The following is a 57,671-nucleotide window of genomic DNA, read 5'->3' on the forward strand; positions in this document are numbered from 1 at the left end:
TCGTCATGCTCCGCGACGGCGCCATGGCAGCCGGCTGCCTCTTCGACCCCAAACTGATCTCCGAAACCTTCCTCAACGGCGTCGAAGGCCTCCTGGGTGCACTCACCGAGGACACGTTCGACTCCGACGCGCCCCGCGCCACTCCGGCTCTCTAGCCCGTTGCGCGGTGACTTGAGCGAGGCAGACGCGGAGAGCAATACCCCTCAGCCCGGTGAGCCCGTTGGCTCGGCTTGAGGGAGGCGCTGCGCCAACCGCTTGTCATGTCCTACAGGGCCCTGCCGAGGCGGCGATCATCGGCAGGGCTTCCGAGATCATCGGCCCTGCCGGCTTCGGCTCGCTCGACGAGAACGCAGCCCATGTAGTGCAGCCGTCCTCACTCACTCCCCAGGTGTCCGCGAGCGTGGCGACAATCGTGAGCCCTCGCCCTCCCAAGTCGTCGTGCTGCGCACTGCGGACTTGGGCCGGCACCGGGTTGCAGTCGGACACCTCGACCGTGACGGTGCCCGCCACCTCCGTGATCTTCATCGTGATCGGACCGCGCCCGTGCTCTATCGCGTTCGTCACCAACTCGGAGACGACCAGCTGCACATCATCGACCAGAGAGCCGCTCCTACCCCAGAGTCGCAAAATGGCGGAAGCGGCATGTCGAGCCTGGGCGACCCGAACTGGATCGGGCTCGATGACGGCTTCTAAACGACACTGCGTTTGATCGAGGACCGTTGTGGGCGACATTACGGATCCTTCCACCATTGAGGTCGCCGACATGCAATCTCCTGTGCCCAGACCCACATACGGCTGCTTCACGAGCTGTGTGGAACGCTCACTATACAACACCTGGAAAGGGCTGCGAACGCTGCGCCGACTGGACTGCGGCCCGGGCGCGAACTCGGGGAAAGTCACCGCACCTCCCGTCGCCCAGCGCGCCGGTCCGGGCGGTCCGGGCGTGGTCTGGGCGCCGGCTGCCACAACGGATGCTCCCGTTCCGCCCAAGCCCGGCCGACCCAACCGGTTCGCATACCGCGCCGGGCCTCGGGGTCTGCCATGGCCATGCCGATGTGACCGGCGAGAACGATGCCGAGAGTCAGGGCCAGCCAGTCGTGGATGAAGGTGGCGGCGGTGCGCCACTCCAGCGGGACGAGCTGCGTCCACCACATCATCAGCCCGGTACCGAGCATGATGAGCGTGGCGCCGGCTGCCCAGGCGGCATAGAGCTTCTGTCCCGCGTTGAACTTGTGCGCGGGACGGGACCCGGGCCGCCCGTCCCGCCGCAGAACGGCGACGATCCAACGGCGGTCGTGCGAGCCGAAACGGTTCAGCAGGCCCAGGTCGGCACGGAAGGCGCGCGATCCCAGGGCGGCCAGGACGGGGATCGGAAGTGCGATCCCGGACCATTCGTGCACGGTGACCACCAAAGCGCGGCGGCCGATGAGTTGGGCGAACAGGGGGAGGTACAGCGCGGCCGCGGTGAGGACGCACACACCCATCAGCACGGCCGTGGCGCGGTGGGCCCAGCGCTCGGCCTTGCTGAATCGCCGCACGCTCCCGACCTGTGGTGGATCATGTCGTCGGTTCATCGTCCCGTCCGTTCGAGCGGCCCACCCAGGCGTCGATGTCGTAGCCGCGCTCTTCCCAATAGCCGGGCTGGACGCTCTCTGTGACGGTGATGCCGGAGAGCCACTTGGCGGACTTGTAGAAGTACATGGGCGCCACGTAGAGGCGGACCGGCCCGCCGTGGGCGTGCCCGAGGTCCTTGTCCTGCATGCGCAGGGCGACCAGGACGTCCGCCCGGCGGGCCTGCTCCATGGTCAGGCTTTCCGAGTACTCCCCGTCGAAGCAGGTGAAGCGCACCGCTCCGGCCGACGGGTGCACTCCGGCCGCGTCCAGCAAGTGAGAGAGGCGTACCCCTTCGAGCGGGGTGCCGGGGACACGCCAGCCGGTGACGCACTGGATGTCTCGCACCATGTGCGTTTGAGGCATCGCCTTGAGGTCGCCCAGGGTGTATGTCGCCGGGCGGTCGACGAGGCCGTCGACGGAGAGCCGGTAGTTCTCGGCGGTCTTCCGCGGCACGGACGAAGTGACCGAGTAATAGCGGAAGCCTCCGCCGTTCGGGAGCAGACCGGTCAGGCCGGAAGGATCCAGATCGGAGGCTCCCCCCAGGAAACTCTCCATGCCGCTCTGCAGTTCGGGTGCGGCCGCGACACCCAGCACTCCGAGGCCAAGGGTGCCGAGGAAGACGCGCCGCCCCACGGGAGCGCCTCGTTCCTCCGGTAGTTCAGAGTTCACCGACTCATCTCCCCTGTGCGTTCACCGGACCGGCCGCCGGTCCGGTCGATGCCGGCATGGCCTGCGCCCCGGGCTGCCTGCCCGCGTACCGCGATGCTCGCATCTGCCGAGACAGAACGTTCTTTGCGGCCAGGATGGCAAGAATCCAGGACGCGTGTCAAGACAGAACGTTCTGTTCTCACGCATCGGCAGCAGTTCGAGGACCGCGAGCGCGTGCGCTCCTCAGTCGGATGCGTCCGGACCCGATCCGTCGACCGCACCCCTCAATTCGTGGAGCCTCAACGCCAAGTGAAGACGTAGCGCCGAGTCCGAAGAGCGCCAGTCCTCGCCGAGGAGGACGGTGATGCGGTCCAGACGCTTCAGCAGGGTGTTCAGGTGGACGTGGAGAGAACGAGCCGTCCGACTGAGGTTGCCGGAATGAGCGAAGTACGCGGCTGCCGTGGCCACCAGGTCGGTGGACCGTCGTCGGTCGTATTCCACGAGCCCGCCGATGCTGTCGGTGAGAAAACGGTCGAGATCATCCGCACGGTTTGGGTCGAAGACGAGCGCGTACATTCCGTACCGCTGTGTACTCGCTCCCCGGTCCCTCTCCCCCAGAGCGCGCATCACCCTGAGACAGCGCTGCGCCAGCGCGAACGAGCGCGAACGATCATGACCGGCGATCCGATGGGCGACCACAAGAATCGGCACGCCGAGTGTGCGGCGCAGTACGCGGTGCAGGGTGTGGGCGATCTCGTCCGTGTCGTCGGCGTGTACCAGCATGGTCGCTCGGCCGAGGTGATCGCCCGCCAGCCCCGACCACTCGGACGAGAGAGGCTTCATCTGGCGGACGACGTCGCTCACGGTCCTCACGCGGCATTCGGCCACGACGAGGACATCGAGGCGGTCGACGTCGACCCCACTGGCAAGAGCCCTGTCGCGCTGAGCAGGGTGCAGCGGGGCGGAAGACATGAGGTCCATGAGGAGTTCCCCACGCACCCGCTCCTCGGCTTCGACCCGTGCGTCCCTCATCAGGATCAGCAAGCCCGCTATCTGCGCGGAACGTTCGAGCATGCGCACGTCTGCCGCGTCCGGGGCACCATGGCGCGCCAGACACAGGAATCCGAAGTGCGTGCCGCCGGCCCGGATGGCCACCACGCTCCGGAAGGCGCCGAACTCGATTTCCGCCGACGCGCACCGGCCGGTACGCCGTGCTTCTGCCTGCAGCTTCCGCACCGGATCCTGTCCGGCGTCGACCTGTCGTCCGGTGAATCGGATGGCGAGCACCTTGTCGTCACGGTCGAGGACGGTCACCGTTCCCCGCAGGTGCTCGCCCAGTATCTGTGCGATGTCACCCGGCCCTCCGCCGGTCAGCACCACACGGGTCAGTGCTTCGTGCACGGCCGCGGCCCGCTCCATGGCGGCGACCTGGTTTTCAATCGTGCGGTAAGCGTCCGTGAGGCGCCGCAGCGAGCTCCGAGTCTGTTCGTAGAGACGGGCGTTGTTGAGGGCGACCGCGGCATGACTGGCGAAGGCACTGAAGAGCGCGACTTCGTCCTTCTCGAAAGGGCGCTCGGTACGGTCGGCTGCGAAGAGGGCGCCGATGGCCTCATCTCCCACCATGAGCGGTACACCCAGCAGTGCCATGAGTCCCTCACACGGGACGAGCAGGTCGAACGTGGGGTCACGCGGAAGTCCTCGCGCCGCACGGTAATTGCTGACCCAGAAGGGAGCCTTGGATTCGATCACGCGCCCGCCCAGCCCCAGTCCGGGCTGCAACCGGGCAGACGAGAATTCCGGGGAGATCGTGCCGCCGGAGGCCCTGACGGTGAGCTGCCCGTCCCCGTCGAGCAACGACAGATAGACGAAGTCACTCCCGATCAGCTCGTGGGCGTGCCGCACGATCGACCGCAGTACCTCGTCCACCTCACCGAGCGCCGTCAGTGACCGGGCCGTCTGGTACAGGCTGCTGAGCTCTCGTTCGCGCCGCAACCGGTAGGAGGTCAGCTCACTGTCGCCAGCGGCGGCCGCCGCGTCGGAACCAGTCTGGGCCATCGCTGCCCCCGCAAGAGGTCGAGTGGTGCTTTGCTCCACCATGACTGCGCCATGAGTGTAGGGACGTTCCATCTCTTGACGGGTGTGGACCGCTCTAATCTCCCCTCACGACACGTGGTCGCCATCTCGCGGGCAGCGCGGGCACATTCGCCGGTCGACCGTTCAAAAGCCCGCGTCGGGAGCCGAGTTCAAAGGGAGGACAATGTCGATTCCTGCCGACAGCGGCCTGCACGCCGTCGCCACCCGCAAGGCGATGCTGCGGCTGCTACCGATCCTGTGCCTCGCCTACTTCATGTCCTATGTGGACCGGACCAACATCGCGCTGGCGAAGACCCACTTGCAGGCGGACGTCGGCATCAGCGCAGCCGCGTTCGGTCTGGGCGCGGGGCTCTTCTTCCTGACGTACGCGCTCTTCGAAGTCCCCAGCAACCTGATCATGTACCGCATCGGGCCTCGGCGTTGGATCGCACGGATCGCTCTCAGTTGGGGCGCCGTCACAGCACTCATGATGTTCATCACCAACGACGTCACCTTCTACATCGCGCGGATCGCGCTCGGAGCGGCCGAAGCCGGCCTCTATCCCGCGATGATGTTCATGATGACCCGGTGGTTCGCGCAGAAGGATCGCGCCACGGCGGTCGGATTCGTCTACCTCGCTCCCACGCTCGGTCTTCTTCTCGGAGGCCCTCTTGGCGGCGCGTTGATGGAACTCGACAGCCTCGCCGGGTTCCACGGCTGGCAGTGGATGTTCCTCATCGAGGGTCTGATCACGATCGTGATCGGGCTGGTCGTGCTGGCCTTCCTGCCCGAAGTTCCGGCAGACGCGCCATGGCTGACGGTGAACGAGGCCGCGGCGCTGACCAGTTCGGCCGAACAAGGCGCCCATCCGCACGGCGAGCACTCCTTGAAAGGCAACCTGGGTCAGGCGTTCGGCCGGCCCTTCATCCTGCTCATCGGCGTCATCTACTTTCTCAACCAGGTCACGATGAACGGTGTCACGTTCAACGTGCCGTCGATCATCGCTTCGTTGGATGTGAGCGGGTCCTTCCTCATCGGTCTCCTCAGCGGAGTGACCGGCATCGGAGGGACGATCGGTGTGCTGGTGATGCCGGCCCTGTTCCGCCGCGCCCCCCCGCGAGTCCCTCACCATCGGCCTCCTGGCCGCCTTCCCGGCCTTGATCGCGGCCCTCTTCCTGCTGGTCTCGTCCCCCGCTCTGCGCATCAGCCTCATCGGTGTCATGGCCATGATTATCTTCGGCACGCTGCCCGTCTTCTGGTCGGTCGCGATGGCCCGAATGTCGGGGGTCGTGGCGGCCGCCGGGCTGGCGTTCATCAACACGGTGGGTCTGACCGGCGGATTCGTCGGGCCCTACTTGTTCGGGCTGGCCGAAGCCGACTCGGGTGACCCGGCCTCCGGCTTCTCGATCGTGATCGCCACTTCCCTCATCGGAGGCGGACTCGCGGCGGCTTTGCGCTGGGCTCTGCGGCGAGAGGACCGCACGACCACCGCGCCCGCGCCCACCACCGTCGAGCGGAACCCGAAGGTGCTGCCGTGACGTCCCGCCCGCCGACGAATCCCGCTCCACGAGACCGCCTTCGGCACCTTGGGCCGAGACAGCCGGCCACCGATGCGCCACTCCCCCACCGGACCAATCAGGAGGGAACCAGCTATGAACCCCAGGACATACACGGGGATCGCACTCATCGCCGCCGGCGCCCTCCTCACCACACCTCTGAGCCCGCAACGCGCAGCATCTGCCGCATCCCTGCCGGGGCGCTCCGGTACGAGCTGTGAGGCCCTGGCCGGGACGACGATCCCACCGGCGGTCACCTCCCTGCCCACCAGAGGTGGCCGCGTGCATGCCTCAATCAACGTGACGCTCACACCATCAATGGTGTGAGCGTCACGTACTGCCACGTCGACGCGGCCCTCTCCCCCATCGACCGTTCCGCGCCCGACATCGAGTTGCGCGTCGCCCTCCCCCTGGACTGGAACCGCAAGTCCATGATGCTGGGCGGTGGCGGCTTCAACGGAACCATCCCCGACATCCGCGCGAACGTCCCCTTCGGGACACAGGGCGGCCCCACTCCCCTGGCCCGTGGGTACGCCACCTACGCGAGCGACTCCGGCCACCGGGCGAACCCCGCCCGGCACCCCGTTCCCTCACTGGACGGCTCCTTCGCGATGAATGACGAAGCTCTACGGAACTTCGTCGCCGGCGACGCGCTCAAGAAGACGCACGACGCGGCGCAGTTCCTGATCCGCCAGTGGTACGGAACGAAGCCCCGGCACACCTACTTCGCCGGAGGGTCGACCGGTGGCCGCGAGGCACTGACGGTGGTCCAACGGTGGCCCCGCGCCTTCAACGGTGTGATCTCCGCCTATCCGGCCTGGAACAACCTCGCCGAGACGCTCTACCTGGGATACGCGACCCGACTGCTGGCGAAACCAGGGGCGTTCCCGGGACCCGAGAAACAGGCCCTGCTCTACAACAGCGTCATCCAGGGCTGCGACAGCCTGGACGGGCTGGCCGACGCCATCATCTCGAACCCGGAAGCGTGCCACTTCGAACCCGAGCAGCTGCGGTGTCCCGCCGGTGCCGACGCCGGCCCCACCTGCCTCTCGGACCGTCAGATCCACGCGGTCAAGGCCGTCTCATCCGTTTGGGAGTGGCCGTACGAGGTCGCCAGCGGTGAACGAGGCTACCCAGGCTTTCCCTTCCTTTCCGGTGCCGACATGAGAACGCCACTGCTGGGTTTCGGTACGACCGCGCCCTCACACCCGATGCCCCTGACGAGTGGGTACGGGATGCAGTACTGGGACCAGTGGGCCAAGTACTTCCTGACACGCGACGCCGACCATGATTCCCTGGCCCTGGTACCGGACAAACCGGGGAAGTGGATCAAGCGGATCAGTGAACTGTCCGAAGTGCAGGACGTCAACGACGCGGACCTGCGGCCCTTCGCACGGTCCCGCGGCAAGCTACTGCTGATGCACGGTGCCGCCGACGAGCTGGTGTCCCATCGTTCGACGAACGACTACTACACGCGCGTGGTCGACAAGGTGGGACACCGCACGGCACGGAACTTCATGCGGTACTACCTCGTGCCCGGTGCCAACCATGCCAATGTCGGTAGTCCCGCCTTCGCCGCCGGTTGGGACTCGGTCACCGCGATCGAGCGATGGGCCGAGCAGGATCGGCAACCCACCGGGCCTGTCGTCACTGATGCCAACGTCGGCAGGAGTCGGCCCCTGTGTGAGTATCCCCTCTGGCCTGCATACCGGACCGGCAACCCCGACAGCGCCGGAAGTTTCGAGTGCCGCTCCTGAAAGCGGGAGCACCCCACGGTCAGAACAGTGCATGCCTCTCCCCCACCACCCGTGCCGACGAGCCGCCACATCGGAGACGAGTGATTACGCCGTAATCACCAGCGGGACGGCGAGGTCGATCAACGGCTGGGGTCGCTGCGCGGGCTGAACCGGACCGTCTCTGCCAGACGGTCCGACGGCCGAAAGGCCTCCCCATCACACACAGATGCGCTGCCCGGCCCGTACACCACTGACGAAGGCCGGCCCGCGTCCGCTGTATCCACCGGCACGCTGATCACCAGGTCGTTCCTCACGTGCGCTGCAGCTCAGATCGCGCGAACTCCTCCGAGCGCACCCCGGTACTCCGCGATTCACAGAATGTGAATCACCCGGACCGGGGCAGAATCGATGTCATGCCTCGCCCTACGCGCAAGCCGGTCACTCCCACAAAGCCCCTGCTCAAACCGCCGGTCAGGATCGGCAACCTCGACACAGCGGCCCTGATCGGCGAGCTGCGCCAACTGCACGAGGACGCCGAGGATCCCAACATCGGTCGGATGCCGGCCGACGAGGAGCTGTTCGGAGCGCTCCTGTATCTCGAGGCGAACGCGAGCGCCTTGACATCGGAGGCGGCCCGACGCACGGCCGCGACGAAGCGCGTTTTGCTGTGGGAGTACCTGCGCGAGCAAGCCGATCTGCACCAGGCCAAAGCCATCGAACATGCCCGGGCCGCCGGAACGGAATGGACGGACCTGGCGCCAGCACTCGCCGTCAACGCCCCCAGCGCGGCCTACAACAAGGCGAGGCGTCTGCAGGCCGTGGTTCTGGCAGCCGCCTCTCACACAGGCCAGACCGTTCGCCGCACTCCCGAAGCGGTTCGTGAGGCGGAGCGACTGGCCGCCATCCGCGCAGCCGCCGAGCGGCAGGCGGAAGAAGAGGCCGCTCGCAGACACGCACTCCTGGCCCCTGTGGCACAGCGGCTGATTCTGCACCGGAGCAGTCTCGACGATGACGACGAAGTCACCTTCTGGCTCGACCAGATCGAAGCGCTCCTCCCTGACTGTCACACCGCCACCCAACTGGTCAGCTTGCAGAAGTACGTAGAGGCCGCTGTCCGTGAACTCAGGAAGGCCGAGCGCATGGGAGCTCTGTCTGCAGCGACCCCGGATGCGCAGGCATCCTATAGAGCAGCTGCCGGCCTGCTCAGGGATGGCAGCCATGCTGTTCGGGGTGGCCATGCACGATGATCAACAGGTGGGGGAGTTCAGCGCTGTGTGAAGTGACTGCCGCAGGCCGGGGCGGCAGGGAGGCTCCGTCCGTGATTACGGCGTAATCACTACCGGCCGCGGCCCTGCAAGCGGCGACCTCGTGAGACCACTCGCTGGTGATTACGCCGTAATCACCACGCCTGGCGGCTGACCTGAGGCCCGAGGCCCACCAGCGATCACCGCCATAAGACCTGTCAACCGGAAGCCCGGCTTGAGTGGGCCTCAACCCATGTCCGTGGACGCTGAAGATCGCTGACCTACCTACAGGCAGTAAAAACTAACGTGTCAAAGCTAGAAATGATCTGCGGCGTTAGTATGGTGTCTGGCATGACTTCGCCAGCCACGTCTCACGACCGCGAGAAGGTCGTCTCCAAGCTGCCGGCCTGGCTCCGGCAGAACCTCAAAGTCAGAGCCGCCCAGCACGGCATCGAGATCCAAGCTGCGGTTGAGCAGGGCATCAGAGACTGGTGCAATCTCGCTGCTACGACCGCCACTGTCGATACCTCGGGCGCTGACTCCTTCTCGACCTTCCTCCCTCCTGGGCAATGGGAGGACTTCCGTACCGCCTGCACCGACCGGCGCGTCTCGCTGATTCAGGGCCTCGCCCAGTCCATCCAGCTGTGGCTCGACTCGAACCCCGCCCCGGACGTGTCACGCCCTGAGGTCACCCGCCGCATCATCGTCTGCAATCAGAAGGGGGGCGTCGGCAAGACAGCGATCACCGCCGGCCTGGGCGAAGCCCTCGCCGAGGACTCCAACAGCCTGCACGCCGTCGGTGTCTCCAAGGCTCTCGCCAAGGCCCTGCGCGCGAGCGAGGTGCATGACGGCATCGAGCGCGAGGACGACCCGCTCGACATCGAAAGCCTGCCCGGCCCCGGTCTGCAGGTGCTGCTCGTCGACTTCGACCCGCAATGCCACCTCACGAACCAACTCGGGGCTACACCCCTGCCGCTGAACGGTGACAGCCTCACCAATCACATGGCGGGTGACCCCAAGGGAGACCTCCGCGATCTCATCGTCTCCATCGACGACGACACCTTCGCCGGACGGCTGCACCTCCTGCCCGCCTGCAACGACGCTTTCCTCCTCGACGTCCGGCTGTCCGCGGTACGTGCCAGGGAGGCGGCACTGGAGAGGGCCCTGGCCCCGCTCGAAGCTGATTACGACGTAATCATCGTCGACTGCCCTCCCAGCCTGGGCCTCAGCATGGACGCCGCCGCCTATTACGGTCGCCGCCGCGACGGTGAGAAGCCCGGACAGTCGGGTGCCCTGATCGTTGTCCAAGCCGAGGACAGCTCTGCGGACGCCTACGAGCTGCTCACCACTCAGATCGACGATCTGCGGAACGACCTCCAGATCGACATCGACTACCTCGGTATCGCCGTCAACCTCTACGACTCTCGCCGCGGATACATCGCCACGTCGTCCCTGCAAGGATGGGTGGACATAAAGGATCCAAGGGTCGTTGGTCTCATCGGAGACCTCAAGGAACAGAAGGAAGCCGTCCGAGTGAAGAAGCCTTTGTTGTCATACGCACCCAAGTCACAGCAGGCGATCGGCATGCGCGCCCTGGCCCGGGAGGTGCTGTGAGCAAGGCGGATGAGCTGGGTTCAGGTCGGTTCGGTGGGGGAGTGCGCACCATCAGCGCACGCCGCCAGGCCGTGGCCGCAGCTACGGGTGTCCCCACCGACGGGGTGGCGCCTCCCACCGAACTGCCGCCGCACCGCATCAGCCTCAACCCGGACAACCCTCGTTCCAGCCTCGGAGATCTCACCGACCTGGCGGGCAGCCTGCGTACTCACGGCCAGAAGCAGGCCATCACGGTGATGAATCGTGATGCCTACATCAAGGTCAACCCGGATCGCGAAAGTGACCTCGAACCGGACACCACCTATGTCGTGATCGACGGCAGCAGTCGCCTAGCTGCCGCACGCGAAGCAAACCTCAGCTCGGTGAAGGTCATGGTCAGTGACGACCAGGGATCGAACGCCGAGGAGCTACTGGAGTCTGCGCTCGTCGCCAACATTCACCGTCAGGACCTCGAAGAGCTCGATGAAGCGCGTGCTCTGCAGCGCCTCCTTACGCTCCACGGGAGTCAGAGGGCCCTGGCCAAGAGACTGCACCGCTCCCAGGGTTGGGTTTCCCAACGGCTCGCGCTGCTGAACCTCGCGCCTGAGCTGCAAGCCCTCATCGGTAAGGAGCCCATCGATCTTCTACGAGCAGTCGGCAACAAGCCCCAGGACGAACAACAGACTGCCCTGGCCGAGTTGAAGGCCGTGAGGATGCGCTCGTCCTCCGAGAACCTCGTGCCCAGGCCCTCTCATCGCGTCTCTGAGGACGAGCCACGCGACATGCCGGTCGTGGTGCAGGGGAGCGATTACGCCGTAATCACGAAGGATCTCAAGGAAGAGAACTCTCAGCAGGAGCCTCCCCCGCAAGGAGAGACAAGTCGGCAAGGAAAGCCGGCAGCTCCCATGCCGCCAGCCAACACACGCGTCGGGCCCACACCGCCCGAGGCTGGCCAGACGGTCGTTGATGGGGTAACGCGCGACCAGCAGCCGAAGCGCTTCCCCTACCAGGATGGCGCCGAGGCGGCACTGCACCTCATTCATAAGATGCCCGCGGAGGAGTTCAACAAGATGCTGGACCTGCTCATCAAACACAGGGACAGCCAGAGCACACCCCTCACGTGAAGACGGGGCCACTGAGGCTCGGCCCTATGACTGCGACAGCAGTCCTGACAGACGCTCGGCTGGGCTCTTCTGGCCGAGCGTCTCGCATGAGGAGAACCCGAGGCTTCCTGGCCGGGAGGAACTGTCCGTCGGAACATGACGACCCCGATACGGAACGTGCTACGACGTGCGAGGGCGAGACAACCGCCAACTACCGTGACTCGTTCCTCCATACGGCGGCGGGAAAGGGGACGTGGATGAGAGAACCGGCGGTCTGATTGCCGGGGGGGCGAGGCGTCGAAGCTTCACATTCCGTTGTGCGGCACTTTGGCGCCATGCATCTGAGCGGAGCCATACTTCTGCTCCTCTTCTGGAGCCTCGGATGGAACGCCCCGGGGCAGCGTCTTGCCCGCGTGGGCCGACGCCATAGTGCGCGGATCGATTGGTCTGGCCGATGTGGCGTTGGCACAAGTAGTGGCAATTGAGGCGGAAGCCGTATGCCTCGTCGCCGCTGACGTGGTCGGACCGGGTGCAGGACCTCGATTGTCTGTGGGCGTCGCCCCACTGGCCCGGTGTAAGGCTGATCAAGGTCGCCCCGAGAACGTCCGAGTCCCTCGGCGGGACATCGGTTTCGAGGGATCGCTCTTTCAGGTTCCGCGGCTTCGTCTTTGCCGCCACCGGCCACATGCTGGTCGACCCGGCAGGACGTCGAGTCAACACCGACCGTCGACCAGTTGATCCGACCGACCAAGTCGGCGTCGGTCTGAATGGCCTGCAGGGCAGGTGCCCTCCGCTGACCGGCGGCGATGCCGCTCGTAGACGGTCTTCCAGGCCCTCTAGCACTCCAGGCAAGGCTCGCCACGGGATACCGGTGCGGATCCAGAGCAGGATCCCATTGAGCAGGATGCGGTGGTCGTTCCACCGACCTCCCGGCCACCCCAGAGCGGCTGATCGGCAGATCGGCTCCAGAAGCGGAAGAGACACCCCCCTCTGCGCAGAGTCAACGAGGTGGCATCCGCGTATCCGGGCCGGCCGGATGATCAACTCGTTGACGTCCACATCATCCGGCTCTCTGATGGTACGGACGATAGCTCGGGCGATCGCATCCGGCGAGATGGCTCCGGCCTCGCGGTATTCCTTGATCGCCCGGGCCGCAGGCGGGTCGGTGGTGGTCCCGGCCATATCGGATGCCACCACACCGGGGGAGATGGTCGTCACCTGGATCGACGGGTCGGCCTCCTACGGCAGCTCCACCAAGCCACAGCGCGGGACGGGCGACGCTCGCTCGATCCCTCACCGCCGGGACCCCCGCACCCGACAGACCGGGGCCCAGTAGTAGTTCGTGCAGCTGTTCCCGCGGGTACGGAGCACCGGCGTGGCGGCAACAGCTCTCCGAGAACCGCTATGTCAGGGAACCCTCGGTCCGTCGGCCGAGTAGACATCGTCTGCTGTGGGCGGTGGGGAGTAGTACGTCCAGATCCACAGGGCGGGCTCGCGGCACAGCAGGGGCCAGGTCTGTCAGGGCGGAGGTGTGTGATCCGGCTTCTGACTGAAGCGACCGAAGCTACTCGAAGCCGAGGTGGGGACGGTTTGTGGAGCTTGTGTGAACGCGTACTCCGCGTTCGGTCGCTTGAGTCGCTTCGGTAGCTGACAGGCAGAGGGAGCCTCTCAGCGACTGAGACCGAGCAGCTACTCAGTCTTTCTTCAGTCGCTGCGCTGGGGATTCCATAAAAGCCCAGGTCAGAGCGCTGTGGACACAGGAGACAGCGACTGAAGCGACCCAGCGGGGAGTATATGTAGCCGTTGTGCGTGTGCGTGTGCGTTATATATAGGAAGCTTCAGTCGCTTCAGTCGCTGATTGGGTGGTCACACCACACTTGACCTGCTGTTTTCTGGGACCCCTCTCAACAGCGACTGAACGCCCTTCAGTCGCTGCCCCTAGCGTTGAGTCGCTCACTCAGTCGCTGGAACCAAGCCAACCGAACGCATCATCGACATGGCGCAAGTGTTGCTTGGCATGTGCTCCATGACCTGAGCGACCACATTCGCTAGGCTGTGTCCGTCGTTCAGTCGCTTCGGTAGCTGAAAAGGGGTGTGAATGTCCGCTGAGCTGCGCGTTTCTGGCAATGACTCAGGGCGTCCAGACCCCGTGCCTTCAGTCGCTGCGTCTCTGGCCACGGCCAGCTGGTGCGCCCGCAGGGGCTGGCCAGTACACCCTCTCGCTGCCGGTCGGAAAACACCAGCCTCGAACTGTGCAGACTGTCGCTCCGGCTCACACCCGCCCGCGGAGTGCCCCTGCCTGCCCGCAGGGCGCTGGTGCCACGGCTTTCACGCCGCCACCCTCGACCAGCGCCGCATCGCCCACTGGTGGGGCCGTCACCCGGAATTCGGCGTGGGCATCGCCTGCGGGCCGGCGAACCTGGTCGTCATCGACATCGATGCGCACAGCACTCAACCCCCTACCCGGGACCGGATTCTCCCGGGCATTCCGATCGGTGAACACGTCGACCTCACAGGCCTGGCCAACGGCTACCACACGCTTGCCGTCCTGGCTGCCCTGCGCGGTCAGCGCAGTCCCGCAGACGACGACACGACCCTCCGCGTCCGCACCCCGTCGGGAGGCCTGCACGTCTGGTATCGAGCTGTGGACAACCGCCGCTGGCGCTGTTCCTCAGGCTCCAGCAAGGGCGCCGCCCTGGCCTGGCAGGTGGATGTCCGTGCCCACGGGGGCTACATCATCGCTCCCGGTACGACGACCAAGGACGGAACCTACGAGCCCGTTGACGGCGTTCGCGAGCCCGCCGCGCTCCCCATGTGGCTGGCCCAGGAACTCGAGCGCACCGGCCATCTTCCCGCTCCGAATATTCCCGCCCCCCGGCCCGTACCGCCCCGTGCCCAGCAGGCCATTGCCGCAGCAGGCGGCGGCCGCGACCGTACCCAGCGCATGCTGGCCGCTGTTCTGGGACAGGTCGAGGCCTGCGGCCAGGTCCCGGAGGGCGCGGGCTTCTCGGACGTCCTCAACCGTGCCGCCTTCACCCTCGGCGGACTCGTGGCCGCGGGCCGACTCACGGAAGAGGAAGCCGAGCAGGCGCTGCGAGAAGCCGCAGCAGTGGCCCGGCCGGGCCAAGAGCGGCGCGCTGCCCAGATCATCCGCAGCGGGATGGCCGCCGGGCGCCGGCACCCCCTCCTCTCGCAAGGGGGACCCCGATGACTTCACCGGGTAACGAAACCGAGGCACTCTTCGACGCCGAGGCCGTCGCCGCCCAGATCCGCAGCCAGGGACGCGTGACTCAGGGCCACACCGTGGTTCTGCCGGCTCAGACGGACGCTTCTCGGGCCGTCACTGGGCATGCGACCCCCGAGGGGCTGCTTCCCGACACCCTCAGCGACCGCGGCAACGCCAAGCTCTTCGTCAAGCTGTACGCCAACGACTACCGGCACGTGCCCGGCATCGGCTGGTACCGCTGGGACACCACCCGCTGGCAGATCGATGAGGACGACACGGTCCTATGGGCCGCCGGCGACCTCGCCGAAGCCATCGCCACACATGACCCTCGTGGCCTGTTCACGGCGCAGTCGCTGCAGTCACACCGTCGGCGGGCGTTGTCGACCACGGGCATCAACGCCATGCTCACCCAGGCGAAGTCCGCCCCTGGGATGGTTCTCAACGCGGTACTCCTGGACGCCGACCCTTACGCCCTGTGCACGCCGAACGGCATCGTCGACCTGCGCACCGGCCTCATCAAGACGCCCGATCCGAACAAGGACTTCCACTCCAGGTCCACCACCGTCGGTCCCGAGCCCATGCCCACCCCCCGTTGGGAACGCTTCCTGACCGACACCTTCGGCGCCGATGCCGAGGACCAGGAGATGATCGCCTACCTGCAACTCCTCCTGGGCTACTCCATCACCGGAGACGTCGGCGGGCAGGTCCTGCCCTTCCTCTTCGGGTCCGGCAAGAACGGCAAGTCCGTCTTGCTCGACGTGCTGATGAAGCTCCTGGGGGACTACGCGGACGCCGCGCCCCCCGGTTTCCTCATGGCACGGCCCTACGAAGGCCATCCCACCGATCTCGCCGAGCTCCACGGCCGGCGTGTCATCGTCTGTTCCGAGGTCAAGCCCGGGGACAAGTTCGACGAAGCCCGTGTCAAACTGCTCACCGGCGGCGACCGCATCAAAGCCCGCCGCATGCGCCAGGACTTCTTCAGCTTCGAGCCCACTCACAAACTGTGGCTTCTGGGCAACCACCGGCCAGAGGTGGGCACGGGTGGCTTCGCCTTCTGGCGACGTATGCGTCTGATCCCGTTCGAGCGAGTCGTCCCGGACCACCGCAAGATCGACAATCTGGCCGACATCCTCGTCACCGAAGAAGGCCCGGGAATCCTTACGTGGCTCGTCGACGGCGCTCGCCGTTACCTCGCCGGCGACCGGGACCTGACGGGCCCTGAGCGGGTCCGCATCGCCACCAGCGCCTACGCTGAGACCGAGGACCATACCGGACGCTTCTACGAGGAATGTTGCACTCTGGCCCCCGACTTGAGGGCAGAGCAGACCGCCCTCTACGCGGCCTACCGCGCATGGTGCCAAAATGAAGGAGCACCGGCCGCGTCCTCACGTGCGTTCGCGGCCCGCACCCGAGAACTCGTCGGGCTGGCTTCACCGAAGGAGATGATCCTGTCCAACCAGCGCAAGCACTATCCCGGCATCGGACTGCTCACCGACCAGGAAAGGGACCCCAGCGTATGAGCTCCCTGATCACCGAGGACGAGATCAGCCACGAAGCCGACATCGTGTGGCTGGAGGACATCGACCAGCTCGATTACGTGCGGCAGAGTCTGGACAGGCTGCCCACGCGCAAGGGCAAGCCCGCTTACCACCGCGACGGCCGCATGGTCGGCTACGCGCTCCTGGACACGACGGCGAAGCCCTCCCGGGCTTCTGGCACCTTCCGTCGCCGGGTCTTCTGGCTGCTGCCTCACGACCGGGACAGCCAACCCGACGGGTTGTACGCCAAGAGCGCTCCTGCGGAGGCGGTCGACCCTCGTACCCTCGAAGCCCGTGTCAAGGGGTACAAGACCGAGCGTTCCGAGGGCGGCCCGCCGTCCAGTGCCATGCGGGAGCTGGGGATAACACTGCCTCTGTGAGAGGGAGTACTCGGTTCTGCGACTGCGGGTGGACGGGCCGACCCGTTCCACGTTCCTTTCACCCGGCCGCGGGGGAGCCGTAGGGAGTCCTCCAGGTCAGTCCGCCTTGACGGCAGAGTCGAGCCGCAGGCACGAGATGAGGAAGAAGAGTCCGCCGAGTACCGCGTATCCGGCGACGTTGGTCAGGTCCGGGTCCGTTGTGGCTGCCTGCCTGCGGGAGGAACGACACCCCGGCGAGTACGGACAGACCACCGCTGAAGATCATCGGCCACTGCCGCACCCAGGTCGAACAAGGGGTGGAGGACGAGCAGGCCGATCGCGAGCAACCCGAGATAGGACCTGGTGGCGAACAGCAGGGCGGCCCTGACGAGGGCGAACGTGCATCTCACGAAGTACAGGTGCCGCAGGGCCGACGCGTTTTCAGTGACGGCGGGTGACTCGACTATGGTCACGGTGATCCTCTCCGGACCGGGCGATGCGGGGCAGCGCGTTCCGGGGGATAAGCGCCTCGTACCGAACGTTCTGCCTCAATTGGGAATGGCGACCGCCTGACACGTTTTCAAGATCGAACGTTCTATCTCATTCGATGGCGCTACGGAAGGCGGTGAGCTCGTCGGGAGACGCCGAAGAGCCCTCGGTCGGCACACGCCGTCACGCGGCGGCCGAGGGCTCCGGTGGTCGCAGTCGGCAGGGCGGGACCGTGCCGACGTGGCCGGTTACCGGTAGATCGACTTCACCTGCTGATAGTTGAGCAACGCTTCCGGACCGAACTCCCGCCCCAGTCCACTGGCCTTCACCCCGCCGAAGGGGGCCGCAGGGTCGACCGTGTAGTGGTTCAGTCCCACCGTCCCGGTGTGCATGCGACGGGCGATCCGCAGGGCGCGCTCGTCGTCGTTCGTCCACACGGTGCCGCCGAGGCCGTACTCCGAGTCGTTGGCGATGCGCACGGCATCGTCCTCGTCGGTGTAGGGGATGACGGACAGAACCGGCCCGAAGATCTCCTCCCGGGCGATGACTTGGTCGTTGTCGACGTCGGCGAAGACGGTCGGCGCGACGTAGTACCCCTTGTCGAGATCCGCGGGGCGGGAGCCGCCCACGACCAGACGGGCGCCTTCCGCCTTACCCGTCTTGATGTAGCCCTCGACCCGCTCCCGCTGACGTGCGCTCGCCATCGGCCCGACCTGTGTCTTGGGATCCAGGGGGTCCCCGACGGTCAGGCCGCCGACCAAGGACGCCACCGCGTCCACCACCTCGTCGTACCGGCTTCGCGGGGCGAGGATGCGGGTGCTGGCGAAGCATGCCTGGCCGTTCGCCAACAGCGTCGCCTGGACGAACGGGTCGGACATCGCCGCTGAGAGGTCGACGTCGTCGAGGATGACGGCCGCCGACTTGCCTCCGAGTTCCAGCGTGACCGGGCGCAGCAGGGTGCCGCAGGCCGTGGCGATCTGCCGGCCGGCCGTGGTGGAACCGGTGAAGGCCACCTTGTCGACACCGGAGTGCGTGACAAGGTAAGCGCCCACCTCACGGCCCGCCGGAACGACGTTGATGACACCGGGAGGCAGTCCCGCCTCCTCGACCGCCTCCGCGAAGAGAACCGCGTCGAGCACGGTCTCCGGCGACGGCTTCAGCACGAACGTGCACCCCGCGGCCAGGCCGGGCGCGTACTTCGTCGCGGACAGCAACTGAGGCGCGTTCCAGGGCACGATCGCCGCCACCACGCCGAGAGGCTCCCGGCGGACGTGGACGGGCGCGCCGAGCATGCCGTCGCGCACGGTCTCGCCCGGGTCGTCGCGGATCAGGTCGGCGTAGTAGCGCAGCAGGATGCCCGGAAGAGCGCCTTCGACCTGTTCGGAGAGCCCGATCGTCATGCCGTTCTGGGCACTGACGATGTGCGTGATGTCCTTGACCCGTCGTTCGAGGGCGTCGGCGAGACGGTAGAGGGCGTCCGCCCGCCGTGCCGGCTCCCAGGCGGACCATCCGTCCGGGTCGTCGAAAGCGGCTCGGGCGGCGGCGACCGCCGCGTCCATGTCCTTCTCGCTGCCGTGCGGGACGCTGCCGAGCACGTCCTCGGTGCTGGCGTTGAGGACCGTGATCCGTTCGTCGGACGCGGGGGAGACCCAACGTCCCCCGATGAACAGCGAATCGTGGTGCGGGTTCATGCTGTGTCCTCCGGCGAGCGGTTTCCCGCCCAGCCTTTGTAGTGGTCAGCGGGGAGCGGATGGTCGACGGGCACGACGCGGGAGTGGACGGCCGTCAGACAGCCCGGACAGAACAACTGCCGGAAGACGACTTCCGCGTCGACGTATTCCGACGGGTCGTGCCAGATGTGCGGGCCCGCCTCGGTCGGTGCCGCCTCGCGGCGGGCCAGCGCCTCGACGAACGCGCCTTCGGCCAGCGGCCCGATCTCGGTGCTGCACTGCACGCACACCACCGTCCCGCCCTCGGGCGATTCCAGGACGGCGAGGTTGTCGTCGAGTCGGCGCGCTCCGCTCAGGTCGTGCGTGCCCATCGGTGCGATCCGGGCGTCGGACAGACCGGCGCCGGAGGCGCGGCGGTGCCGTAGCTTCTCGCGCACCTCGTCCGTCGCGGTCGCGTCCACTTCTCCGTCCTCGTGGAGTACGACGCCGTAGACGTCCCGGGCGGCGTCCCGTGACACCCGCACCTGCAGTACGTCCTCGCGCACGGCCTCGGCCGGGCGCAGCAGCGGGTCGCCGTATCCGCCGCCGGCCTGCCAGTGCAGGTACAGCGCGTCACCCGCGCCGAGTGTGGACTCGCCTTCGCACGGCAGCACCTCGATGTCACCGCCGAGTTCGTCGAGGTCACCGGGGATGGTGGTCGCCTGGACGAGCTGGGGAAGCTGGATGCCGCGCACCACCAGGTCGAGCTGGGAGTTGCCGGGGTAGCCCCCGGCCAGTCCGACGTTCTGGTTCGCGACCTTGCCGGTGCCCGAGACGACCAGCGACATCGACCCGGTCTGGTCCGGGTGTTGCACATAGCAGACGGAGCCGCTCATCCCGCCGCGCTGCCGGCCCGGACCGCCGGAGTCGGTCTGCTCACGCCGCCACAGGGCGACGAGGGGGTAGAGGTACTCGGTCATCTCCACGTCAGGGGCCCGGGCCGAAGGAATGATGAGCCGGCCGCCGGTGTCGACGCCGTCGTGGTGCACCTGTGCTCCGTAGCCGCCGGCCATGACGTCGAAGATGGGGGACACGAAGCCCTTGCGTCCGCCGCCGCGGACGTCGACGCCGGAAACCACGCACAGGTCGGTGGTGCCGTTGCAGATCGACTGGACATCGGTGCGGTGGTCGGGCTCGGCGTCCAGCATCTTGGCGATGACCTCGGCGACGAGGTTGCCCGATCCCCACGCCGGTCCGAAGGGGCCCTTGCCCACGGCCGCGGGGAACGACGCGTTGGTGATCGTGTTCTCTTCGGTGATGATCTCGAAGCAGCGCATCAAACCACCCGCCGCCCACGGGATGTTCCCGGCCAGCAGGGGCAGCATCGTGAAGACGATGCCGGCCCGCAGGCCCGGGTAGGGGCAGTTGATGATGCCGGTCTGTTCCGCTGTTCCCCGGAAGTCGAAGACCAGCCGGTCGGCCTCCTTGGTCATCGTCACCTTGATGGCGTGCATGCCGCGGTCGCCGGTCTGCGACTGCTCCTGGTAACCGACGGCGCTCCACGTCCCGTCCGGCAGGGTGGCGAGCTTGGCCCGCAGCCGGCGCTCCGCGTCGTCCATCATCCGGCGCATCACGGCCTTGACCGTGTCGGCGCCGTACTTGGTGATGAGCCGCAGGATCTGCTCGGCGGCGTTCTTGTTGGCGGCGATCTTGGCGCGGAGATCGAGACCCACCAGGTGGGGGAGGCGTGACCTGCGGACCCACGCGTCGGCGACGTCGCGCTGCAGCACCCCGCCCCGGACGACCTTGAGCGGGGGAGTGGGGACGGCTTCGCCGAACACGTCCTGGGCCGAAGGGCTGAACGAGCCGGGCCGCGGACCGCCGAGGTCGACCTGGTGGGCGATGGCCGTGGTCCAGCCGAACAGCTTTCCGTCGTGGAAGATCGGGGCCAGGATCGCGGCGTCGTTCTGGTGCAGTCCGCCACCGATCCACGGGTCGTTGCAGAGGAACATGTCGCCCTCTTCGATGCCCGGGTTGTCACTGCGGTTGCGCAGCGTCCACACGATGGCCAGGTCCATCGAGCCGATCAGGCCGACGTTGTAGGCGCCGACCTGGACCTGCTCGCCGAGTTCGTCGCAGATGGAGAAGTTGAAGTCGTTGGACTCCGTGACGACGTGCGAGCCCGACATCCGCCGCAGCGTCTCGCCCATCTCCTGGGTGATGGCCCACAGCCGGTGCCGCACCACCTCGTACGTCAGGGCGTCGACCTGCCCGGCTGTCTCCTCGTCGATCTGGTGCAGCGGCAGGTCGGGCGAGATCTGCCGCAGCAGTTCCGCGCGTGGCAGGGGGCGGCTGGTGAACTCGTCCGCCCCGGGGATCTTGGATGTCATGGAAGCTGTCCTCACTGGTAGCGCAGCACGAGGTTGCCGAGATGGTCGACGCGGCCGGTGACCCCGGCGGGAACCACCACCACCGTGGTCGGGACGTCGACGATCGCCGGACCGACCAGCTCATGGCCTGCCTTCAGCCGGGCGTAGTCGTAGACGGGAGTGGGTACGTAGCCGATCTGCGAATCGAGGCAGACGTGGCGCTCGTCGATCAGGGCCTCCGCGGGATCGGGGCCGTCGGCCTCGGGAGCGACGGGCAGCGTGACCGGGAAGCCGAGGCTTGCCTTGGCCCGCACGCGGTAGGTGATCGCCTGGACGCCTGCCTCGCGGTAACCGGCGCCGCTGCCGTTGATGCGCTCGTACTGCTCCTCGAAGCGCTGCAGGATTTCGGCGCTGGTCCGCTCGGTGAACTCCGTGTCCGGGACGGGTGTTGAGAGCTCGGTGACCTGCATCGAGTAGCGCAGGTCGATCTCCCGCTGCAGCGTCACGTCCTGGAACTTCACCTTCTGCCGGTCCAGCGCGCGCTGCAGATCGGCTTCCAGACGGGCGTAGTGCGATTCGAGCACCGAGTGGTCGACCGGGAAGGACGACGGGTCGGAGAGCTCGGCACTCATGATGATGTCCGAGGCGGCGAGTCCGTAGGCGGAGAAGGCGGAGGCGACGGGCCCGAGGGGGACGACGACCTCGCTCACTCCCAGATCGTGGCAGTAACCGGCGCAGTGCGCGGGGCCGGCCCCGCCGAAGGCGTAGGCGACGAAGTCGCGAGGGTCGTAACCGGCTTGCACCACGGCCCGGCGCAGCAGGTCGCCCGCCTGGGCGTTCTGCACCTCGTGAATGGCGATCGCCGCCTCTTCGACGGTGAGGCCGAGCGGCTCGGCGACATGTTCGCGAATCGCCTGCCGCGCCAAGTCCATCTGGAGCGGCTTCCTGCCGCCGAGCAGCCCGTGAGGGCTGAGGATGCCGAGGACCAGGTTCGCATCGGTGTTGGTGGGGCGCGTGCCTCCGTTGCCGTAGCAGGCCGGGCCGGGGACGGCCTCGGCGCTCTGCGGGCCCAGGCGCAGGTTCCCGCCGTCGTCCACCGAGGCGAGGGCCCCGCCGCCGGAGCCGATGGTGTGCACGCGGATGGTGGCCGCGTTGATCGGGAACTGGTTCACGATCGAGCCCGGCGCCATGACCGGCTCACCGTCCACGATCAGCCCCGCCAGGAAGGTCGTGCCACCGACATCGGTGGTGATGACGTTGCGGTGTCCCAGCTGCTCGGCCAGTCGCATGCCGCCGATCACGCCGCCGGACAGGACGGAACCGACCGTGGTGATGGCGTGTTCCGGAGCCCGGTCGGCCGTGATGGTGCCGCCCTCGCTCTGCATGACCAGCAGCGGGCCCTTCAGGCCACCTTCCTCCAGCTGCTTCTGCAGGGGGAGGAGGTACGTACGCAGACGCGGCCCCACCTGGGCGTTCATGATGGTCGTCGAGGTCCGGGAGAACTCGCGGATGCGCGGACTGACCTCACTGGAGAGGGTGACGTACATGTCCGGGGCGATCTCGTGGATCAGTTCGCGGACGCGTTGCTCGTGGGCCCCGTTCTTGAACGACCACAGCAGACAGACCGCGATCGCCTCGACACCCTGGTCCACGAGCGACCGGGCGACGCCGCGGACCTCGTCCTCGTCGAGGGGGACCAGCACCTTGCCCGTGTGGTCGAGCCGCTCGGTGACTTCGAGCGCCCGGTACTTGGGGATCAGCGGCGCCGGCTTGCGCTGCCGGAGCGTGTCCTGGATCTCGTGGGCCGAGCGGCCGAGGGTGCGGCCCTCGGCGTTCATGATGTAGATGGCGTCCCGGTGGCCCTTGGTGGCGATGAGCCCCACATCGGCCACTTGCCCCTGGACGAGGGCGTTGATCGAGGCGGTCGTGCCGTGGGCGATGTAGTCGGTCTGCGACAGCAGTTCACCGACGCCGATGCCCAGCTCGCCCGCGATGTCCTCGACCGCGCGCATGACGCCGACCTCGCGGTGCGGCGGGGTCGTCGGCGTCTTGGCCGAGACGATCCGGCCGGCGCCGTCGGAGGCGACAGCGTCGGTGAACGTGCCGCCCACGTCGATGCCCAGTGCGTATGACATGTTGCCCTTCCTGGTGATCTCTACCGCTGGTGGGCGGCGACCCGCCCGGTCACTGTCTGCAGGAGCTCGTCGGCACGAGCGCCCGCTCCGCCCATCCAGGCGACGTGCTGGTCCGGACGCACGAGCAGCAGCTCGGCCGGATAGCGGTCGGGCCACCGCGTGGGCAGGTCGACCACGCTCAAAGGGATCCCGAGGTCGCGAGCCGCGCCGGTCCAGGACGCCACATCGACACCCGGGTCCGTCCGCAGGAGGGTGAAGCCGGGCCCGACCGTGTCGAGCACGGACCGGTCGTGGTCGAGCCATACGTGCGGCAGCCGGAAGCCCGGCTTCGCCCGTTGCAGGTAGGCGCCCATGGTGATCGCGTCCTGCTCCTCGCCACCGACCACGAGCGGTGATGTCGCGTAGTGGTAGCCGAAGCTGAACCCGTCGGGCGAGTACCGCTGGGGCTCCGAGGCAGCGAGCCGCTCGGCGAACTCCGAGCGTGCCCGCTCACCGTCCTCACCGGGCAGGTGGATGTCGGGCGAGAACCCCGCGAACGCCTTGTTCGCCGCCGCCCCCACCGCACCGGCGAACTGTTCACCCACCGGCTTGCGTTCCAGCTCGTACGCGTCCAGCACCGCGGGTGATGCCCAGCCGTGGTGGACCGCCGCGAGCATCCAGCCGAGTGTCGCCGCGTCCTGGATGCCGGCGTTCATGCCAAAGCCCCCCACGGGGATCCAGATGTGTGCGGCATCCCCGGCCAGGAAGACCCGTCCGCTGCGATACCGCTGGGCGACCAGCCGCCGCCCGGTCCAGCGCACCACGCCGAGCACTTCGTGCGCCACGGACTCGCCCACCGCTTCGCGCAGCAGCTTCTCGGGGTCCTCGGCCTCGGTGTCGTGGTCGGGGGAGAAGGCGACGTGGTGGAGCCACAACGCGTCACCGTCGATGGCGATCAGTGAAGCGATCCGGCGGCCATAGGTCCAGTACGTCCAGGCCTTGTCCCGTGTCGCGAGCCGTCCGAGTTCGGGTGAGCGGAGGAAGGTCGACACGAACTTCCGGATCGCCTCGACACCCTCATAACGGATGCCCAGCCGGCGGCGGACCGTGCTGTGAGCGCCGTCGCAGCCGACCAGGTACGCGCAGCGCACGGTGCGGCGCACCCCGGCCTTCTCCACGACCGCCTCGACGTGATCGTCGTGCTGGTGGAACTCGACCAGCCGGGTGCCGCGCTCAAGGGTCAGTCCGGGCAGCTTGCTCGCGTGCCCTTCCAGGATCGGCTCGAGGAAGAGCTGTGAAACGCGGTGCTGCGGCTCCGGGGTGGGCCAGTCCTGCTTGCCCACCCCGGCCAGCACATCGCCGGCCGAGGGCAGGTCGATGCGGAAGATCTCCGCCCCCGTCAGCGTCGTGCGGTAATGGATCGAGGTGGGGTAGTCCTGGGGCAGCCCGGCCCGCCGGATGTCGTCCGCGACTCCGAGCCGGCGGAAGATCTCCATCGAGCGCGCGGAGGTGGTGTTGCACCGGGGATTGATGCCCCGTTCCTCCGTGGCCTCCACGACGTGACAGGCCACGCCGCGGCGGGCCAGGTCGATGGCGAGGGTCAGGCCGGCGGGACCGGCGCCGACGATCAGGACTTCGACGTGGTCCGCTCTGCTGCTGATCGACTTCGTCATGAGATCAGGAACTCTCCTACGAGGCTGCAGAATTCGTCCGGCCGGTCGACGTGGATCCAGTGCCCGGTCCCCGCCACCACCTTCAGACGGGCGTCCGGCAGGGAGTCGACGAGGCGCTCGGAGACCTCCACCGGTGAGACGCGGTCGCACTCGCCGTGCAGGGCGAGAACCGGAGTGGTGATGCGTGTGAGATCGATGGGAGGGGGGCCGTCCACGTCAGCGAACATCGACCGGAACGCCTGCTCCGCTCCGGGGCGCAGAGCTTGCCGCAGCCGGAGCTCGGCGAGTTCGTCGAGGAGGTCGCCGTGGACGCCTCCGTCGGCGACCAGGCGGCCGAGGGTGGCCCGCATGGATTCTCTGGTCGGATCGTCGTAGAAGGGAACGGCTGGGGGGAGTGGCCCGGTTCCCGCTCCGCCCATGACGACGGCGCGCTCGATCCGGTCAGGTGCCATGGACAACAGGGCGAGCGCCGCGGCCCCGCCGGCGGCTGAGTTGCCGACGAGGTGCACGCGTTCCAGGCCCTCGCGGTCGAGCAGGTCCAGGACTTGCCGCGCTCGTGCCCGCGCCCAGGCTCGCGGACCCTCGATCCCGGCCGACCCGGCGATCTGCGTGCCGAATCCAAGGAGATCCGGGGCCAGGCAGCGGAACCCGGCCGAGAGGCGGGAGCGCACGCTCGCCCAATTGCTCTCGGCGTCGACGCCCGGCCCGCCTCCATGGAGCAGAAGGAGAACGGGACGCCCGTCCGTTGCGGCGACGTCGTCGGATGCAGCCGGCACTTGCAGTCTCCTTTGGTGGATCGTATGCCGGGGTCGCTGTTCCCGGCAGCCAGGATGTCGTCGATAGGGACCACTGCGATCAGGTCAGGAACGCACCGGCAGCGCCATCGGATGCGTCAGTTCTGCGTGCAGCGGCGGTCGCTTCTAAGCGGCCCGGCCTGCTCGGGGCACGCGGCATCCCGGCGTCGTCCTGACGAGACCCATGCCCGGTCCGGTCGGAATGACCTCTGAGTCCGTCGCATCAAGGCCGTTGCGAAGGTTCTTCTCGATCACGAATTCGATGTTCAACGGAAACCTCGCTTCATTGCGACGGTCGGTCGGGCCCCGGGGAAGCTGAGCCGGCGCTGCAAGGCGTGCCGTGCGAGGCGTTCCAGGTACTGGGTATGTGCCGCGTCTGTGCTGTGGATGTGCCTTGTACAGCCTGCGCGTGCGGCGTGTATGTAGCGTTCACTCTACGACTTGGGAAACGCGTTGGCTACAGTCACGACATGACTGCGGGTGGACCGGGGCCATCGGCGGTGATCGGGACCGATGGGCGCAGTCCGATGCCGGCCCGGCGGCCGGGGCGCCGGATGGGTGTGACGTCCGGCCGGGGGCGTCTCGCCGTTCCGGCGACCGTCATCCGATGCGGGTGTGTTCAGGGTGCGGCGGCGCTTCGAGGTCCCGCACCAGGGGTGCGGGCGGAGACGAACGTAGACGCCCCCGCCGTTCGCTCAGCCCGCCATCCGGTCCGTCCGGCCGACTCCCAGGGCGTGCCGTGAGTGGCGGAGCGTCGGTCAATGCGCGGCGTCGAACGCGTCGAGGACCTCTTTGGGGACACGCCCCCGGGCATTCACCGCGAAGCCGTTCCCGCGTGCCCACGCCCGCACCTCTTCGGCACTGGGGCCCTGTGCTGCGCCCTTGTTGCGAATCCGTGAGGTCCCCTTCGTCCGGCCCAGCTTTCGGCCGTTCTCGATGAATGGCCGGAGCGCGGCGTCCAATTTGTCATAGTTCTCCGGTGTGAGGTCGATTTCGTAGTGCACACCGTTCAGGGAAAAAGTGTGCGTAGCGACCTCGTCGGATTCCGCACCGGTGAGGTCATCGGTGTAGACAGTCACGATTTTCTGAGCCATGTAATGAGGCTATCTCAATTCTGGGACGGGTCACCCTCAACGTTTTCGAACACCGGCCGGTGCGTGGGAGTGAGCTGTCTGGAAGCGGGGCCGGCGCAGAGCATGCGCCCCTCGCCCGGTCCACCGGGTACCACCGCCTGCGAGGCGCCTGCGAAGCCCTGGGCACCTCGCCTTTTGACCTGAGGTAAACAAACGTGCAGAAAAAGTAGATTTCCAGTGGTTGGGTGCCCGCTTAATCCGCCGGACATCGGAGAGAAGGATTAGCGTCATTGATGAGGTGGTGAAGATCGAGCCACCGCAGGGAGAGACGGGACGCCGTATCGGGCCGCCCTGGGTCAGCGGCGAGAGCGTCATAGCCCTCGGTGTGAACCGTAACAAGAGAAGCCTTGCCGTGGATCTGAAAAGCGACGAGGGAGTCAGGGCGGTCCGGAGGGTGATCCGACGGGCCGACGTGGGCGTGGAGAGCTTCCGGCCGGGTGTGATGCGCAAACTCCATCTCGATTACGAGACCGTACGCCACGACAATCCGGATGTCGTCCACTGCTCCATTTCCGCATTCGGTCAGTCGGGCAGCCTCAGGGACCGCCCCGGTGTGGACGGCGTCATGCAGGCCGTATCCGGCCTCATGAGCAGCTTGGGGGAGCCGGCCTCGGGTCCCAGCAAAGTACAGATCCCCGCCGCGGACATGGTCACCGGGTACCTGGCGACGATCTCCCTGCTCAGCACGCTGCACCAGGCACGCGACGGCAGAGGGGGCAGCACCTGGACGTCAGCCTTTTCAACGCGACGCTGATGCTGCAGCAGATCGGGTACGCCTCCTGCTTCGCGAACGGCACCAACGCCGAGAAGATCGGAAGCGCGGCCCCCTACGCGGCACCGAACGAGGCCTTCCCCACCAAGGACGGCTGGATCATGGTCGCCGCCTACGACTACAAACGCTGGCCGGCCCTGTGCGAGCTGTAGTGGCGCCGCTGACGCCGTCAGCCGCACCTCGACGGCGGGGTTGTCCCGATGGAAGCCCGCCGGGCGCGGGATCAGCCACCGGACGGCGAAGGTGGCCGGCGACCGGATCAAGCGGGACCCGGCAGGAGTCGGTTCCAGACGCCCGTGGACGCGGTTGAACAGCCTGACACCCAGGAAGTGCTCGAGCGCACGGACCTGGCGGCTGACGGCTGCCGGCGTCACACACAGCTCTTCCGCCGCCTTCGTCGCATTCGGGAGCCGCCCCGTGGCCTCGAAGACCCGAGTGGGATTCAGCGGAGGCAGCTGAGGCGGTCGAGGCGTGGACATGCCCGCATGCCAGGACGTTCTTCGCGCGGCGGACCCCTCCGGGACGAGCTGTTCCCGAGGGGTGCCAGACGGCCGACGCCCCGTCCACACCCCCTTCCGCCACGACGGGCAGGCGCGCCACCCGACATGACCTCCCGCCGACCGCCGCTTGAAAATCAGCACAGTGTTGAAAAAAGTCGACGTCGTGTAGATTGCGTCTGGACATGAACCGCCATGGCGGTGCACCGCCGAGAGGAAAGGATGTGACCGGTCATGAAGACCTTTTTGATCACCGGTGTGAGCAGTGGCCTCGGCCGGGCGTTCGCCGCAGGAGCCCTGGAAGCGGGACACACCGTCGTGGGCACCGTCCGCAGGCAGGACGACACCGCCGCCTTCGAGGCACTCGCACCGGGCCGGGCGCACGCGCGCCTCCTCGACGTCACGGACGACGAGGCCGTCTTCGCCGTGATCGACGACATCGAGTCGACCGTCGGCCCGCTGGACGTGGTCATCGCCAACGCCGGCTACGGCTTGGAGGGTGTCTTCGAAGAGACTCCTCTGGCGGCGGTGCGGGCCCAGTTCGAGACGAACGTGTTCGGCGCCGCTGCCACGCTGCAGGCCGCTCTGCGCCACATGCGCCCTCGGCGCTCCGGACACCTGATGGCAGTGACCTCGATGGGCGGTCTCATGGCCGTGCCCGGCATGTCCGCCTACTGCGGCAGCAAGTTCGCGCTGGAGGGCATGCTCGACAGCATCCGCAAGGAGGTGGCGGCCTTCGGCATCCACGTCACGGCCATCGAGCCCGGCTCCTTCCGGACCGACTGGGCGGGCCGGTCGATGACCCGGGCGGAACGATCGATCCGGGACTACGACGAGATCTTCGAACCGATCCGCGAGGCGCGTCTCAAGGCGAGCGGCAATCAGCTGGGCAATCCGCAGAAGGCCGCAGAAGCACTGCTCCACATCCTCGACGCGCCCGAGCCCCCCGGCCACCTGGTGCTGGGCTCCGACGCCCTGCGCCTCGTCCGGCAGGGCCGCGACGCGGTGGACGAGGACATCCGCACCTGGGAGGAACTGTCGCGGACCACGGACTTCCCCGACGGAGCCCAGATCGCGAACAACTGAGTCGCCGAGCGGACACCCGGTCGGCTCGAGCGGACGGAAGCACCGGTCCGCCCGAGCCGGACCGCCGCTCCGCGGTCCCAGCAAGGCATGCCGTGGGGAAGGAGTGAACATGGCGGCGCGGCCCGCTCAGGGACGGCGACGGCCGGACACGCCGCGCAAGGGTGACGTCCGGGAACAGGCCGTCCTCGACACGGCGGAGGCACTCCTGGGCGAGGTCGGCTTCGAGGCGATGACGGTCGCCGACATCGCGGAGGGAGCCGGGATCTCCCGCGGCTCGCTCTACTTCTACTTCCGCTCCAAGCAGGACGTGGTGGCCGGGCTCGTCGCCCGCACCGTGGTCGCGTTGCAGCAGAAGTCACGGGACGCCGCACACGATCGCGCCGAGCCGCGCGAGGCCATCGAGACCGTCATGGCACGCACCCGGGCCCTGTGGCAGGAACACGGCGTGGTCATGCGGGCCGCCACCGACCTCAACCGGACCGTGCTGGAGGTCGGGCTGCTCTGGAGTCGCACCGCCGAAGTGTTCATCGAGGCGATCACGCGCATCCTGCACCGCGCGGGTGCACCGGAAGGGGAAGGTCCGCACGCTGCCGGATCTCTCGCCAGAGCCCTGTGCTGGATGATCGAGCGGACGTTCTACCATGCCTCCCAGGCCGGTGACGATGAACTCGAGCGGGCGTCCGCCACCTGTCTGGAGATCTGGCTGCGTACCGCGCGTCTCGTGTGATCCGGGCACGGCCACCGGCTCGGCCGTGCCCGCCCCGCGGGCCAGTAAGGTGCTGCGAAGAGCCGAACAGGGGAGATGACCGTGGGAAGGCGCAGGGACGCCCCCAGTAAGGGAGACCTGCGTGAGCAGGCTCTTCTGGACGCCGCGGAGGAACTGCTCGAGCAGACGAGCCTGGAGAACCTGACCGTCGAGGCGATCGCCCAGAAGGCCGGGATCTCCCGCGGCTCCCTGTATTTCTACTTCGGCAGCAAGCACGAGGTCCTGGCAGCCCTCGTCGAACGGACCATGCGCACCATCCGGGCGCACGCCGAGGCCACGGCCCGGGATGACTCCGCCCCGCCCGTGGAGGCTATGGAGCGGGCCGTCCGCGCGACCGAGGAGGTGTGGCGGGCCCACAGTACGGTCATGCGTGCCGCCGTGGACTACTCGGCGCTGCACCCGGTCATCGGAGCGGCATGGCGCGGGACCGTCGAACGGTTCGCCGTCACCATGACTCAGGTACTGACAAACGCCGGGATCCCGGACGACGACGGACCGGACGGCGCCTCCGCGCTGGCGGCCGCCCTGTGCTGGATGACGGAACGCACCTTCTACCGCGCTGCCTGCGCTCCGGACGGGGATCTGGGCCGGGCCGGCACGACCGTCTCGGAGATCTGGCGCAGGGTGATCGCGGGCTGAACCGCCCGCGATGACGGACGGCAAGGTGCCCATCACGTTCGCCGGGCACCGGTGCTGAGGCGGGCGGCGAGCGCGCTGACGAGGTCACGCAGTTCATCGGGCCGTTCGATGACGAACGGCCGGTCCAGGACGGCGAGTTGGGCGGGCAGCCAATCGAGCCGGTTTGCCCGGAGTTCGACGCGCAGCCATCGCTCGGCCGTCCCTTCGGTATCCGCCTCCGCCCCGTGTTCCTCCAGGATCGGCGCGCCGACGGGAAGGCAGCCGCGGATCTGCTGCACCGTCCCGCGGATCCGCAGGGTCACCTCGTGCCGGTACTCGGCCGTGGCGAATCGCGCCAGCATGCGCCGGGCCGGATCGTGGCCCTCGGGCGCTTCGGACGATCCGGGGAGCGTCCGCGCGTCGAGGATGCGGTCGACGCGTCGAGGATGCGGTCGAGCCGGAAGGTACGGTCCTGACCGATCCCGACGTCCTCACCCGTGACGTACCGGTGGTCGGCATGGGCGACGATGCCGAAGGAGTGCGGGACGCGCTCACTGCGCCGACCCTCGCGGTCGGTGCGGCGGATCGAGACCGGCCGGTGGTGGCGTACCGCGTCGGCGAGGGTCAGCGGGACCGCTGTGTCGGGCGCAGTGAGCGTGCCGGGCCGGTCCGTGTAGGCCACGGATCTCAGCAGCGCTTCGAATCTGTCGGCGAGATCCCTGGGCAGCACCCGACGGATCTTGGCCGCCGCCGTTTCGCCGGCGGTGCGCTGTGCCTGGGTCAGTCCTGTCCGGCGGCCGGTGATCGGCCCGAACAGCACGGCCAGCGCCTCGTCGTCGTTGAACATGAGGATGGGCGGGCGGTACCTGGGCGAGAGCCGGTAGCCGCCGTAGCGACCCCGGACCGACTCCACGGGCACGCCGAGGTCGAGCAGACGCCGTACGTAGCGCCGCACGGTGCGCCCTTCCACGCCCAGCCGGTCGGCGAGTTCGGTCACTGTCCGGGTGCCGTCCGCTTGGAGCAGTTCCAGCAGGGCCAGCACGCGGCCGGTGGGTCGGGACATGACCGCAGCCTGAGCGCCGTACCGGACCGGAACTGTCCTCTATTTCTCCTAGTGTGCGCCTCGTACGTCTCGCAGCACGAACAGGAGAGTTCCATGGACTTCGTCTCGACCCGCATCATCACCGGTGATGTCGCACGCCTCGTCGCGTTCTACGAACGGGTGACGGGGGTGGCGGCGACCTGGGCCAACGATGATTTCGCGGAGATCGTCACACCGCACGCGACCCTCGCCATCGCCAGTGAACGCACCGTCCCCTTGTTCGCCCCGGGCTCCGCACGCCCGGCGGCCAACGACAGTGTGATCATCGAGTTCCTGGTGGACGACGTGGACCGCGTGCACCAGGAGCTGGCCGACTCCATCACCGACTGGGTGAACGGGCCGGCCACGATGCCCTGGGGCAACCGTTCCCTGCTCTTCCGTGACCCTGACGGCAACCTGGTCAACTTCTTCCAGCCCGTCACCCCGGCGGCCGTCGAAAGGCTTGCCGGGCGCTGAGGCCGCGCCCCGGCCGAGATCCCGCTGACCTACTCGTGTATCGGGCGCACGCCGTTTGACTCCGGGGAGAACCGACCTCTACCTTTACCGTGTCGTGACAGGTGTTGCCACATCGTGGTCGGGTGCCGTGCGCACTGCGTCGATGCGGCACGTGACGCGTGTAGAGCAGTGGGAACGGCTTCGAACGGGCGTCACGCGCAGACGCTCGCGGCCAGGACATGGGGAGCAGAAGGATGTCTGACGGTCAGCCCTCGATCCTCGTCATGGAGAAGGCGGTCCGTGTCCTCGACTGCTTCACCCCGGAACACACGCGGCTGTCACTGAGCGACCTCCGGCGCATGACGGGCATGCCCAACTCGACGGTCGCCCGCCTGGTCCGCACCCTCGTCGCCAGCGACGTACTGCAGAAGACCGGCGACGAGTACTGCGTGGGTCTGCGCGTGCTCGGCTGGGCGTCGGCTGCCTCGGCCGGCTCCGACCTCCTGGTCGCCGCCGATCCTGTGGCCGCTCATCTACGGGACGTGATCGGTGAGACGGCCGGGGTCTACATCCGGCGCGGCACCACGCGGGTGGCGGTCATCGTCAAACTCAGCTCCCGGTCGGTGATCTACCGCAGCGACGTCGGCCAGCTCATGCCCATGCACCTCGGCGCGGCCGGCAAGGTGATCATGGCCCACGACGAGCGCGTGCTCAACGCGGTTCTCGTGGAGACCGCCGACCAGGTGCCGGGGGAGTCGCGGGCCGCGCTGGATCGGCAATTGGAGTTCGTGCGGGAGAACGGCTGGCTGCTGACCGAGGAGGAGCGCGAGGCCGGTCTCAACTCGCTGGCCGCGCCCGTGTTCGACGCGAGTGGCTCCGTCGCGGCGGCCATCGCGGTCGGCGGCCCCTCGTTCCGCCTCGACCGGGCGGCAGCCGAGAAGTTCGGTCCAATGATCGCCGCATCGGCCCACGCGCTGTCCCGTCGCCTCGGCCACGACGGCGCCGGGCCGTCGGCGGTCCCGGGCTCCGCAACCGTCTGAACGGCTCACCGGCGGCACGGGCGCCGCAGTCCTGTGCCAGGCCGGCCCGGACCACGCCGAGCAGGGGACCGGTGCGCGTGCCCGTGACGCCGTTGTCGGTCCCTGCCGCTTCCTCTCTCCCCTCCTGCTCCCGGGCTCCTCGCGACTGCGAGCACTCCTCCGGCTGACCGTTACGGGACAGCACCCTCGCCCTTCCCTGCCTCCACGCCGTAGATCTTCGAGACCCGGTGACCCGCGCCTCGGCGGGCGACTGCCTGCTCCGGCACAGCGGGAATGTCCGGGCGACGCCTCTGTCGGCCTCGTCCGGACTGGCGTCTTCAATCGTGAACAAATCTTGCAAAGCAGACTTATCACAGTCCAAATTGCCCGTGTCGGGATCCTTGACGCGGCTGAGGTGCCTGCCTACTGTCAAACCGCTCTACGGTTTCATAAACCGCACAACGGTTTCTGGAGGGGTCGATGGCAGAGCCTGGAGTGCGCGTGCTCGGACGCGCATGCGAGGTCTTGGATTGCTTCACCGAGGCTGATCCCCGGCTGGGGATGGCCGACATCCGCAGCCGCACGGGACTGCCGGCGACCACCGTCGCGCGTATCGTCTCCACCCTGCTGCAGGAGGGCCTCCTGGTCCGGGAAGGAGACTCGTACCGCGTCGGACTGCGGGTCCTGGTCTGGAGCGCACCGGCGCGCTCCGGGTCGAGTCTGCTCGGCGTCGCGCGACCGTTCGTCGAACAGCTGCGGGACGTGACGGGGGAGAGCGCCGGCCTCTACGTGCGTCAGGGCGCCACGCGTGTGCTCGTGGAGTCGGCGTTGTCGCAGCACTCGGTGATCTACCGGGGCTATGTCGGTCAGGTGCTGCCGCTCGACGCGGGCGCGGCCGGGAAGTGCTTCATGGCCTTCGACGAGGACGCCCTCAGCGCCGCGGTGGAGGCAGCACCGGGCCGCCATACGACAGCCGCCGCCCGGACGGAACTCGAGCGGAGGCTGCGAGAGGTACGCGAAAGGGGCTGGGCCTACACCGAAGGCGAGCGGGAAGTCGGCCTCAACTCCGTCGCCGCCCCCGTGCCGGGTTTCGGTACCGTGCCGGAAGCCGCCCTGGCGATCGGTGGACCGTCGGTACGTCTCGATCGTGCGGAGGCCGAGCGGATCGGCCCCGTCGTGGCCGCCACAGCGCGAGCCATCGCCGTCCGGATGGGGCACGTCCCGGCCGAGGCCGAGGAGCCCGCCGATGTCTGACGCGCGGGTGCTGTCCGACCTCTTGCGGCGAGAGCGGCTTCTCGTCGCCCCCGGTGTGTACGACGGCCTGTCGGCCGCGATCGCCTCGCGGGCCGGTGTCGAGGCGGCCTACCTCTCCGGCGCGGCCGTCTCCGCCGGCGAAGGGCTGCCCGACATCGGGCTGACCACCGTCACCGAGATCGCCCGTGCGATCTCCGTCGTCCGGCGCCGGCTGGACGTTCCGCTCATCGCCGACGCGGACACCGGGTTCGGCGACGAGACCAACACCTTCCGTACGGTGCGGACCTACGAGGACGCCGGCGCGGCGGCCGTGCAACTCGAGGACCAGGTGTTCCCCAAGCGGTGCGGGCACCTCGATGACAAGGCCCTGATCAGCGCCGACGAATTCGTGCTCAAGATCGGGGCGGCAGTCGCCGCGCGGCGCCGGGGGACGCTGATCGTGGCGCGCACCGACGCTATCGCGGTCGAGGGTTTCGATGCCGCGATCAGCCGGGCGCAGCGGTACGCCGCGGCCGGTGCCGACGTGCTCTTCGTCGAGGCGCCGCAGACCCTCGAACAGATCGCGGCGATCCCGTCCGCGGTCGGCGTGCCGGTCATCTTCAACGTCGTGCCCGGCGGCAAGTCGCCCGAGGTGTCACACGAGCAGCTCCAGCGGTTCGGCTACGCCGGTGCCATCCTGCCCGGCGCGACCATCGGCGCCGCGTTCGACGCCATGAGCCGGGCCCTGACCGACATCGCCGCCGGCAGCCTCACCTCCGGCCCCGTCACCCCGCCCCGCACCCTGTTCGAGGCCGTCGGTCTCGACGAATGGACCGCCCTGCGCGCACCTAAGGAGCCGGCTGGTGCCTGACACCATCATCGAGCGGATCCTGGCCCGCGCGTCGGGCAGCGACGACGTCCGACCGGGACAGACCGTCACGTGCGACGTCGACATGACCGTGGTCATCGACGTGCAGTTCGCCCAGGACCGTCTCGCGGACGTCCGCGCGGTCCACGACCCGGACAGGATCGCGGTGGTCCTGGATCACGCGGTGCCCGCGCCCACGCCCCGCGACGCCGGCCACGGCACGAAGGCCCGCGCCTTCGTCGCCAAGCACGGCATCGACCGGTTCTACGACGTGGGGCGGCACGGCATCGTCCACCAGGTCGTCGCCGAGCAGGGGCTGGTGCTCCCGGGCACCGTCGTGTGCTGCACCGATTCCCACACCTGTGCCGGCGGCGCGCTGAACTCGGCCGCGCGAGGGCTCGGCCCGCTCGAGATCCTCCAGATGCTCTGCACCGGCCGCACCTGGTACCGCGTGCCGCCCACGATCCGCTACCAGCTCACCGGGACCAAGCCGGCGCACATCAACGGCAAGGACATCTTCCTGGCGATCTCGGGCCGGTACGGCGACGCCACCGATCACGCGCTCGAATTCGGCGGCCCCGGTCTCGCGTCCCTGCCCCTGTCGGACCGCCGGACCGTAGCGACCCAGGGAGCCGAGATAGGCGCCGACTTCACGTTGTTCCCCTTCGACGCCGTCACCGAGGAGTTCCTGGCGCAGGCGGCCCCAGGGAGGTCCTACACCCCGGCCAACCCCGACCCCGACGCGGTCTACGCCGACGTGCGGACCATCGACCTCGGGACGATCGAACCGATGGTGGCGTTGCCGGGCACCGTCATCAACAACGCGGTGCCGCTCGGAGGACTGGACCGGACGCGTATCGACCAGGCGTTCATCGGCTCCTGCGCCAACGGGCAGCTCGCGGACCTGGAGGTCGCCGCACGCATCGTCGAGGGACGCAAAGTCGCCCCGGGCGTACGGCTGATCGTCACCCCGGCCTCCCAGCAGGTGTACCTGGAGGCGGTGAGGCGCGGCTATGTCGCCACTCTCGTGGAGGCGGGCGCCGTGGTCACGAACTCCACGTGCGGAGCGTGCTTCGGCTACCACATGGGCGTCCTCGCCCCCGGCGAGGTCTGCGTCACCTCCAGCACACGCAACTTCCGCGGTCGTATGGGCAGTACGGAGGCGCAGGTGTACATGGCCTCACCCGCGACCGTCGCGGCGTCGGCCCTGACCGGTTACATCGCCGGGCCGGACCAGCTCGCGGAGGTGGCGGCATGACCTCACCCCTGTCGGTACGAGGACGCGCCTGGGTGTTCGGCGACGAGGTCAACACCGATGACATGTATCCCAACTTCGCGATGAAGCTGCCCGTCCCCGAGGCGGCGCAGGCCATGTTCAACGCCACCCGGCCCGGCTGGCCGGCCCTCGTCGAGCCGGGCGACATCGTGGTCGCGGGGAAGAACTTCGGCCTCGGGTCGAGTCGCCCGTGCGCCGAGCTCTTCGTCCACCTGGGCATCTCGTGCCTCGTGGCGGAGCAGTACAACTCCTTGTTCCACCGCAACGCTCTGAACTACGGCCTCCCTGCGCTCACCGTGCCGGACGCGCGCACGCTGTTCGGCGAGGGTGACGTCCTTCGGATCGACGCCGTGGACGGGCTGCTGCGCAACGAGACGCGCGGGACCGAGCACCGCATCGAGCCCTTGCCCGCATTCGTCGTCGAACTCATCGCGGGTGGCGGGCTGATCAAGCGTCTGGAAGCCGAGGGCTTCCTGGATCGCAATGACGCGACCGCAGGAGGAAGAACATGAGGACCAAGTACGCACTGGCGGTCGGCACGAGTGCCGCGGCCCTGGTACTCAGCGCCTGCGGAGGCGGCGGTGACGAGGCGTCAGCGACCTCCTTCGACATCGCGGTCAGCAACGCCACCGAGCCGTATTCCGTCCCCTGGCTGGTCGGGAAGGACCAGGGCTTCTTCGAGAAGCGCGGTGTGACCATCGGCGACATCGTTCCGAGCAAGGGCGGCGGCACGACCATCCGCAACATGCTCAGCGGTGACCTCCCCATCGCGGACGTCGGCTTCAACTCGGTGCTGGAATCCCGTGGGGCGGGCACGCCACTGACCATCGTGAGCGGCGCGACGCAGAGTGTCTACGGTCTCGACTTCTACGCCCTCGACAGCAACGAGCGGGTGTGGGACATCAAGGACATCCGCAAGTGGGCCTACACGAACCCGCACTCGGTGACCCAGGCCCTGTCGTTCATGCTGCCCGAGGTGGCGGGGACGACCCAGGAGATCGAACGGACCTCCTCGGGCGGTGTGGGTGAGGGCGTCGCCCTGCTGGAGGCGGGCGGCGTCGACGTCGCCGTCGTCCCACCGTCGGTCGTGGCGAAGACCGACAAGTTCCGCATGGTCGTCTCCAGCGCGGACTACCTGAAGAAGTTCCAGCAGAGCGTGATCACCACGTCTCCGGAGTACGCCGAGCGCAACCCCGACACGGTCAAGGCCGTTGTCGAGGGCTACGCGGAGTCGGTCCGCTACATCCGCAAGAACCCGGACAGGGCCGCCAAGCTCTACGCCGACCACGTGGACATCGACACCGAGTCCGCGAAGTCCCTCGTCGACAAGGCGATCAAGTACGACAACTGGGGCGCCGGTTACGACGCCGAGGCCATCGAGCAGGCCGTGGAGGCCCAGCGCATCGCCACGGACGCCAAGAAGCTGGAGTACTGCGACCTGTTCCGGACCGAGTACCTGCCCAAGGACGTCCCCAGCAAGCTGCCGGCCGAATGTGAGTGAGTCGATGATGAACGCTCAGCCCAAAGCACAGTACGACACCGTGTCCGCCGCCCCGGCGAGCCCCATCGTGCGGGTCCGAGGTGTCGAGCAGCACTTCGGTCCGGTCCACGCGCTCGGCCCCGTGGACCTCACGATCGAGCGCGGTGAGTTCGTGTCGATCGTCGGACCCAGTGGGTGCGGCAAGTCGACCCTGCTCGAAATCATCGGCGCCCTGCAGGATCCGGCGCGCGGCTCCGTCGAGGTGGACGGCGCTCCGTTGGACGGACCCCGGCGGCGTACCGCGATCGTCTTCCAGGAGTCCGCGACACTGCCGTGGCGCACGGTCGTCGACAATGTGGCCTTCGCTCTCGAAGTGCGTGGCGTCGGCCGCAAGGAACGGCGGGAACGCGCCCGGGAACTCGTCGAGATGGTCGGCCTGGGCGGCTTCGAGAACCACTACCCGGCACAGCTGTCCGGCGGCATGCGGCAGCGCGTCGCCATGGCGCGAGCGATGTCGACCGACCCGGACCTCATCCTCGCCGACGAGCCGTTCGGGGCGCTCGACGAACAGACCCGCATGCTGATGGCCGAGGAACTCCTGCGGGTCGTCGAGTCGATCGGCTGCGGCGTCCTGTTCATCACCCACAGCATCCAGGAGGCGGTGCTGCTGTCGGACCGGGTGCTCGTGATGGGCCGCCGCCCGGGCACGTTCATCGACGAGGTCCCCATCGACCTGCCGCGACCGCGCGACCACGCCGCCCTGTCGGAGCCGTCGGCCACGGCCGCGCAGGAGCGGATCTGGGCGCAGATCCGCAACGAGGCCGAGGTGGCGATGGTGGGAACGAGGAGCAAGCGATGAAAGCACGTTCCTCCGTCGTTCCCTCCTACGTCCGGCCGACACCGCGACGGCTGGCCGGGCTGCCGTCCTCGGCATGGACGCTCGTCCTCGTCGCCGCAGCCGTCGTCGCCATCGAGTGGTACGCGCGCTCCGGCGCGGTCTCGCGGCTCGACCTCATCCCGGTCAGCGAAATGGCCACCCGCGCGGTCGAGATGCTCGGAGACCCCGGCTTCGTGGTCGACGCGCTGCTGCGCAGCGTCCTGCTCATCCTCGTGAGCTTCGCCGCTTCGGCCGTCCTCGGCGTCGCGGTCGCCTACGCGATGGCGCGCTGGCGCTGGGCGCACCGAGCGGTGAAGCCGTATGCCGACGTCTTCTACGCCCTCCCGATCTTCGCGCTGTACCCGGTGATGGTCGTGATGTTCGGTACGGGCGTCGTGCCGATCATCCTGCTGTCCACCCTGTTCAGCGTCGTGATCGTCATCTCGCACGCGCTGGTCGGGTTCGAGTCGACACCACCCATCGTCACCAAGCTGGCCCGCTCACTCGAGATGTCGCGGACCCAGCAACTGCGCAAGATCCTGATGCCCTCGGCCCTGCCGGACATCCTCGTCGGCCTCAAGCTCGGCCTCGCCTACGCGATCATCGCCGTGCTGGCGACGGAGTTCATCCTCGCGACCACGGGGCTCGGCCAAGTGGTCAACCGCGCCTACAACAACTTCAACACGGTCGACATGTACGCCGGCATCGTCTTCGTCAGCGCCTTCGCCCTGCTGGCGAACCTCGCGCTCGGCGCCGCGCTGCGCGCGTTCGATTGGAGGCGGCGATGAGTACGGTTGCCACGTCGGCGAGCCGACGCACACACGCTACGGCATGGGTTCCTCCGCTGCTGTTCGCCGTGGCGATGGTGGTGGTGTGGACGGTGACGGCGGCGCTGGCCGACAGCGCCGTCTACCCGGGACCGGGCCAAGCGCTGGACAGCCTGTGGTCGGACATCGGCAATCCCCGGTTCATGACCAGCGTCTCCGACAGCGCGCGCGTGCTCCTGATGTCGTACGCCGCGGTGATCGTCGTGGGTTCGGTCACCGGCATGCTGCTGGGGCTCAGTGCCTTCTGGTCCAGGGCGGCCCTTCCGCTGGTGTACGCCCTCAACAGCGTCCCGAAGATCGTCCTGTATCCGATCTTCCTGCTTTTCCTGGGGGTCGGAGACCTCAGCAGAGGAGCGTTCGCGTTCGCCTCCGGCGTGCTCCCGATGTTCCTGATCATGGTGGAGGCCACCGCCGGGGTGAGCCGTCTGCATCTGAAGATGGCAGCCGGCCTCGGCATGTCACGCCTGTCCCTGCTGCGGCGGATCGTCGTGCCGAGCGTCCTGCCGTCCCTCGCGTCGGGCATGTGCCTCTGCTTCGGTCTCACGCTGATCGGCCTGGTGCTGGCCGAGATGTTCGCCGGATCCTCGGGACTGGGCTACGAGTTGCTGCGCAACCTGTCGCTGGCGCGGGTCGAGAACATCATCGGTCAGGTCATCCTCATCGGGGCCCTCGCGCTCGTGCCCACACTCGCCCTGCAGCACCTGGCCACCCGCATCCGCAACCGCTACGAGGTGCGCGCATGACCACCCGGTCCACCGGTGCCCCGCACACGACCACCGGCCCGACCGACCCCGAGGGCGTGACCGGCCGGCTGGCGACATGGGTCGCCGGCCTCCAGCACGACCACATACCGGAGGGCGTGCGTGAGCGGGCGCGGCACCTTCTGCTCGACGGGCTCGTGTGCGCGCTGGTCGGCGCCCGCCTGCCGTGGTCGGAGCGGGCCGTCGGCGCCGTCCTCGCCCTGGAGGGCGACGGAGATGTGCCGGTACTGGGATGGGGCCTGACCACGTCGGCTCCCGCGGCGTGCCTGCTCAACGGCACCTTCATCCAAGGGTTCGAACTCGACGATTACCACGTGCGCGCGCCGCTGCACAGCAACTCCCTGGTCGTACCGAGCGCCATCAGCACGCTCACGGCCCTTGACCGGACGGTCACGGGGCGGGAGTTGCTCACGGCACTGATCGCCGGTTACGAGGTCGGCCCTCGGGTGGGGCTGGCGCTGCACGGAGCCGAGATGCTCTCCCGCGGCTGGCACTCCGGCGCGGTGTTCGGCACTCACGCGAGCGCCGCCACCTCGGCGTGGCTGCGCCGGCTCGACGCGGCGCGTGTCGAGGACGCCCTGGGCCTGGCCGCGACGCAGTCCGCCGGGCTCATGGCGGCCCAGTACGAGGCCATGTCGAAACGGATGCACCACGGTTTCTCCTCCCGCAACGGCCTGTACGCGGCGGCACTCGCCGAGGCCGGTTACACCGGGATCAAGCGCGTGTACGAGCGCGAATACGGGGGTTTCCTCGTCACGTTCGGTGAGGGTCACGCCCCTCGCGCGGATCTCATCGCCGACCGGCTGGGGGAGGAGTGGGTGCTCATGGACACCGGTGTGAAGGCGTACGCCGCGATGGCCGCCACCCACGCGCCGATCGACTGCGCGCTGCGGGCTCGATCGCGTGGCATCTCGCCCGAGGACATCGCATCGCTCTCGATCGAGGTGTCCCATGCCGCCTACCACCACGGATGGTGGAAGCCCGAGCGCCCGCTGGAGACCATCGGTGCGCAGATGAACATCGGCTACGCCGTCTCGGTGGCCCTCCTGGACGGCCAGGTACTCGCCGAGCAGTTCACGCGTGAGCGGGTGGCCGCCGACGATGTGTGGTCCCTGCTCGACCGCACGGACGTGCGCCACTGCGCGGACTTCGACGGCCCCCGGGACCGCTTCCGGACCCGCATGCGACTGGACCTGCGCAGCGGTGACAGCGTGGAGATCGAGGTCGACGGTCCTCTGGGCGGTCCGACCCGGCCACTGCCGAACCCCGATGTCGTGACGAAGGCACGCCGCCTCGCCGCGTCGATCGACATCTCGGAGCGGTGGGAGCGCATCGAGGAGATGGTGCTCGGTCTCGACTCCCTGCCGGACACCTCCGTCCTGGTCGACGACCTCGCGGCGAGCGTCCCGGCGCTACCCGTGACCCTTCGATCCTGAGAGGACCCCATGACGAACCTCGCCGCTCTGCTGACCGCGACCGCCGCGGAGCACCCTGGCCGCACGGCGATCGTGCTCGGCGACAGCCGGCTCTCCTACAGTCGGCTCGACCAGGCTTCGAACCAGGTCGCCAACCTGCTCGCGGCCGGCGGGGTGGGTCCGGGAGACAAGGTCGCGTTGTCATGCCCCAACTTGCCGTACTTCCCGGTCGTCTACTTCGGCATCCTCAAGGCCGGTGCCACGGTGGTGCCGTTGAACGTGCTGCTCAAGCCGCGCGAGATCGCCTACCACCTCGACGACTCCGACGCCGTCGCCTACTTCGCCTTCGAAGGCACGCCGGACCTCCCCATCGGAGAGTGGGCGCAAGAGGCGTACGAGGACAGCGACAAGTGCCGGACCCTGTTCCTGATGCCGACCGCGGCGATCCAACCGCCCTGGGCGGACCAGCCGACCGTGTTTGAGACGGCGGACGTCTCCGATGACGACACCGCGGTGATCCTGTACACCTCGGGCACCACGGGCCGGCCCAAGGGCGCGGAGCTGCGGCACCGCAACATGCGCGACAACGCGCTGGTGGGCAAGGAGATTTTCGCTGCGGACGAGGCCAGGCCGGACACGTACCTGTGTGTGCTGCCGCTGTTCCACTCGTTCGGGCAGACCGTCGTCCAGAACGGTGCGGTCGCCTTCGGCGGCACCCTCGTCATGCTGCCGCGGTTCGAAGCGCGGGCCGCGCTCAAGGTGATGCTCGACGAGACCGTCACCTTCTTCGCCGGTGTGCCGACCATGTTCTGGGCCCTGCTGGGTGCGCTGGACGACAGGGTGGACGTGTCGGCGCTGGCGGCGAACCTGCGGGTGGCGGTGTCCGGTGGCTCGGCGCTGCCCGCCGAGGTGCACAAGGACTTCCGGAGCAGGTTCGGTGTGACCGTCCTGGAGGGCTATGGACTGTCGGAGACCTCGCCGGTGACGTCGTTCTCCGTGTATGGCGAACAGCCGCGTGTCGGGTCGATCGGTGTACCGGTCCCCGGCGTCGAGATGAAGCTGATCGCCAAGGACTGGTCCGAGGTGGCCGACGGCCCCGACGAGGTCGGGGAGATCGCGATCAGGGGCCACAACGTGATGAAGGGCTACTACGGCCGGCCCGAGGCGACCGCAGAGGTCATCAGGGACGGCTGGTTCCGCTCCGGTGACATCGCCAGGAAGGACGCCGACGGGTTCTACCACATCGTCGACCGCGCCAAGGACATGATCGTTCGCGGCGGCTTCAACGTCTACCCGCGCGAGATCGAGGAACTGCTGATGACGCATCCGGCGGTTTCCCTGGTCGCGGTGCTCGGCGTCCCGAACGATTCCCATGGCGAGGAGATCAAGGCCGTCGTCGTCAGGAAGAAGGACCACGACGACGTGACGGAGGCCGACATCTCGGCCTGGGCCAAGGAGCGCCTCGCGGCCTACAAGTACCCGCGCATCGTCGAGTTCCGGGACTCCTTGCCGCTGACCGCGACCGGAAAGATCCTCAAACGGGAGATCTGACGCCGCGACTCGGCTGAGCTTCCGTCAGTTCGCGTGTGATCAATAAGTCATGAGGTGATCGCCACTAGGGAGGTAGAACGTTCTGTATTGACTCGCTCCGCCGAACTTGCGAGGGTTCATGAGACAGAACGTTCTTTACAACCCAAGGATGATCCCCATGTCTCGTCGCATGAACGGCCTGCTGTCCATCGGTGCGGCTACGCTCGTCGCGGTCGGTGCCGCGGTGGCTGTTCCGGCCTCCGCCGCTCCGAACCCGTCCGGTGATACGGTCACGAAGCCGGCCGCCCAGCAGGCGAAGCCGACCGTTGTCCTGGTGCACGGTGCCCTCGCCGACTCCTCCGGCTGGGCCGGCGTGGTCAAGCGGCTGACGCACGACGGCTATCCGGTGCGGGCGGTGGCGAATCCGCTGCGGGGCCTGCCCACCGACACCGCTGCCGCCAAGGACGTACTGCGCAGCATCGACGGTCCCATCGTGCTGGTGGGCCACTCCTACGGTGGCGCGGTCATCGGCAACGCGGCGGCGGGCAACCCCAACGTCAAGGCGCTGGTGTACCTGGCGGCCCTGGTCCCCGACAAGGGCGAGTCCGCGGCCGGGCCGGAGATCCCCGTCGAGCACCCGCTGCCGCCGCTGCCGGTCGTCACGGTCCCGACCGTGGCCGTGGACGGCACCAAGAGCGCCGACCTGTACCTGGCGCAGGACCAGTTCGCGAAGAGGTTCGCCGGCGACGTGAACCCGGTGACCGCGGCTGCGATGGCTGTCACGCAGCGGCCGCTCGACGCCCACGCGAACGGCTCCACCAGCGACGCGGCGGCCTGGCACGACATTCCGAGCTACTACCTGACCGCCGCGAAGGACCAGATCCTCGAGCCCGAGAAGCAGCGCTACTTCGCCGAGCGGGCCAAGGCCCACACGGTGGAGGTCAACTCCTCGCACGCCGTCATGGTCAGCCACCCGGTCGCGGTCACCCGTCTCATCGAGGAAGCCGACCACGAGACGCGCTGAACCCTTGCCTGATCCACGCAAGCGTCCGTTTCACAGAGGAGTGATATTTCCATGGCTCGTCGATTTCCCGCCCTGCTGTCCGTCGGCGCCGCCGCGCTCGTGACGGCCGGCGCTGTGCTGGCGGTGCCCGCCTCCGCGTCGCAGAGCCCGGCCCCGCAACGCGCGACGGATTCGGCCGTGAAGGAGACCAAGCCGACCGTGGTCCTCGTGCACGGTGCGTTCGCCGACTCTTCCAGCTGGAGCAAGGTCGTCAAGCGGCTGACGCACGACGGCTATCCGGTGCGGGCGGTGGCGAATCCGCTGCGGGGCCTGCCCACCGACACCGCTGCCGCCAAGGACGTACTGCGCAGCATCGACGGTCCCATCGTGCTGGTGGGCCACTCCTACGGTGGCGCGGTCATCGGCAACGCGGCGGCGGGCAACCCCAACGTCAAGGCGCTGGTGTACCTGGCGGCCCTGGTTCCGGACGCGGGAGAACCGGCGTACGGGCCTTCCGGCCTGCCCATTGAGCACACGCTGCCGCCGCTGCCGGCCTTCGAGATTCCGACCGTCGCCGCCGACGGCACCAAGAGCGTGGACGTCTACCTGAAGCAGGACCAGTTCCGCAAGGCGTTCGCCGCCGATGTCGACCCGGAGACCGCCGCGGCGCTCGCCGTCGCCCAGAGGCCGCTCGACAAGGGCGCGAACTCCTCCCCGAGCACTGCGGCGGCGTGGCACGACACGCCGAGCTACTACCTCGTGACCAAGCAGGACCAGGCGGGCGAGCCCGAACTGCAGCGCTACTTCGCGAAGCGGGCCAAGGCCCACACGGTGGAGGTCAACTCCTCGCACGCCGTCATGGTCAGCCACCCTGACGTGGTCACCCGTCTGATCGAGGAAGCCGACCACGAGAACCGCTGAGGGTCCGCGCTTCCGGTCCGCCCGGCAGCCGCCCGTAGCCACAGTGGCCGCCCTGGCTGCAGCCGGATGAGTGTCGCCCGTCGCCGTGCACGGTGGCGGGCGCCCTGCCGCCTCAGGCGCAGGCCTCGCAGGTGAGTTCCGGCACGCTGTTGTCGCCGGAGACACGGACCGCGTACACGAATCCGTCGGAACTGCCCACCGGAATCGGCCGGTACCCGTGCTCAACGCTGGAGAACGTCATCCGGTCACCCTCCACGGTGACCAAAGCCTGGTAGTAGGTCCAGATCTCCTGACACAGTTCGAGCACGTCGAGGAGCGGATAGCAGAAGGAGGCCTCCCGGCGCATCGACGGAAAGCCGTCGGCAGCGGGGACGTCGGCGTTCCGCCGGAAGACGTTCTCCGCCTCATGTCCTTGGAAGGCGATGAGCAGGTCATGACGGAACCTGGCCTGCCAGCCGGCGGAGGCCCGTACCCCGAGACGCTCCAGCACGTCGGCCAGGGCTCTGACCAACGGATTGTCCTCCGCGCCGACGTCAGCGCCGAGAATCACCGCACGCAGGCGTGCGTTGAGACTGTCGTACGCCGCGGCGCGGTCCGTGCGGGCGGCGTTGTTCTGCTGGTCGTCGAGGAAGAAGGCCAGCGTGGCGACCTCGACGACCAGGGACGCCATGTCGACGTCGGCCGCGGCACAGCCGGCGGTCATCAGGCCGGTGATCCGGTGGCGGCGGAACCGGTCCAACGCCCGTGCGTCCGTCAGCAGTCCGTATTGCGCGGCCCACTGTTCCCCGCTGCGCTGGATCGCCTCCTCGTCCGGATGTCCGCGTATGCGGAACGGGAGTGGGATCCTTCTTTTCCTGTGCTGATCGGGCATCGCCCCTGCTTCAAGGTCTGCGCGGTCACGACGGACATCACTCATGCGTTTCGCCGAGGCTGCGCGACCATGACCAGGTCGGCCGGCTGGACGGTCGTCCACGGGACTTCGCGGACGCGTTTTCCGGGCTGGTGGGTGAGCTTCCAGCGGCGGGCTATGCAGGCGATGGAAACCGTGAGTTCGGCCAGGGCGTAGGTGTCACCGACGCACTTGTGCCTCCCGACGCCGAACGGCATGTAGGCCGAGCGAGGCAGGTCATCCGTCCGGCCGTCGAGCCAGCGGTCGGGGTCGAAGCGCAGCGGGTCGTCGAAGACTTCGGGGTCCCGGTTCATCGTCGACGGGCTGAATGCCACCTCGCCCCCCGCGGGGATGCGATGGCCTCCGAGGGTCACCGAGGACACGGCTCGGCGGGAGAGGAACCAGTTGGGGTGGTGCAGCCGCACGGCCTCGTTGATCGCGGCGGCCGTGTAGGGCAGTTGGCGGAAGTCCTGGAAGGAGATCGGCCTGTCACCGAGCCGGGTCTGCAGTTCGTCGACCAGCCGTTGCTCGACCTCGGGATGACGGGCCAGTTCGTGGAAGAACCAGGCGAGCGTCGTCGAGACGGTCTCGGCGCCGGCGATCAGCATGGTGACGGTCTCATCCCGGAGTTGTTCCTCGCTGAAGGCGTTGTCCTCGTCGCGAGCGCTGATCAGGGTGCCCAGGAGGCTGTCGTCCTGCGCGGGGTTCTTCCGCTGTTCGGCGATCACCGCCTTGACGACGTCGTGGAACAGGGCGGCGGAGCGCTCGTACCGCCGGTTCACCGGAAGGGGCAGTTTCTCCATCCACGGGAAGGGATAGAGCGCCTGCGCGCTGATGCCCGCGACGATCCCCGGGAACGCCCGTTTGACGTTTCCGGCCGCCCTGTCGGCGAGGTCCGACCGGAAGAGCGTTCGCGTCAGTACCTCGACCGCCGTCTCATAGGTCTCGGCATTCAGGGTGAAGGGCTGCCCCGCTTCCCAGGCGCCGGTTCTCTTCTCGACCACGGACCGCATGATCTCGACGTAGTGCTCGATCTTGCTCTGGTGGAAGGCCGGCTGGATCAACCGCCGGTTCCGGTGGTGCTGTTCACCGTCGGACACGATGATGCCCTGACCGAAGACCTTGGCGGCCTTCTCGAAGACCAGTCCGCGAGTGAAGGCCCCGGACTTCCCGGTGAGCAGCGACCGGACCAGCCGATGAGAGGTGAGGAAGTAGATCGGTTGTCCACCGATGAAGACGGTGGTGACCTCGTCCTCCTTCGGCAGCGACGCCAGGAAGGCGAGTGGGTTCTTGAGCAACTTCGGAAGGTGCCCGACCAGGGGAAGCCGGCCGGCAAGCACCGGGGGTTCGCCCTCCGGCCGGTCTCGGTGCTCGCTCAACTGCACGACGCCTGCCATGAATCGTCTCGCCTTCCTCGCAAGGTAGTGAACGTTCATTACACTATCTTCAGCGCGTACAACCGACAGGCCCCGGCGGTTATGCCCGGGGACCGGCGGCCGGCTGCCAGAACTCAGCGTGCGTGCGGGACATCGCGTGCTCGACAAGTGCCACGCGTTCGGGTTCAGGGCCGGGTCCAGGCGGGGTGCGAGCCGCTGCCTTGAGCAGCAGCGTGGATCACCGGGCTCGGGAGCCGCGGGGCCGGCACGCGTGAACCCCCGGTTCACCGCCGGCCGGTACCTCGGGACGAGGTCGGTTCTCGACGGCGGTGGGCTGGACCAGGGGAGCCGGGCTGCGGCGGAAGCGGCCGGGTGAGACGCCGTACGCGCGAGTGAACGCCCCGGAGAACGCGAACTCGGTCGCGTACCCGACCTCCCGGGCGATCGTCGCCAGTGTGGCGTCGGTCTCCCGGGCGGCCCGGAGGGGAAGTGTGTGGGCAGGGAACGGTCGGGCATGATCCTCCTCGGTCCGGGGCCGTTCCAGACGGGGCCCGCGGGGCGTGGGCGCACCGACGGGTGCGCCCCGGAACACGGCCGGCCCGGGGCGTGGCCGCCAGGGGCGTGGTGGTGCGTGGAAGCGTGCCGGGCAGCAGGCCGGGGTCGGTGCTCACACCCGGACGACCCGGCCCAGGGGCTACCCGGTGGTGCCGGGGCGCGCGAGCTCCTTGAGCCGCAGCACCGCCTCCTCCAGCACGGCCACCTTCTTGCAGAAGGCGAAGCGCACCACGGAACGTCCGGCTTCCGGAACCGCGTGGAACACGGAGTGCGGGATGCCCACGACGCCGCAACGCCCGGGCAGGGAACGGCAGAACGCCACGCCGTCGTCCTCGCCCAGCGGGCCGATGTCGGCGCTGACGAAGTAGGTCCCGGCGGGCCGCAGTACGTCGAAGCCGGCTGCCGCCAGGCCGTCGGACAACAGGTCGCGGCGTTCGCGCATCTCCTCACGCAGGCCGGTGAAGTACGCGTCCGGCAGCCGCAGTGCCTCGGCCACGGCGTACTGGAACGGTCCGGAACCGGCGAAGGTCAGGTACTGCTTCGTGGTGCGCACGGCCGTGACCAGGTCCGCGGAGCCGGTGGCCCAGCCGACCTTCCAGCCGGTGAAGGAGAACGTCTTGCCCGCGGAGGAGATCGTCAGGGTGCGGTCGCGCATCCCCGGGAGCGCGGCGATCGGGTGATGCCGCGCGCCGTCGTACACCAGATGCTCGTAGACCTCGTCGGAGACCAACAGCAGGTCGCGCTCGACGGCGAGTTCGGCAACGGCGCGCAGTTCGTCCGGAGTCAGCACCATGCCCGTCGGATTGTGCGGCGAGTTCAGCAGCAGCATCCTTGTGCGCGGGGTGATGACCGCCCGCAGGGCATCGGGGTCCGGCCGGAAGGCGGGGGACGCAGCACGACGGGCACCCGGACCGCACGGGCCAGGGCGAGGCACGCCGCGTACGCGTCGTAGGCGGGGTCGAGGGTGACGACCTCGTCGCCGGGCTCCAGCAGGGCCAGCAGCGCGGCGGCGAGCGCCTCGGTGGCACCGGCTGTGATCACGACCTCGGTGTCCGGGTCGTAGGCGAGCCCGTAGAACCTCATCTGGTGCTCGGCGACGGCCGCTCGCAACGCGGGCGTCCCGATGCTGGGTGGATACTGGTTGCCCCGCCCTTCGCGGATGGCGCGCACGGCGGCCTCGGCGACGGCGGAGGGCCCGTCCGTGTCGGGGAACCCCTGGCCCAGGTTGATCGCGCCGGTCGAGGCCGCGAGCGCCGACGTCTTCGCGAAGACGGTCGTCCCGAGCCCGGCCAGCGCACGATTCAGCAAAGGCCTGCCAGCCATCTGCCACCCTCTCCTCGGCGGTGCGGACGGGACGATGGTCCGCTGAGGCGACGGCGGGGCAGATCACCCGAACGGGCAGGCGATGCGCGAAGGCCCAACAGCCGGGCGGGCCCGCGTTGTCACTCCGCTGACAGGACGCAGTGCGCCGACACGGGACGAGGGCTGACTTCTCGGTCATTCTCACCGCATGGAAGGTTCTGATCGACTCCGGCACGCGTGCTTCACCGCCCGCGGCGTTTCGCAGACGCGTGCTGGACACCGTGGGCGACGTCTCGCTCGAACCGGCCTACGACAGTGCCGTGCCGGGCCCGCCATCCGCTCACGGACTGTCGTCCGGCTCCAGCAAGTGGAGCCGGACGCATGCGTCAGCGGGTGCCGCGGGACGCGTCCTCGATCACCTTCGTGACCGCGCCGGGACGGCTGATCATCACGGCGTGCGAGGCGTTGACCTCCTCGATGTGCGCGTTGGCCCGCTTGGACATGGAACGCTGGAGGTCGGGAGCGATCGCCTTGTCCTGGCGGGTGATCAGGCTCCAGGAGGGAACGTTCCGGTAGGCCTCGGCCACGCTGGCGTCGGTCACCGCCTTGAGGTTGGCGGGTCGCTGCGCCGCCGCCAGGTTGGCGGCCGTGGTCCTGTCGACGTCACCGGCGAAGGCCTCCCGGAAGTGAGCCGGGGCGATGGAGACCTCCGTGCCGCCCGGGACGTTGGTGGTAACCAGCGGAATGGGCGGCGAGGACTTCGCGGCCAGTTCGCCGACCGTCTCACCCTTGGCGGGGATGAAACCGGCGATGTAGACGAGGGCCTTGACGTCGGGGTCGGAGGCCGCGACGTTGGTGATCACGGCACCGCCGTAGGAGTGGCCGACCAGAACCACGGGGCCGTCGATGGCGGACAGGTAGCTGGAGACGTAGGCGGTGTCGCTGGTGAGGCCCTGCAGCGGGTTGGCTATGGCTCGCACCGGGTAGCCGTCCTCGCGCAGCCGCTCCATGACGGGCGACCAGCTGGAGGAGTCCGCCCAGGCTCCGTGGACGAGGACGACGGTCGGCTTGGGCGCGGTGGTCTGATCGCCGTCCGATGTCGCCACGGCCGGAGCCGTGGCGGCGCCCAGCAGGGCGAGGGCGCCGGCGGCGAGCGCGACACGACGAGAGATACGGATGCGCATGAGGTGTCCTATCGGGCAGCAGGAAGAGCAGGTCGGCAGACCGGCCCGGACCGACGCCCTATGAGGTAGAACGTTCGGTACACCGCATTAGACGTTGCTGTCGGCACCCTGTCAAACCGAACGTTCTCCCTCGCAGTGTGGGGCCGCCCGCGACGGCCCGCTGCGCGGTCGTCGGGGCGGCCGGTGAGCCGAGGTGGCAGGGTCAGTCCGTGTAGACCTCGGCACGGTCCACGCTCACAAACCCGGCAGAGGACGAAGGATTGCGTTCCCCCGTGACCCGGATCTGAAGGGTGTGCGTGCCGTACGCCAGCCGGGGACTGAGGTACTGAAGCGTCTCTCCGGTGCGGATGGCTCCGTAGAAGTCGACGCGCTGCTCGGCGCCGCCGTCGATGCGGATGGCCGCGATGCCGTTGCCGGTGTCCTTCACCGACAGCAGCGCGATCCGGGTGCCGGTGAACGTGAACGTCGCGGTGTTGCCGGCCCGGTCGCTCCAGTGATCGTCGCTCCAGAAGCACTGCGCGGCGCAGCCCGTGCCGGAGTTCCACGCGCCCTGGTAGGTGACCGTGCCGTTCCCGCTGGAACGGCCGTCGTCGTTGATCCAGTGGTTGCCCGAGCCGGGGTCGCCGGACGGGAGGTTCTGGGTGGCCCCCAGGGCGAGGGGAGCACCCAGGTCCGGGCTGCCGTCGGCACGCCAACTGATCTTCTGGGCACGGGTGGTGCGGTCGGAGTAGGTGAAGACCGAGGTGGTCTTGGCGTGGTAGACGATCCAGTCCTCCGTCCCGTCGGGGGAGCGGAAGAAGGCGTGATGGCCGGGGCCGAACACGCCCCTGGCGTCGTTGCGTGAGAAGACGGGACCGCTGTGCTGCTGCCAGTTGCCGGGCACCAGGGGGTCGGCGCCACTGGGCAGGGACATCATCCACACCTGGTAGTCCGGCTTGCCGGTGTCACAGGTGGAGTACGTCATCCAGGTACGGCCGTTGCGGTAGAGGAACTCCGGGCCTTCCCGCACCTCGGGGCAGCCTCCGGCCCCGTTGATCGCCACGGCGTTGCCGGAGACGGTGTACGGGTTGGACATGGGCGCGATGTTCAGGCCGTTGTGCTGGTGGGCGTTGATGCCGCTGTAGGCCAGGTAGAGCCTGCCGTTGTGCTGGAGGATCCCCGGGTCGATGGCGAAGTCGTCGACGTGGTTGGGCGGGGTGAGCTTCGCCTTGAAGTGGTAGGGCCCGGCAGGGTCGTCGGCGTCCGACTCCAGGACGTACAGCCGATGGCGCTCGTCCACCCCGTCGTCCGCCGTGTAGTACATGTACCAGCGGTTGTTGAAGCGGTAGAACTCGGCGGCCCAGATGTTCTTGTTGCGCGAGGGGTCGGTGTCTCTCCACACCGTGATGGGGTCGGACTTGAGAAGGGTGCTCAGGGAGGGGGAGCGCCACATCTTGATGCTGTCGCCCTGTGTTGTGGTGAGGTGGTAGGCGCCGTTCGTGTACGTCACGAACGGGTCGGGGCCGGTGTTGAGCGGATTGCGGAACGTTCCTCCCACCGCCGCGGCGGACCGCGCACCCTCGGTGAGGGTGGCGGTGGCCTGCGGCGACCAGACGAGGCCCAGGAGCAGGGCGGACAGGGCGGCTACCAATGTGGTGACGAACCGAGCGCGCATGGATGTCTCCCTACTTCTGCCAGAAGGACCCGGCCATGGCGTGGGCACGACATGAGTGGGCGGGCTTATGGCACCACGGGAATTTCATCGATGTAAAGAGGCAGGGAGCCATCGATGCCAGGCGCCGGTGGTGCCATGGTGCACTGCTCGTGTTCCCTCGGCCGGGGGACGAGCAGGTGAGAACACGGCCGGGCGAAAGAGGCCGGGCCACCGAGGCACGAGGCCCTTCGGAAGCCGGGCCCCGACCGTGTGACACCGGCTGGACTTCGGGCGATGAGCACCGCATTCGCGCCGGGCGCAGCTGGTCATTGAGCCGCCTCGCCGGTCCGGACCAGGGACCCGAGACCCGTCATGACGAACGCGACACCCTGACGGCTTCACCACGATCGGCGGTCGTCGCCCGCACCCGACGCCGCACCTGCACGGCGAACGTCTCCTTCCGGCGTCCGCGCCCCTGCCGGACACGGACGCTCTTCCATACCCGGCCGCCGGCTCGGCCAGGAACCGCTGTATCCAGGTGTGATCTTCGGCCGTCCGGACCGTGACCCGCAGAAGACGATCCGCCCGTGGTCCGCTGTCCACCCCCGACGTGGCCCAAGACCGGTGGCCCGCGCGCCCCGCACAGGAAATGCCCGCGGTCTTGGCCGGGATCCTGACGCCCGCTAAGGTCCGGACCAGCCACGTCCGGCCGGGCGCTGTCCCCGAGCCCGGCTGTGCCCTACCCACTGTGAGGAAGCCGATGGCGGGTCCGTACCCGAAGAACCGTTTACGCGCACCGGTGTCGGTGCGCGCTCTCGTCGCCCTGGCGGCGGCCTGTGCGGCAGTCGTCGCCGCCACGGCGTCCACCGCCTCGGCGCAGGGAACCGCGCAGGCACAGGGGGAGCCGCAGCTCGCGGCCGTCACCTTGGGCCTCGACTACGTCGCGATGGGCAGTTCCTTCGCGGCCGGGCCGGGAATCCCACCGATACAGGACAGCGCCGGTGCCACCACGTGCGCCCGGTCGGCCGCCAACTACCCGAGCATCGTGGCCCGCGAGATCGGAGCGAACCTCACGGACGTCTCGTGCAGCGGCGCGACCACCGCGAACGTGCTGACCACCAGTCAGTCCGGCCTTCCGCCGCAGGTGCAGGCCGTGACCGCGGCGACCCGGGTGGTCACCGTCACGATCGGTGGCAACGATGTCAACTACCTCGGCAGCATCAACACCTACTCCTGCCAGACCAGCGGCGGCACCAACTGCGGCACGGTGGACCGGAACGCGATCGATCAGACCTTCCCGGCGCTGGCCGGGCGGATCGAAAGTGTCGTGAAGGCAATCCGCGGCGCGGCACCCCAGGCACATGTCTACCTGGTCAACTACTTCACCCTCCTGCCGGCCTCCGGGGTGTGCGCCAACGTCCCGTTGACCGATAACCAGGCGACATTCGAGCGCAGCATCGCCTCTCGTTTGGCGCGGGCCACGGCGACCGCGGCGGCCTCCACGGGGGCCACCTTGGTCGATCTGGCCGCCGCGAGCCGCGGACACGACGCATGCTCGGCCAGTCCCTGGGTAGAGTCGTACCGCCCGGCCGCGGGCCGTGCCACCTACCACCCCAACGAGGCGGGGATGAGAGCGGCGGCGACGCTCGTGCAGTCCGCTCTGGAGTCCAGCGGCCAGACGGACACGGTGGCCTTCCGTTCGGGAATCGCCGGCAAGTGCATCGATGTGCGCAACTCCGGCACCGCCGACGGCACACCCGTGCAACTCTACAGTTGCAACGGCACAGGCGCCCAACGCTGGACCTACGGTCCCGGCGCGGGCGGTACGCTGCGGGCCCTGGGCCGCTGTCTCGACGTGAGCGGCGGCGGGACCGCCAACAGGACCAAGGTCCAGCTCTGGTCGTGCAACGGCACCGGCGCACAGCGCTGGGTGACGGGCCCGAACTCCTCATTGATCAACCCGCAGTCCGGGCGGTGCCTGGACGACCCGGGGAGTTCAACGGTGGACGGTACCCAATTGCAGATCTACGACTGCAACGGCGCAGCCGCGCAGCGCTGGACCCCGGCCGCCTGACGCTTGGGGTCGGTCCGGCCGCCGGCCGGACCGACCCGTGCGCGAACACCCCCATCAGCCGGACCCAGCCGACGTGTTCCCGTCGTCTGGTGTCCTTCCGGCGGTCCTGCACGGCCGTCGGCTCCCACGACGACGGCGCCCAGCGGATGTCCGATGCACTGAGATTTCGGTACGGGCGTCGCCCCCTGCGCGAGACCACGGGCGGCGTCTCGGCTCGCAGCCCCGCTGGCAGGTCAACATGCGGATGGGCGCCCACCAGGAGGTGCTCGCGCGCCTCGGGCTGTCGACGAGCGAGGTGCGGGGAGCGCTCGGAGACACTCGCCCGCACGCCCGCACGCAGCAACCCCCAGGACCGCAGTGAAGGTTCAGCGTGTCGAGGTCGCCGGTCCCGTGGGCGCCGAAGCGCAGTCGCAACGTGCAGCGGGTTCGGTGAAACCCTGCCCGCAGCGGTGCGGACCTTGTCGGGATCGGCAGGGAGAGAACAACCGCCGAATACGCGTGCCTTTGCCATGCCTTTTCACGACCGCGGGAAGAACTCGGTGCCCCGTCGTGCTGACTCGAGCAGGACCTATCACCAGAGGAGACGACCATGACCAAGGCACTTCCTCGGCGTGCGGGACATCGCATCACCGTCGAGCCCAGTGGTCGGCACGTGCGCGTGGTGCGAAACGGGCAGGTGCTGGCGGAGAGCGACGGGGCATTGGTGCTGCGCGAGCCGGGTTGTCCCGACGCGTACTACATCCCGCCCCAGGACGTTCGCCTCGACCTGCTGACCCCGTCCGACGCCCTTACGCACTGCCCCTTCAAGGGCGATGCCTCCTACTGGTCGGTGCCGGACGCGCCGAACCTGGCCTGGGCGTACGCGGACCCGAAGCCCGAGGTGGCCGAGATCGCGAACCACCTTTCCTTCTACGAAGTGGAGGTCGCATGAGCATGTCGTGACCTGGACAATGCGTCGTCCCAACTTCAGCAGCGTGCGCCCCTACGCCGGCATCGCCACCGTTTGCGGCATCCCGGTCGGCACGATGCGAAGCCGCTTGCATCACGCCCACCGCACGCTCGCAACCGCGCTGCGTGCCATGGCCGATGATGCCTACGCCGACGTCTCGGAACGGATCGAGGCCCGTCGGACGGAAGCCGCCGATGCCATGGGGGCCACGGCGCGCGGTGACTTCCACCATGCCGTGGGCGAACTGTGGTGGCCCGACGCTCAGCTGACCGTGCCGGCCTCGACCGTCAGCGGCGGGGCGGCACTGGCCGTCCGGGCGAGGGAGGACGACTTGGCGGCTGGCGTCAGGCCCGGCCTGATCGACGTCGTCGCCGGCGACGTGCTCATCTGGGAACCCGAACTCGTCAGCCCGCCCGCGAACCCCAGCCACTGCCCGCCGAACGCGGTGTGGCTGCAGTCACTGCACCAAGGGCGGGTTCGCTCGGTCACTCTCTTCCACCCGGGCACCCGACCCGAAAAATCTCCGCACCTGAGCGAACTTTCCCGGTAACCCGGGCATCCGGTCTGGTCAGCACCGTCCTGATCGGAGAACAAGTTGGACACCGTAAGCGCATTGAGTACTCGCGAGATCACCGTTGGTGGCGTCCGGCAGGTCTACCGCATCGCCGGCCGGGGCCCCGTCTGCGTGGCGCACTCCGGCGGCCCTGGCACAGCCTGGACGTACCGAGGCGCCACATCTGGTTGCCCCAGCCGCCCGCCACCGGGACGGTCAGCCCTGCAAGGTCTGGATGTTGCTCCAGCAGCAGGTCTCGGACCAGGTCTGCGGTGATCTCGATCTCGGAGTCGGTCACGTGAAGCCACGATATGGGGCACGCGGGGCAGGTCTCACTTTCCCGGAAGATATCGTATTCGCCCCTCCTGGCGAGAGGTCAGTCACTGGCCGCACGTTCGGAAGCTGTCGTGCCTCCGTCGTCCAGGAACGTGCTCATAAAGCCGACATGCCGATGTCGGGTGCGGTGGGAAAGCGGTTGAGCCCCGGGGGAGCACGCGGCAGGCTCGCGCGCCGTGACTGAGATCGCCAAGCCGCACGACGGCGGGTGGCTATCGACGCACCGGTGGTGGTGCGTCTCGTTACGGCTCAGTTCCCGCAGCGGGCGGGCCGGCCGGTCCAGGCCGTCCGTCGTCGGGGAGGGACAACCTGACGTTCCGGCTCGGGGCTCACGAGTCGGTGCGTGATAGCGGGTGAGGAGTGTGTGGCTTGGTCGTGGCCTGTTCTCAGGTGTTGTCGGTGCGGTCGGAGACGGGGCCGGAGTTGGCGCGGTAGGTGTCGGGCAGGTGGTCGCGGCGGTGTGTCCAGCGCGTCAGTTGTTTCCGGCGTATGTGGTCGGCGAGGGCGTGTTCGACGGTGATGCGGTCGGATGGGTGGCTGTGACGGTCGCGTTCGCACTGATCGACTCTGCCGGGTGATGCACCGGGCCGGGGTTTTCCGGGCGGTGTGACGGCTTGCCCGCGGTGGTCGCGGCTCAGGCCCGGGTAGCCGTTGTCCAGGAGGACCTCGGCGTCAGGGAAAGTGTCGCAGGCGGACGGTGATGCCTTCGGTGCGGGCGGCCGTGGCGTCGTGCGTACGTCCAGGCCGCAGGGCATCGGTCCATGCCCGTGCGTCCCCGCCAGTCGGTTATGACGGTGGCCTTCATCGCGTTCTGCTTCTTCTCACCCGAGACAGACGCGCGGCGACCGCCGTGGTTGGCCGGCGGCCGGCGGACCTGGATCTCGGTGGCGTCCCGCGGCAGTTCCACGCCTTCGGCAGGGGCGTAGGCGAACACGCCCGTCAGCGTCCGAAGACGCAGGTGGGGACGGTCGGGGACCGCGCACCCCCGCTCGGCCGAGGGCCGGCGCGTCTCCCTGGTCGCGGGTGATGGTGGAGCGGTCGGCACCGAACAGCAGCGTGAGCACCGAGTGCGGCAGAACACGGCGCAGGTGGATCAACGTGGCCACCAGCCGGTCGATGAACACCATCTGGTGACGGGCGCTGGCACCCGCGGCCCGTTTTCTGTCCCACCTCGGCGACCACGGTCAATCGTGCGGTGCCGGCGCATCGGTTGTTGACTGGGATCTCTCGGCGTCACCTCGTCCGTCTGCTTGGGGAGTTGGCGGTGCCGTGGCAGTCCGGCCGCGAGGGCCGCCGTCATGCTGCACATTGCCACCAACACCGCGCCCGCCTTCGCCACCACCTTTGACGCACATACGGTGACACCCCACCGTGATCGTGAAGCTTGGCAGCAGCGTCTGCAACTGCCGTGACTGACCCCCTG

General features: G+C 68.4%; 45 protein-coding genes and 5 pseudogenes. 32 read left to right on the plus strand and 18 right to left on the minus strand.

What is annotated here, in order from left to right; translation table 11 throughout:
- Positions 1-155: pseudogene (locus ACF1DX_RS35855) on the plus strand (TetR family transcriptional regulator); the annotation flags it as partial.
- 103 nt (positions 156-258) lie between these two features.
- On the opposite strand, the gene ACF1DX_RS35860 reads toward ACF1DX_RS35855, so the two are convergent.
- The 4 genes from ACF1DX_RS35860 to ACF1DX_RS35875 form a co-directional block, all read right to left on the minus strand.
- The gene (locus tag ACF1DX_RS35860) at positions 259-765 is read right to left on the minus strand and encodes an ATP-binding protein (RefSeq protein ID WP_391795334.1); all 507 of its coding nucleotides are present in this window, start codon (positions 763-765) and stop codon (positions 259-261) included.
- A 131-nt stretch (positions 766-896) separates the two neighbouring features.
- Positions 897-1,574 carry a cytochrome b/b6 domain-containing protein gene (locus ACF1DX_RS35865; protein WP_391795335.1) on the minus strand — a complete coding sequence of 226 codons (678 nt, stop codon included), beginning with the start codon at positions 1,572-1,574 and terminating at the stop codon, positions 897-899.
- Complete coding sequence (locus tag ACF1DX_RS35870; protein ID WP_391795336.1) at positions 1,558-2,283, minus strand: molybdopterin-dependent oxidoreductase; 726 nt, start codon at positions 2,281-2,283, stop codon at positions 1,558-1,560. Before ACF1DX_RS35870 ends, ACF1DX_RS35865 begins: the two co-directional genes overlap by 17 nt.
- Before the next feature lie 222 nt (positions 2,284-2,505).
- On the minus strand, positions 2,506-4,359 hold the full coding sequence (locus ACF1DX_RS35875; protein WP_391795337.1) for a helix-turn-helix domain-containing protein: 1,854 nt from the start codon (positions 4,357-4,359) through the stop codon (positions 2,506-2,508).
- 160 nt (positions 4,360-4,519) lie between these two features.
- On the opposite strand from ACF1DX_RS35875, the gene ACF1DX_RS35880 reads away from it, so the two are divergent.
- The 9 genes from ACF1DX_RS35880 to ACF1DX_RS35920 all read left to right on the plus strand — a co-directional run bounded on the left by ACF1DX_RS35880 (position 4,520) and on the right by ACF1DX_RS35920 (position 16,711).
- Entirely contained in the window at positions 4,520-5,722 is a 1,203-nt protein-coding gene (locus ACF1DX_RS35880; RefSeq protein ID WP_391795338.1) for an MFS transporter, read from the plus strand.
- Positions 5,723-5,744: 22 nt separating this feature from the next.
- Positions 5,745-5,873, plus strand: a complete 129-nt coding sequence (locus ACF1DX_RS35885) for a hypothetical protein (protein ID WP_391795339.1) — start codon at positions 5,745-5,747, stop codon at positions 5,871-5,873.
- A gap of 341 nt (positions 5,874-6,214) precedes the next feature.
- Positions 6,215-7,648, plus strand: coding sequence for a tannase/feruloyl esterase family alpha/beta hydrolase (locus ACF1DX_RS35890; protein WP_391795340.1), 1,434 nt, complete (start codon positions 6,215-6,217; stop codon positions 7,646-7,648).
- 392 nt (positions 7,649-8,040) lie between these two features.
- Positions 8,041-8,874 carry a hypothetical protein gene (locus ACF1DX_RS35895; RefSeq protein ID WP_391795341.1) on the plus strand — a complete coding sequence of 278 codons (834 nt, stop codon included), beginning with the start codon at positions 8,041-8,043 and terminating at the stop codon, positions 8,872-8,874.
- Positions 8,875-9,222: 348 nt separating this feature from the next.
- The gene (locus ACF1DX_RS35900) at positions 9,223-10,485 is read left to right on the plus strand and encodes a ParA family protein (protein WP_391795342.1); all 1,263 of its coding nucleotides are present in this window, start codon (positions 9,223-9,225) and stop codon (positions 10,483-10,485) included.
- Positions 10,482-11,588 carry a ParB/RepB/Spo0J family partition protein gene (locus ACF1DX_RS35905; RefSeq protein WP_391795343.1) on the plus strand — a complete coding sequence of 369 codons (1,107 nt, stop codon included), beginning with the start codon at positions 10,482-10,484 and terminating at the stop codon, positions 11,586-11,588. Before ACF1DX_RS35900 ends, ACF1DX_RS35905 begins: the two co-directional genes overlap by 4 nt.
- Positions 11,589-13,665: 2,077 nt before the next feature.
- A complete protein-coding gene (locus tag ACF1DX_RS35910; RefSeq protein WP_391795344.1) occupies positions 13,666-14,778 on the plus strand; it encodes a bifunctional DNA primase/polymerase in 1,113 nt (370 codons plus the stop codon).
- Positions 14,775-16,313 (plus strand): phage/plasmid primase, P4 family, encoded by a 1,539-nt coding sequence (locus ACF1DX_RS35915; protein WP_391795345.1) that lies wholly within the window; start codon positions 14,775-14,777, stop codon positions 16,311-16,313. The genes ACF1DX_RS35910 and ACF1DX_RS35915 overlap by 4 nt, the downstream gene beginning before the upstream one ends.
- Positions 16,310-16,711, plus strand: a complete 402-nt coding sequence (locus tag ACF1DX_RS35920; protein WP_391795346.1) for a DUF6009 family protein — start codon at positions 16,310-16,312, stop codon at positions 16,709-16,711. The genes ACF1DX_RS35915 and ACF1DX_RS35920 overlap by 4 nt, the downstream gene beginning before the upstream one ends.
- Before the next feature lie 716 nt (positions 16,712-17,427).
- On the opposite strand, the gene ACF1DX_RS35925 is transcribed toward ACF1DX_RS35920, so the two are convergent.
- From ACF1DX_RS35925 to ACF1DX_RS35950, 6 genes are all read right to left on the minus strand, one after another.
- Entirely contained in the window at positions 17,428-18,870 is a 1,443-nt protein-coding gene (locus tag ACF1DX_RS35925) for an aldehyde dehydrogenase (protein ID WP_391795347.1), read from the minus strand.
- Positions 18,867-21,218, minus strand: a complete 2,352-nt coding sequence (locus ACF1DX_RS35930) for a hydantoinase B/oxoprolinase family protein (protein WP_391795348.1) — start codon at positions 21,216-21,218, stop codon at positions 18,867-18,869. Before ACF1DX_RS35930 ends, ACF1DX_RS35925 begins: the two co-directional genes overlap by 4 nt.
- Positions 21,219-21,229: 11 nt before the next feature.
- Entirely contained in the window at positions 21,230-23,332 is a 2,103-nt protein-coding gene (locus ACF1DX_RS35935; RefSeq protein ID WP_391795349.1) for a hydantoinase/oxoprolinase family protein, read from the minus strand.
- Positions 23,333-23,352: 20 nt separating this feature from the next.
- Positions 23,353-24,984, minus strand: a complete 1,632-nt coding sequence (locus tag ACF1DX_RS35940) for an FAD-dependent monooxygenase (RefSeq protein ID WP_391795350.1) — start codon at positions 24,982-24,984, stop codon at positions 23,353-23,355.
- Entirely contained in the window at positions 24,981-25,760 is a 780-nt protein-coding gene (locus ACF1DX_RS35945; protein ID WP_391795351.1) for an alpha/beta fold hydrolase, read from the minus strand. Before ACF1DX_RS35945 ends, ACF1DX_RS35940 begins: the two co-directional genes overlap by 4 nt.
- A 776-nt stretch (positions 25,761-26,536) precedes the next feature.
- Positions 26,537-26,872 carry an Lsr2 family protein gene (locus ACF1DX_RS35950; protein WP_391795352.1) on the minus strand — a complete coding sequence of 112 codons (336 nt, stop codon included), beginning with the start codon at positions 26,870-26,872 and terminating at the stop codon, positions 26,537-26,539.
- A 277-nt stretch (positions 26,873-27,149) separates the two neighbouring features.
- Here ACF1DX_RS35950 and ACF1DX_RS35955 point away from each other — a divergent pair, with 277 nt between their 5' ends.
- Positions 27,150-27,665 carry a CoA transferase gene (locus ACF1DX_RS35955; RefSeq protein WP_391795353.1) on the plus strand — a complete coding sequence of 172 codons (516 nt, stop codon included), beginning with the start codon at positions 27,150-27,152 and terminating at the stop codon, positions 27,663-27,665.
- Complete coding sequence (locus tag ACF1DX_RS35960) at positions 27,665-27,835, plus strand: CoA transferase (protein WP_391795354.1); 171 nt, start codon at positions 27,665-27,667, stop codon at positions 27,833-27,835. Before ACF1DX_RS35955 ends, ACF1DX_RS35960 begins: the two co-directional genes overlap by 1 nt.
- A gap of 129 nt (positions 27,836-27,964) precedes the next feature.
- On the opposite strand, the pseudogene ACF1DX_RS35965 reads toward ACF1DX_RS35960, so the two are convergent.
- Positions 27,965-28,162: pseudogene (locus ACF1DX_RS35965) on the minus strand (LysR family transcriptional regulator); the annotation flags it as partial.
- Positions 28,163-28,414: 252 nt separating this feature from the next.
- Here ACF1DX_RS35965 and ACF1DX_RS35970 point away from each other — a divergent pair.
- The 3 genes from ACF1DX_RS35970 (at position 28,415) to ACF1DX_RS35980 (ending at position 30,671) form a co-directional block, all read left to right on the plus strand.
- The gene (locus ACF1DX_RS35970; protein WP_391795355.1) at positions 28,415-29,266 is read left to right on the plus strand and encodes an oxidoreductase; all 852 of its coding nucleotides are present in this window, start codon (positions 28,415-28,417) and stop codon (positions 29,264-29,266) included.
- A gap of 109 nt (positions 29,267-29,375) precedes the next feature.
- Entirely contained in the window at positions 29,376-29,993 is a 618-nt protein-coding gene (locus ACF1DX_RS35975; RefSeq protein WP_391795356.1) for a TetR/AcrR family transcriptional regulator, read from the plus strand.
- Positions 29,994-30,074: 81 nt separating this feature from the next.
- Entirely contained in the window at positions 30,075-30,671 is a 597-nt protein-coding gene (locus ACF1DX_RS35980; protein WP_391795357.1) for a TetR/AcrR family transcriptional regulator, read from the plus strand.
- A gap of 32 nt (positions 30,672-30,703) precedes the next feature.
- Here ACF1DX_RS35980 and ACF1DX_RS35985 read toward each other — a convergent pair.
- A pseudogene (locus ACF1DX_RS35985) lies at positions 30,704-31,713 on the minus strand (helix-turn-helix transcriptional regulator).
- Between the two features lie 93 nt (positions 31,714-31,806).
- Between ACF1DX_RS35985 and ACF1DX_RS35990 the strand changes: the two are divergent.
- The 14 genes from ACF1DX_RS35990 (at position 31,807) to ACF1DX_RS36055 (ending at position 45,397) form a co-directional block, all read left to right on the plus strand.
- Positions 31,807-32,208, plus strand: coding sequence for a VOC family protein (locus ACF1DX_RS35990; protein WP_391795358.1), 402 nt, complete (start codon positions 31,807-31,809; stop codon positions 32,206-32,208).
- Positions 32,209-32,441: 233 nt separating this feature from the next.
- Positions 32,442-33,227: an IclR family transcriptional regulator gene (locus tag ACF1DX_RS35995; protein ID WP_391795359.1), complete on the plus strand. Its 786-nt coding sequence runs from the start codon at positions 32,442-32,444 to the stop codon at positions 33,225-33,227.
- Positions 33,228-33,686: 459 nt separating this feature from the next.
- On the plus strand, positions 33,687-34,460 hold the full coding sequence (locus tag ACF1DX_RS36000) for an IclR family transcriptional regulator (RefSeq protein ID WP_391795360.1): 774 nt from the start codon (positions 33,687-33,689) through the stop codon (positions 34,458-34,460).
- Positions 34,453-35,310, plus strand: a complete 858-nt coding sequence (locus ACF1DX_RS36005) for an oxaloacetate decarboxylase (protein ID WP_391795361.1) — start codon at positions 34,453-34,455, stop codon at positions 35,308-35,310. Before ACF1DX_RS36000 ends, ACF1DX_RS36005 begins: the two co-directional genes overlap by 8 nt.
- A complete protein-coding gene (locus ACF1DX_RS36010) occupies positions 35,303-36,565 on the plus strand; it encodes an aconitase/3-isopropylmalate dehydratase large subunit family protein (protein ID WP_391795362.1) in 1,263 nt (420 codons plus the stop codon). The genes ACF1DX_RS36005 and ACF1DX_RS36010 overlap by 8 nt, the downstream gene beginning before the upstream one ends.
- Before the next feature lie 32 nt (positions 36,566-36,597).
- Positions 36,598-37,095 (plus strand): 3-isopropylmalate dehydratase, encoded by a 498-nt coding sequence (locus ACF1DX_RS36015; protein ID WP_391795363.1) that lies wholly within the window; start codon positions 36,598-36,600, stop codon positions 37,093-37,095.
- On the plus strand, positions 37,092-38,084 hold the full coding sequence (locus ACF1DX_RS36020) for an ABC transporter substrate-binding protein (protein ID WP_391795364.1): 993 nt from the start codon (positions 37,092-37,094) through the stop codon (positions 38,082-38,084). Before ACF1DX_RS36015 ends, ACF1DX_RS36020 begins: the two co-directional genes overlap by 4 nt.
- Before the next feature lie 7 nt (positions 38,085-38,091).
- Entirely contained in the window at positions 38,092-38,922 is an 831-nt protein-coding gene (locus tag ACF1DX_RS36025; protein ID WP_391795365.1) for an ABC transporter ATP-binding protein, read from the plus strand.
- A complete protein-coding gene (locus tag ACF1DX_RS36030) occupies positions 38,919-39,728 on the plus strand; it encodes an ABC transporter permease (protein ID WP_391795366.1) in 810 nt (269 codons plus the stop codon). The genes ACF1DX_RS36025 and ACF1DX_RS36030 overlap by 4 nt, the downstream gene beginning before the upstream one ends.
- Positions 39,725-40,510, plus strand: a complete 786-nt coding sequence (locus tag ACF1DX_RS36035) for an ABC transporter permease (protein ID WP_391795367.1) — start codon at positions 39,725-39,727, stop codon at positions 40,508-40,510. The genes ACF1DX_RS36030 and ACF1DX_RS36035 overlap by 4 nt, the downstream gene beginning before the upstream one ends.
- The gene (locus ACF1DX_RS36040; RefSeq protein WP_391795368.1) at positions 40,507-41,964 is read left to right on the plus strand and encodes an MmgE/PrpD family protein; all 1,458 of its coding nucleotides are present in this window, start codon (positions 40,507-40,509) and stop codon (positions 41,962-41,964) included. The genes ACF1DX_RS36035 and ACF1DX_RS36040 overlap by 4 nt, the downstream gene beginning before the upstream one ends.
- A gap of 9 nt (positions 41,965-41,973) precedes the next feature.
- The gene (locus tag ACF1DX_RS36045; protein WP_391795369.1) at positions 41,974-43,494 is read left to right on the plus strand and encodes a long-chain fatty acid--CoA ligase; all 1,521 of its coding nucleotides are present in this window, start codon (positions 41,974-41,976) and stop codon (positions 43,492-43,494) included.
- Between the two features lie 157 nt (positions 43,495-43,651).
- Entirely contained in the window at positions 43,652-44,497 is an 846-nt protein-coding gene (locus ACF1DX_RS36050; RefSeq protein WP_391795370.1) for an alpha/beta fold hydrolase, read from the plus strand.
- Between the two features lie 51 nt (positions 44,498-44,548).
- Positions 44,549-45,397: an alpha/beta fold hydrolase gene (locus ACF1DX_RS36055; RefSeq protein ID WP_391795371.1), complete on the plus strand. Its 849-nt coding sequence runs from the start codon at positions 44,549-44,551 to the stop codon at positions 45,395-45,397.
- 112 nt (positions 45,398-45,509) lie between these two features.
- Here ACF1DX_RS36055 and ACF1DX_RS36060 read toward each other — a convergent pair whose 3' ends face one another.
- The 5 genes and pseudogenes from ACF1DX_RS36060 to ACF1DX_RS36080 all read right to left on the minus strand — a co-directional run bounded on the left by ACF1DX_RS36060 (position 45,510) and on the right by ACF1DX_RS36080 (position 52,357).
- Positions 45,510-46,268 carry a hypothetical protein gene (locus tag ACF1DX_RS36060; protein WP_391795372.1) on the minus strand — a complete coding sequence of 253 codons (759 nt, stop codon included), beginning with the start codon at positions 46,266-46,268 and terminating at the stop codon, positions 45,510-45,512.
- Between the two features lie 41 nt (positions 46,269-46,309).
- Positions 46,310-48,178, minus strand: coding sequence for a cytochrome P450 (locus tag ACF1DX_RS36065; RefSeq protein ID WP_391795373.1), 1,869 nt, complete (start codon positions 48,176-48,178; stop codon positions 46,310-46,312).
- 178 nt (positions 48,179-48,356) lie between these two features.
- Positions 48,357-49,540: pseudogene (locus ACF1DX_RS36070) on the minus strand (pyridoxal phosphate-dependent aminotransferase).
- Positions 49,541-49,905: 365 nt separating this feature from the next.
- Positions 49,906-50,703: an alpha/beta fold hydrolase gene (locus tag ACF1DX_RS36075; protein WP_391795374.1), complete on the minus strand. Its 798-nt coding sequence runs from the start codon at positions 50,701-50,703 to the stop codon at positions 49,906-49,908.
- A 202-nt stretch (positions 50,704-50,905) separates the two neighbouring features.
- On the minus strand, positions 50,906-52,357 hold the full coding sequence (locus ACF1DX_RS36080; protein ID WP_391795375.1) for a glycoside hydrolase family 43 protein: 1,452 nt from the start codon (positions 52,355-52,357) through the stop codon (positions 50,906-50,908).
- Between the two features lie 739 nt (positions 52,358-53,096).
- Here ACF1DX_RS36080 and ACF1DX_RS36085 point away from each other — a divergent pair.
- From ACF1DX_RS36085 to ACF1DX_RS36095, 3 genes are all read left to right on the plus strand, one after another.
- Positions 53,097-54,410, plus strand: a complete 1,314-nt coding sequence (locus ACF1DX_RS36085) for a ricin-type beta-trefoil lectin domain protein (protein WP_391795376.1) — start codon at positions 53,097-53,099, stop codon at positions 54,408-54,410.
- Between the two features lie 589 nt (positions 54,411-54,999).
- A complete protein-coding gene (locus tag ACF1DX_RS36090) occupies positions 55,000-55,341 on the plus strand; it encodes a DUF427 domain-containing protein (protein WP_391795377.1) in 342 nt (113 codons plus the stop codon).
- Between the two features lie 7 nt (positions 55,342-55,348).
- Positions 55,349-55,909, plus strand: coding sequence for a hypothetical protein (locus ACF1DX_RS36095; RefSeq protein ID WP_391795378.1), 561 nt, complete (start codon positions 55,349-55,351; stop codon positions 55,907-55,909).
- 725 nt (positions 55,910-56,634) lie between these two features.
- On the opposite strand, the pseudogene ACF1DX_RS36100 reads toward ACF1DX_RS36095, so the two are convergent.
- A pseudogene (locus ACF1DX_RS36100) lies at positions 56,635-57,411 on the minus strand (transposase family protein); the annotation flags it as partial.
- Between the last annotated feature and the right edge of the window lie 260 nt (positions 57,412-57,671).

Source organism: Streptomyces sp. NPDC014676 (assembly GCF_043084105.1).
Taxonomy (GTDB): domain Bacteria; phylum Actinomycetota; class Actinomycetes; order Streptomycetales; family Streptomycetaceae; genus Streptomyces.

Excerpts from the sequence above, each read along its gene's own strand:
- ACF1DX_RS36055 (WP_391795371.1), top strand. The coding sequence starts at position 44,549 with ATGGCTCGTCGATTTCCCGCCCTGCTGTCCGTCGGCGCCGCCGCGCTC.
- ACF1DX_RS36005 (WP_391795361.1), top strand. The coding sequence starts at position 34,453 with ATGTCTGACGCGCGGGTGCTGTCCGACCTCTTGCGGCGAGAGCGGCTT.
- ACF1DX_RS35970 (WP_391795355.1), top strand. The coding sequence starts at position 28,415 with ATGAAGACCTTTTTGATCACCGGTGTGAGCAGTGGCCTCGGCCGGGCG.
- ACF1DX_RS36020 (WP_391795364.1), top strand. The coding sequence starts at position 37,092 with ATGAGGACCAAGTACGCACTGGCGGTCGGCACGAGTGCCGCGGCCCTG.
- ACF1DX_RS35860 (WP_391795334.1), bottom strand. The coding sequence starts at position 765 with ATGTCGGCGACCTCAATGGTGGAAGGATCCGTAATGTCGCCCACAACG.
- ACF1DX_RS35925 (WP_391795347.1), bottom strand. The coding sequence starts at position 18,870 with ATGAACCCGCACCACGATTCGCTGTTCATCGGGGGACGTTGGGTCTCC.
- ACF1DX_RS35910 (WP_391795344.1), top strand. The coding sequence starts at position 13,666 with ATGTCCGCTGAGCTGCGCGTTTCTGGCAATGACTCAGGGCGTCCAGAC.
- ACF1DX_RS35935 (WP_391795349.1), bottom strand. The coding sequence starts at position 23,332 with ATGTCATACGCACTGGGCATCGACGTGGGCGGCACGTTCACCGACGCT.
- ACF1DX_RS36085 (WP_391795376.1), top strand. The coding sequence starts at position 53,097 with ATGGCGGGTCCGTACCCGAAGAACCGTTTACGCGCACCGGTGTCGGTG.
- ACF1DX_RS35880 (WP_391795338.1), top strand. The coding sequence starts at position 4,520 with ATGTCGATTCCTGCCGACAGCGGCCTGCACGCCGTCGCCACCCGCAAG.
- ACF1DX_RS35995 (WP_391795359.1), top strand. The coding sequence starts at position 32,442 with ATGTCTGACGGTCAGCCCTCGATCCTCGTCATGGAGAAGGCGGTCCGT.
- ACF1DX_RS35930 (WP_391795348.1), bottom strand. The coding sequence starts at position 21,218 with ATGACATCCAAGATCCCCGGGGCGGACGAGTTCACCAGCCGCCCCCTG.
- ACF1DX_RS36045 (WP_391795369.1), top strand. The coding sequence starts at position 41,974 with ATGACGAACCTCGCCGCTCTGCTGACCGCGACCGCCGCGGAGCACCCT.
- ACF1DX_RS35895 (WP_391795341.1), top strand. The coding sequence starts at position 8,041 with ATGCCTCGCCCTACGCGCAAGCCGGTCACTCCCACAAAGCCCCTGCTC.
- ACF1DX_RS35915 (WP_391795345.1), top strand. The coding sequence starts at position 14,775 with ATGACTTCACCGGGTAACGAAACCGAGGCACTCTTCGACGCCGAGGCC.
- ACF1DX_RS35950 (WP_391795352.1), bottom strand. The coding sequence starts at position 26,872 with ATGGCTCAGAAAATCGTGACTGTCTACACCGATGACCTCACCGGTGCG.
- ACF1DX_RS35920 (WP_391795346.1), top strand. The coding sequence starts at position 16,310 with ATGAGCTCCCTGATCACCGAGGACGAGATCAGCCACGAAGCCGACATC.
- ACF1DX_RS36000 (WP_391795360.1), top strand. The coding sequence starts at position 33,687 with ATGGCAGAGCCTGGAGTGCGCGTGCTCGGACGCGCATGCGAGGTCTTG.
- ACF1DX_RS36065 (WP_391795373.1), bottom strand. The coding sequence starts at position 48,178 with ATGCCCGACCGTTCCCTGCCCACACACTTCCCCTCCGGGCCGCCCGGG.
- ACF1DX_RS35900 (WP_391795342.1), top strand. The coding sequence starts at position 9,223 with ATGACTTCGCCAGCCACGTCTCACGACCGCGAGAAGGTCGTCTCCAAG.
- ACF1DX_RS36030 (WP_391795366.1), top strand. The coding sequence starts at position 38,919 with ATGAAAGCACGTTCCTCCGTCGTTCCCTCCTACGTCCGGCCGACACCG.
- ACF1DX_RS36050 (WP_391795370.1), top strand. The coding sequence starts at position 43,652 with ATGTCTCGTCGCATGAACGGCCTGCTGTCCATCGGTGCGGCTACGCTC.
- ACF1DX_RS36040 (WP_391795368.1), top strand. The coding sequence starts at position 40,507 with ATGACCACCCGGTCCACCGGTGCCCCGCACACGACCACCGGCCCGACC.
- ACF1DX_RS36060 (WP_391795372.1), bottom strand. The coding sequence starts at position 46,268 with ATGCCCGATCAGCACAGGAAAAGAAGGATCCCACTCCCGTTCCGCATA.
- ACF1DX_RS36075 (WP_391795374.1), bottom strand. The coding sequence starts at position 50,703 with ATGCGCATCCGTATCTCTCGTCGTGTCGCGCTCGCCGCCGGCGCCCTC.
- ACF1DX_RS36080 (WP_391795375.1), bottom strand. The coding sequence starts at position 52,357 with ATGCGCGCTCGGTTCGTCACCACATTGGTAGCCGCCCTGTCCGCCCTG.
- ACF1DX_RS35875 (WP_391795337.1), bottom strand. The coding sequence starts at position 4,359 with ATGGTGGAGCAAAGCACCACTCGACCTCTTGCGGGGGCAGCGATGGCC.
- ACF1DX_RS35960 (WP_391795354.1), top strand. The coding sequence starts at position 27,665 with ATGCTGCAGCAGATCGGGTACGCCTCCTGCTTCGCGAACGGCACCAAC.
- ACF1DX_RS35865 (WP_391795335.1), bottom strand. The coding sequence starts at position 1,574 with ATGAACCGACGACATGATCCACCACAGGTCGGGAGCGTGCGGCGATTC.
- ACF1DX_RS35990 (WP_391795358.1), top strand. The coding sequence starts at position 31,807 with ATGGACTTCGTCTCGACCCGCATCATCACCGGTGATGTCGCACGCCTC.
- ACF1DX_RS35975 (WP_391795356.1), top strand. The coding sequence starts at position 29,376 with ATGGCGGCGCGGCCCGCTCAGGGACGGCGACGGCCGGACACGCCGCGC.
- ACF1DX_RS36090 (WP_391795377.1), top strand. The coding sequence starts at position 55,000 with ATGACCAAGGCACTTCCTCGGCGTGCGGGACATCGCATCACCGTCGAG.
- ACF1DX_RS35940 (WP_391795350.1), bottom strand. The coding sequence starts at position 24,984 with ATGACGAAGTCGATCAGCAGCAGAGCGGACCACGTCGAAGTCCTGATC.
- ACF1DX_RS36035 (WP_391795367.1), top strand. The coding sequence starts at position 39,725 with ATGAGTACGGTTGCCACGTCGGCGAGCCGACGCACACACGCTACGGCA.
- ACF1DX_RS36025 (WP_391795365.1), top strand. The coding sequence starts at position 38,092 with ATGAACGCTCAGCCCAAAGCACAGTACGACACCGTGTCCGCCGCCCCG.